General features: G+C 47.1%; 36 protein-coding genes and 1 pseudogene. 12 read left to right on the forward strand and 25 right to left on the reverse strand.

Annotated elements, in window-relative coordinates; translation table 11 throughout:
• Positions 1-1,150: pseudogene (locus tag IJ369_RS04475) on the reverse strand (DNA-directed RNA polymerase subunit beta'); the annotation flags it as partial.
• Positions 1,151-1,167: 17 nt separating this feature from the next.
• Positions 1,168-5,025: a DNA-directed RNA polymerase subunit beta gene (gene rpoB, locus IJ369_RS04480; RefSeq protein WP_290716479.1), complete on the reverse strand. Its 3,858-nt coding sequence runs from the start codon at positions 5,023-5,025 to the stop codon at positions 1,168-1,170.
• 800 nt (positions 5,026-5,825) lie between these two features.
• On the opposite strand from rpoB, the gene IJ369_RS04485 reads away from it, so the two are divergent.
• The 3 genes from IJ369_RS04485 to IJ369_RS04495 are packed head-to-tail and all read left to right on the forward strand — an operon-like array spanning position 5,826 to position 8,005.
• The gene (locus IJ369_RS04485; RefSeq protein WP_442859667.1) at positions 5,826-6,482 is read left to right on the forward strand and encodes an epoxyqueuosine reductase QueH; all 657 of its coding nucleotides are present in this window, start codon (positions 5,826-5,828) and stop codon (positions 6,480-6,482) included.
• On the forward strand, positions 6,479-7,339 hold the full coding sequence (locus IJ369_RS04490) for a DMT family transporter (protein ID WP_290716484.1): 861 nt from the start codon (positions 6,479-6,481) through the stop codon (positions 7,337-7,339). Before IJ369_RS04485 ends, IJ369_RS04490 begins: the two co-directional genes overlap by 4 nt.
• Before the next feature lie 12 nt (positions 7,340-7,351).
• Entirely contained in the window at positions 7,352-8,005 is a 654-nt protein-coding gene (locus tag IJ369_RS04495) for a DUF3885 domain-containing protein (RefSeq protein WP_290716486.1), read from the forward strand.
• 16 nt (positions 8,006-8,021) lie between these two features.
• Here IJ369_RS04495 and IJ369_RS04500 read toward each other — a convergent pair whose 3' ends face one another.
• The 19 genes from IJ369_RS04500 to IJ369_RS04590 all read right to left on the reverse strand — a co-directional run bounded on the left by IJ369_RS04500 (position 8,022) and on the right by IJ369_RS04590 (position 31,965).
• On the reverse strand, positions 8,022-8,156 hold the full coding sequence (locus IJ369_RS04500; protein WP_290716489.1) for a hypothetical protein: 135 nt from the start codon (positions 8,154-8,156) through the stop codon (positions 8,022-8,024).
• Between the two features lie 242 nt (positions 8,157-8,398).
• Positions 8,399-9,748 carry an NADP-specific glutamate dehydrogenase gene (gdhA, locus tag IJ369_RS04505; protein ID WP_290716492.1) on the reverse strand — a complete coding sequence of 450 codons (1,350 nt, stop codon included), beginning with the start codon at positions 9,746-9,748 and terminating at the stop codon, positions 8,399-8,401.
• A gap of 492 nt (positions 9,749-10,240) precedes the next feature.
• A complete protein-coding gene (gene mreB, locus IJ369_RS04510) occupies positions 10,241-11,299 on the reverse strand; it encodes a rod shape-determining protein MreB (protein ID WP_330612930.1) in 1,059 nt (352 codons plus the stop codon).
• 161 nt (positions 11,300-11,460) lie between these two features.
• Positions 11,461-12,657, reverse strand: coding sequence for a S41 family peptidase (locus IJ369_RS04515; RefSeq protein ID WP_290716495.1), 1,197 nt, complete (start codon positions 12,655-12,657; stop codon positions 11,461-11,463).
• A 127-nt stretch (positions 12,658-12,784) separates the two neighbouring features.
• Complete coding sequence (ftsX, locus tag IJ369_RS04520) at positions 12,785-13,684, reverse strand: permease-like cell division protein FtsX (RefSeq protein WP_290716498.1); 900 nt, start codon at positions 13,682-13,684, stop codon at positions 12,785-12,787.
• Complete coding sequence (gene ftsE / locus IJ369_RS04525) at positions 13,674-14,360, reverse strand: cell division ATP-binding protein FtsE (protein WP_290716501.1); 687 nt, start codon at positions 14,358-14,360, stop codon at positions 13,674-13,676. The genes ftsX and ftsE overlap by 11 nt, the downstream gene beginning before the upstream one ends.
• 369 nt (positions 14,361-14,729) lie before the next feature.
• Positions 14,730-15,821, reverse strand: a complete 1,092-nt coding sequence (locus IJ369_RS04530; RefSeq protein WP_290716503.1) for a PucR family transcriptional regulator — start codon at positions 15,819-15,821, stop codon at positions 14,730-14,732.
• A 287-nt stretch (positions 15,822-16,108) separates the two neighbouring features.
• Positions 16,109-16,963 carry a YitT family protein gene (locus IJ369_RS04535; RefSeq protein WP_290716506.1) on the reverse strand — a complete coding sequence of 285 codons (855 nt, stop codon included), beginning with the start codon at positions 16,961-16,963 and terminating at the stop codon, positions 16,109-16,111.
• A gap of 31 nt (positions 16,964-16,994) precedes the next feature.
• Complete coding sequence (locus IJ369_RS04540) at positions 16,995-17,729, reverse strand: WecB/TagA/CpsF family glycosyltransferase (protein ID WP_290716508.1); 735 nt, start codon at positions 17,727-17,729, stop codon at positions 16,995-16,997.
• Positions 17,730-17,743: 14 nt separating this feature from the next.
• The gene (gene csaB, locus IJ369_RS04545; protein WP_290716511.1) at positions 17,744-19,987 is read right to left on the reverse strand and encodes a polysaccharide pyruvyl transferase CsaB; all 2,244 of its coding nucleotides are present in this window, start codon (positions 19,985-19,987) and stop codon (positions 17,744-17,746) included.
• A 14-nt stretch (positions 19,988-20,001) separates the two neighbouring features.
• Entirely contained in the window at positions 20,002-20,478 is a 477-nt protein-coding gene (locus IJ369_RS04550; protein ID WP_290716514.1) for a DUF4330 family protein, read from the reverse strand.
• A 1-nt stretch (position 20,479) separates the two neighbouring features.
• A complete protein-coding gene (locus IJ369_RS04555; protein WP_290716516.1) occupies positions 20,480-20,968 on the reverse strand; it encodes a DUF4330 domain-containing protein in 489 nt (162 codons plus the stop codon).
• The gene (locus IJ369_RS04560; protein WP_290716518.1) at positions 20,965-22,074 is read right to left on the reverse strand and encodes a glycosyltransferase; all 1,110 of its coding nucleotides are present in this window, start codon (positions 22,072-22,074) and stop codon (positions 20,965-20,967) included. Before IJ369_RS04560 ends, IJ369_RS04555 begins: the two co-directional genes overlap by 4 nt.
• Positions 22,074-25,241, reverse strand: coding sequence for a murein biosynthesis integral membrane protein MurJ (gene murJ / locus IJ369_RS04565; protein ID WP_290716520.1), 3,168 nt, complete (start codon positions 25,239-25,241; stop codon positions 22,074-22,076). The genes IJ369_RS04560 and murJ overlap by 1 nt, the downstream gene beginning before the upstream one ends.
• A gap of 162 nt (positions 25,242-25,403) precedes the next feature.
• Positions 25,404-27,770 carry a phosphodiester glycosidase family protein gene (locus IJ369_RS04570; protein WP_290716523.1) on the reverse strand — a complete coding sequence of 789 codons (2,367 nt, stop codon included), beginning with the start codon at positions 27,768-27,770 and terminating at the stop codon, positions 25,404-25,406.
• Positions 27,771-27,950: 180 nt separating this feature from the next.
• Positions 27,951-29,300, reverse strand: coding sequence for an Orn/Lys/Arg family decarboxylase (locus IJ369_RS04575; protein ID WP_290716524.1), 1,350 nt, complete (start codon positions 29,298-29,300; stop codon positions 27,951-27,953).
• Entirely contained in the window at positions 29,300-30,670 is a 1,371-nt protein-coding gene (gene scfB, locus IJ369_RS04580; protein ID WP_290716527.1) for a thioether cross-link-forming SCIFF peptide maturase, read from the reverse strand. The genes IJ369_RS04575 and scfB overlap by 1 nt, the downstream gene beginning before the upstream one ends.
• Positions 30,671-30,751: 81 nt before the next feature.
• Positions 30,752-30,892: a six-cysteine ranthipeptide SCIFF gene (gene scfA / locus IJ369_RS04585; RefSeq protein ID WP_016406981.1), complete on the reverse strand. Its 141-nt coding sequence runs from the start codon at positions 30,890-30,892 to the stop codon at positions 30,752-30,754.
• An 86-nt stretch (positions 30,893-30,978) separates the two neighbouring features.
• Entirely contained in the window at positions 30,979-31,965 is a 987-nt protein-coding gene (locus IJ369_RS04590; protein ID WP_290716534.1) for a nucleoside hydrolase, read from the reverse strand.
• 100 nt (positions 31,966-32,065) lie between these two features.
• On the opposite strand from IJ369_RS04590, the gene IJ369_RS04595 reads away from it, so the two are divergent.
• From IJ369_RS04595 to yeiL, 3 genes are all read left to right on the forward strand, one after another.
• Positions 32,066-32,692 (forward strand): LolA family protein, encoded by a 627-nt coding sequence (locus IJ369_RS04595; protein ID WP_290716536.1) that lies wholly within the window; start codon positions 32,066-32,068, stop codon positions 32,690-32,692.
• 104 nt (positions 32,693-32,796) lie between these two features.
• Positions 32,797-33,141, forward strand: coding sequence for a type II toxin-antitoxin system PemK/MazF family toxin (locus IJ369_RS04600; protein ID WP_290716539.1), 345 nt, complete (start codon positions 32,797-32,799; stop codon positions 33,139-33,141).
• Positions 33,142-33,278: 137 nt separating this feature from the next.
• A complete protein-coding gene (gene yeiL / locus IJ369_RS04605) occupies positions 33,279-33,953 on the forward strand; it encodes a transcriptional regulator YeiL (protein WP_290716541.1) in 675 nt (224 codons plus the stop codon).
• Positions 33,954-33,979: 26 nt separating this feature from the next.
• On the opposite strand, the gene IJ369_RS04610 is transcribed toward yeiL, so the two are convergent.
• From IJ369_RS04610 to IJ369_RS04625, 4 genes are read right to left on the reverse strand one after another with little or no spacing between them, the layout of a single operon-like run.
• Positions 33,980-34,171 (reverse strand): hypothetical protein, encoded by a 192-nt coding sequence (locus tag IJ369_RS04610; RefSeq protein ID WP_290716544.1) that lies wholly within the window; start codon positions 34,169-34,171, stop codon positions 33,980-33,982.
• Positions 34,172-34,184: 13 nt separating this feature from the next.
• Positions 34,185-34,814, reverse strand: a complete 630-nt coding sequence (gene udk, locus IJ369_RS04615; RefSeq protein ID WP_290716546.1) for a uridine kinase — start codon at positions 34,812-34,814, stop codon at positions 34,185-34,187.
• Positions 34,815-34,829: 15 nt separating this feature from the next.
• Positions 34,830-36,119 carry an LCP family protein gene (locus IJ369_RS04620; protein ID WP_290716548.1) on the reverse strand — a complete coding sequence of 430 codons (1,290 nt, stop codon included), beginning with the start codon at positions 36,117-36,119 and terminating at the stop codon, positions 34,830-34,832.
• An 8-nt stretch (positions 36,120-36,127) separates the two neighbouring features.
• Complete coding sequence (locus IJ369_RS04625) at positions 36,128-37,333, reverse strand: LCP family protein (RefSeq protein ID WP_290716550.1); 1,206 nt, start codon at positions 37,331-37,333, stop codon at positions 36,128-36,130.
• Positions 37,334-37,654: 321 nt separating this feature from the next.
• Here IJ369_RS04625 and IJ369_RS04630 point away from each other — a divergent pair, with 321 nt between their 5' ends.
• From IJ369_RS04630 to IJ369_RS10900, 6 genes are all read left to right on the forward strand, one after another.
• On the forward strand, positions 37,655-39,547 hold the full coding sequence (locus tag IJ369_RS04630; RefSeq protein ID WP_290716552.1) for an LTA synthase family protein: 1,893 nt from the start codon (positions 37,655-37,657) through the stop codon (positions 39,545-39,547).
• Positions 39,548-40,056: 509 nt separating this feature from the next.
• Entirely contained in the window at positions 40,057-41,445 is a 1,389-nt protein-coding gene (locus IJ369_RS04635) for a sodium-dependent transporter (RefSeq protein WP_290716555.1), read from the forward strand.
• A gap of 478 nt (positions 41,446-41,923) precedes the next feature.
• Positions 41,924-43,312 carry a sodium-dependent transporter gene (locus IJ369_RS04640; RefSeq protein ID WP_290716558.1) on the forward strand — a complete coding sequence of 463 codons (1,389 nt, stop codon included), beginning with the start codon at positions 41,924-41,926 and terminating at the stop codon, positions 43,310-43,312.
• A 224-nt stretch (positions 43,313-43,536) separates the two neighbouring features.
• Positions 43,537-43,848 carry a spore coat associated protein CotJA gene (locus tag IJ369_RS04645; RefSeq protein ID WP_290716560.1) on the forward strand — a complete coding sequence of 104 codons (312 nt, stop codon included), beginning with the start codon at positions 43,537-43,539 and terminating at the stop codon, positions 43,846-43,848.
• On the forward strand, positions 43,848-44,132 hold the full coding sequence (locus IJ369_RS04650) for a spore coat protein CotJB (protein ID WP_290716562.1): 285 nt from the start codon (positions 43,848-43,850) through the stop codon (positions 44,130-44,132). The genes IJ369_RS04645 and IJ369_RS04650 overlap by 1 nt, the downstream gene beginning before the upstream one ends.
• The coding region (locus IJ369_RS10900) for a manganese catalase family protein (RefSeq protein ID WP_290716566.1) at positions 44,133-44,227 on the forward strand (95 nt) is incomplete at its 3' end.

Raw genomic sequence — 44,227 nt, forward strand, 5'->3', positions numbered from 1 at the left:
AGCCATCTTCCACCAGTTTCTTCATTACGAAGGGTTTGAACAGTTCGATCGCCATTTCTTTGGGCAGACCGCACTGATAGATTTTCAGTTCAGGACCTACTACGATTACAGAACGGCCGGAGTAGTCAACACGTTTACCCAGCAGGTTCTGACGGAAACGACCCTGTTTCCCTTTCAGCATATCGGACAGGGATTTCAGCGCACGGTTACCGGGGCCTGTTACGGGACGGCCGCGACGACCGTTGTCGATCAGGGCGTCAACCGCTTCCTGCAGCATTCTCTTTTCGTTTCTTACGATAATATCGGGAGCGCCCAGATCCAGCAGTCTTTTCAGACGGTTGTTTCTGTTGATTACTCTTCTGTACAGGTCATTCAGGTCACTTGTCGCGAAACGGCCACCGTCCAGCTGTACCATAGGACGGATATCGGGAGGGATAACAGGGATCGCATCCAGGATCATCCATTCAGGCTTGTTGCCGGAAAGACGGAAGCTTTCGATTACTTCCAGTTTCTTGATGATACGAACACGTTTCTGGCCTGTTGTATCCTGCAGCTGTGCTTTCAGTTCTACGGATTCTTTTTCCAGGTCGATATCCTGCAGCAGTTTCTTGATGGCTTCTGCGCCCATAGCTGCTTCGAAAGCATTGCCATATTTATCATAAGCTTCTCTGTATTCTCTTTCTGTCAGCAGCTGTTTGTACTGCAGTTCTGTATCGCCTGCGTCCAGTACGATATAGGAAGCGAAGTACAGAACCTTTTCCAGAGCTCTGGGGCTCATGGAAAGGATCAGACCCATTCTGGAAGGAATACCCTTGAAATACCAGATATGGGAAACGGGAGCAGCCAGTTCAATATGGCCCATTCTCTCACGTCTTACTTTTGCTTTTGTTACTTCAACGCCGCAGCGGTCGCAGACAACGCCTTTGTAACGGATTCTTTTATATTTACCACAATGACATTCCCAGTCTTTTGTGGGCCCGAAAATTCTTTCGCAGAACAGACCGTCCTTTTCAGGTTTCAGTGTTCTATAGTTGATGGTTTCAGGTTTTTTAACTTCACCTCTGGACCATTCATGGATTTTTTCGGGAGATGCCAAACCAATCTTGATGGAATCAAATACGATTCCCTGATCTGTATTCTGTGTGCTCATGGGTTTGTTCTCCTTTCTTATACTTCATCCTCATAGTCGTAATCATCTGCGTCGCCAGCATAATCTTCGGAAAGCAGATCGCTGTTGTCAGCTTCTACGCCTTCTTCGTCGTCAAAGAGGAAATCTCTCATCAGTTCTTCTTCTGCTGTCATTGTACGAGGACGACGGTAGTCATCATCTTCGTAACCGTCGATGTTTACATTCAGATCATCCACATCTTCGATACATTCCTTGATTTCCACTTCTGTCTGGTCTTCGCGCAGCACGCGGATATCCAGAGCCAGGGACTGCAGTTCTTTCAGCAGAACCTTGAAGGATTCAGGAACACCGGGTTCGGGGATGTTTTCGCCTTTAACGATGGCTTCGTAAGTTTTTACACGACCAACGATATCGTCGGATTTCACTGTCAGGATTTCCTGCAGTGTGTAAGCTGCGCCGTATGCTTCCAGCGCCCAAACTTCCATTTCACCGAAACGCTGACCGCCGAACTGTGCTTTACCACCCAGAGGCTGCTGTGTAACCAGAGAGTAAGGACCTGTGGAACGAGCGTGGATCTTTTCGTCTACCAGGTGGTGCAGCTTCAGGTAGTGCATGAAGCCGATGGTTACGCGGTTATCGAAGAATTCACCTGTACGGCCGTCTCTCAGGGAAACCTTACCGTCTCTGCCCAGAGCAACGCCCTTCCATTCTTCTCTATGGTCTCTGTTTGCATACAGTTCATCATAAATGTCGCCATTCAGCAGGGGTTTCCATTTTTCGGAGAATTCTTCCCAGCTTGTGTTGACATAGTCGTTTGCCATTTCCAGTGTATCCATGATGTCGATTTCGTTTGCACCATCGAATACAGGTGTGCTGATCTTCCAGCCCAGTGCTTTTGCAGCCAGGGACAGGTGCGTTTCCAGGACCTGACCGATATTCATACGGGAAGGGATACCCAGAGGGTTCAGCACGATATCCAGAGGACGACCGTTAGGCAGGAAAGGCATGTCTTCTACGGGCAGTACACGGGAAACTACACCCTTGTTACCGTGACGACCGGCCATCTTGTCACCAACGGAGATCTTACGTTTCTGCGCGATGTAAACACGTACCAGCTGGTTTACGCCGGGGCCTACGTCGTCGCCATTTTCTCTTGTGAATACTTTTACATCAACGATGATACCTGTTTCACCGTGAGGTACACGCAGGGAAGTATCTCTTACTTCTCTTGCTTTTTCGCCGAAGATCGCACGCAGCAGTCTTTCTTCTGCTGTCAGTTCTGTTTCACCCTTAGGTGTTACCTTACCAACCAGGATATCGTTGGGGCGAACTTCCGCACCAATGCGGATGATACCTCTTTCGTCCAGGTCTTTCAGTGCATCTTCACCAACGTTGGGAATATCTCTGGTGATTTCTTCAGGTCCCAGTTTTGTATCTCTGGCATCTGCTTCAAATTCACTGATATGAACGGATGTGTAAACGTCTTCCTGCACCAGTTTTTCGCTCAGCAGAACGGCGTCTTCGTAGTTGTAGCCTTCCCATGTCATGAAGCCGATCAGGGGGTTTTTACCCAGCGCCAGTTCGCCTTTGCATGTAGAAGCACCGTCAGCAATGATATCACCGGCTTCTACTCTCTGACCCAGGTCAACGATAGGTTTCTGGTTCAGACATGTGCTCTGGTTGGATCTCTGATATTTGATCAGTTTATATACATCTCTCTGAGAGTTGTCGTTTCTTACAACGATTTCATCAGCGGAAACTCTTTCTACGATACCACTGTTTTTCGCGATGGCGCAGATACCGGAGTCTTTCGCTGTTTTATATTCCATACCTGTACCAACAACAGGAGAATCTGTTACCAGCAGAGGTACCGCCTGACGCTGCATGTTGGAACCCATCAGCGCACGGTTCGCGTCGTCGTTTTCCAGGAAGGGGATCAGCGCTGTTGCAACGGATACCATCTGCTTGGGGGATACGTCCATCAGCTGGATCTGTTTTCTGTCAACTTCAATGATTTCTTCTTTATAACGACCGGATACTTTCTTATGAACAAAGTGGCCTTCTTCATCCAGGGGTTCGTTGGCCTGCGCTACGTTGTAGATTTCTTCTTCATCTGCTGTTACGTAGATGAATTCATCTGTTACGCGGGGTTCGTCGCCGCTCTGGTCTACTTTTCTATAGGGAGCTTCGATGAAGCCGTATTCGTTGATTCTTGCGAATGTAGCCAGTGTATTGATCAGACCGATGTTAGGACCTTCTGGTGTTTCGATAGGACACATTCTGCCGTAGTGAGAATGGTGAACGTCTCGCACTTCGAAGCCGGCTCTTTCTCTGGACAGACCGCCGGGGCCCAGTGCGGACAGTCTTCTCTTGTGTGTCAGTTCGGACAGAGGGTTGTTCTGGTCCATGAACTGAGACAGCTGAGAGCTGCCGAAGAATTCTTTGATCGCAGCTGTTACAGGACGCACGTTGATCAGCGCCTGAGGTGTTACCACTGCCAGATCCTGTGTTGTCATTCTTTCTCTTACAACTCTTTCCATTCTGGACAGACCAATTCTGAACTGGTTCTGCAGCAGTTCGCCAACGGAACGGATACGTCTGTTGCCCAGGTGGTCGATATCGTCTACGTTGCCGTAGCCGTAATCCAGATGGATCACATAGTTGATGGAAGCGAAGATATCTTCCAGTGTGATGTGTTTAGGCAGCAGTTCGTGGATGTTTTCCTTGATGGCTGCTTTCAGTTCGTCTGCTGTTGCGTTTTCTTCCAGCAGTTTTACCAGCATAGGATAGTAAACTCTTTCCTTGATGCCCAGTTCTGCTGCTGTCAGACCAAATTCTTCAATATAAGAATCGATGGCAACAGCCTGGTTGCTCAGGATCTTCACTTTCTTATCTTCTACTGTGATATACAGATGGCTCACGCCTGTATCCTGGATCTGATCACACAGATCGATTGTCAGTACAGTGCCTGCTTCAGCCACTACTTCGCCTGTCATAGGGTCAACCACGTTTTCAGCCAGCACTGCATCGCGGATTCTGTTTCTCAGAGCCAGTTTCTTATTGAATTTGTAACGGCCTACTTTTGCCAGGTCGTATCTCTTAGGATCGAAGAACATACCATTCAGCAGGGAAGCAGAACTTTCTACTGTAGGGGGTTCGCCGGGACGCAGTTTCTTGTAGATCTCGATCAGACCTTCTTCATAGGATTTTGCTGCGTCTTTTTCCAGAGTTGCCAGGATCTTGGGTTCTTCGCCAAACAGTTCGATGATCTCAGCATCTGTGCCAACGCCCATTGCTCTGATCAGAACGGAAACGGGAACCTTTCTTGTTCTGTCAACTCTTACATAAAATACGTCGTTGGAATCTGTTTCGTATTCCAGCCAAGCACCTCTGTTGGGAATGACTGTGGAGGAAAGCAGCTTCTTGCCGACTTTATCGAAATCAGATGCATAATAGATACCGGGGGAACGAACCAGCTGAGAAACGATAACACGTTCAGCACCATTGATGATGAATGTACCTGTTTCTGTCATCAGAGGGAAATCGCCCATGAAGATTTCCTGTTCTTTCAGTTCATCCAGTTCTCTATTGTAAAGTCTTGCCTTCACCTTCAGGGATGCGGCATAAGTCGCGTCTCTTTCCTTGCATTCTTCAATAGAGTATTTGGGTTCGGAATCCAAAGAAAAATCAATAAATTCCAGTATCAGGTTGCCGCTGAAGTCAGTAATGGGGGAAATGTCCTCAAATACTTCTTTCAGACCTTCGTCTAAAAACCACTGATAGCTGTTCTTCTGCACTTCAATCAGGTTGGGCATTTCCAGAACTTCGTTGATCTTGGAATAACTGATTCTGGTTGTGTCGCCAAACTGGAGCGCACGAATTCTGTTTTTTTCCATCTTGTCACCTCTCGTAATCTAAACTGCACCGACAAAACTTGCCGCTGTTATAGCGGAAAAGGAAACGGGATACCCGTTGCGGAAAACCGCAGTTCCTTTTATTTCTTTACCATTGTTGTAAAAAGCGATTGCGTTGTATCTGCATAGCTTTTTTACACAAAAATTTAGAATTCTACAAACAAATCTAGACCTTTGAATACGCTTCCTTTGATCAGAAGCCATGACAAAAGCCTGCTCATTCATAAAATTCTATTCTTGAAAGCCTCGAACCTCGCATCAAAAAACGCCAGGTTCTTATATACCTTGAACAAAAACCACATCATTTTTAACCGTTTACAGGGCATTTTGCCTGTAAAAAGTGCCAATTTCAAAATTTTCTGTTGAAATTTGGTTTTCCCTGTGCTATACTCAGTTGCAACATGGGTTGATGTGCGTGTTCGTCATTTGTGGAGATATTTTACCATAGCGAGCAGGCTCTGTCAAGCCTTTTTTTGTGCCCATTTCCCGAAATTCAGGGCTTTTCACCCCCTGCCCGGAACCCCTTTCCCGGCATCCCTTTTTTCTTTCTCATCTGGCTGTATTTCATTAGATTCTCTGCCTTTTCTGTCATGTTTGACACTTGATTTTCTGTCGAAATTTCAATTTAAACAAAAACCGATTTGTATTTTCTCAAAATTTCATTAGATATTTTTTATTTGCCTATCTCAAAAAATCGAAACTTTGTGAAATATTTTTGTACTTTTTTTCGTACAATCCCACTTTTCTTTACTTCCGCTCCTTTTCCTGTTAAACTGATTGGTATGATTTTTAGAAAAGAGGCGACTCATTTGAAACAAAACTACCAGTTGGTGCTGGAAAAGACCATTCAGGAACTGCAAAAGGAAGGCAAACGCCCTTCTCTGCTGTTGCATAGCTGCTGCGGCCCCTGCTCTTCCTATGTGATGGAATATCTGGCACAGCATTTTGATATCACGATTTTTTACTACAACCCCAATATCACCCCCGAAGCGGAATTTCGTTTTCGCGCAGAGGAACAGGAACGTCTCATCGGTGAGATGGGTCTGGGCGTAAAATACCTTTTGGGAAAATATGACCCCGAGCTTTTCTTCGCACTGGCAAAGGGCCACGAATCTGACCCAGAAGGCGGCGAACGTTGCTTCAAGTGTTACCGCCTGCGTCTGGAAGAGGCGGCAAAAGCTGCGAAGGATGGCGGATTCGATTATTTCACCACCACCCTTTCCATCAGCCCTCACAAAAATGCACAGGTACTGAATGAATTGGGCAAAGAAATTTCTGACGAATACGGCGTATCCTATCTTTTCTCCGATTTTAAAAAGAAAAACGGCTATCGTCGTTCCTGCGAGCTTTCCGTGGAATATAACCTCTACCGCCAGGACTACTGCGGCTGCCCCTATTCCAAAGCAGAAGCAGAAACCAGAAAGGAGGTTCGCCAATGACACAAAAAAATAAAGGGGTCTGCTGTATCCTGCTTTCCTCTTTCTCCTTTGCATTGATGAATATGTTCGTACGCCTGTCGGGTGACCTGCCCTCCATCCAGAAGAGCTTCTTCCGCAATTTTGTAGCAATGCTTTTTGCTCTGATGATTTTGCTGAAGGAACGCCCTGAAATCAAGCTGGATAAGGATTCCAAGAAATTCCTGTTCCTTCGTTCTTTCTGTGGCACCATCGGCATCCTCTGCAATTTCTATGCTGTAGATCATCTGGTGCTGGCGGACGCTTCCATGCTGAATAAGATGTCCCCCTTCTTTGCCATCCTGTTCGGCATCCTGATATTGAAAGAAAAGATCAACCTGTTTCAGGGACTTTGCGTGGTAACTGCTTTCACAGGCACCCTCTTTGTTATCAAACCCAGCCCTTCCAATCTGGCGTGCTTCCCAGCCCTGATCGGTTTGTTGGGAGGTCTGATGGCAGGTATGGCATATACCTATGTGCGGGCATTGGGTACCCGCGGGGTAAAAGGGCCTTTCATCGTATTCTTTTTCTCTGCCTTCTCCTGCGTATGCACTCTGCCTTATCTGATTTTCTGCTTCCATCCCATGACGATGGCGCAGTTGGGCACCCTGCTTCTGGCAGGTCTGGCGGCAGCCGGCGGTCAGTTCACCATCACAGCAGCCTATACCTACGCCCCCGCCCGTGAAATTTCTGTTTACGATTACAGCCAGATCATTTTCTCGGCCATCCTCGGCTTCTTCGTTTTCGGACAGGTTTCCGATGCTTTCAGCTGGCTGGGCTATATCATCATCACTTCCACTGCGGTAGCCATGTTCATCCGCAATAACCGCCATCCTGCCTGATTGGAGATATTTATGTTATTAGAAAGAACCTTTGAAACATTAAAAAGGATAGGAAACGAGCGGTTGCAGCTTCCTATCTTCTACGAAAGCCCCGTTTCCCTGCGCTTCGAAACCGGCGATCCAGCTTTGGAAATCTTTCTGGATGAGAAGCACCTGAACCCACGCTATCTGAAAAGCGCGCAATGGCGCGCCTCCTTCTTATATGAAAAAACGGCGCCTTTTGATACGCTGTTATGGGTGCTGTATCGTACACCCGATCTGGAAACGGACGTAGATGATATCATTGAAAAATTTTGTCGACTGACCCGCCTACCTTCCCCCGCGGAAGTATATCAGCAGGAAGTGACCACAGCAAACGAAGAGCCCATGACCCGCATCCTGCTTTTCTGGGATATGGAACAAACGCCGCCAAAGGTAGCACCTCTGCTGGAAGCCATTATGTCCTGCGATTTCAAGGGGCTTGGCTTTCGAGAATTATCTTCCGCCATATTTTTCTTCGATACCAACCGCCATCTTCTGCTCCATCCTTATGACGACCGCGGCGTCGATGTAGTCGGCGAAACCACGGAGGATATCCGTTTTCTTTACGAAGACTGCCGCAACTGGCTTCTTGATTACGATATCGAACGGATGCGAAATATATTTGAACAATCAAAAAAGCCCTGAATTCAGGGCTTTTTTCTTATTGTAATCCATCCTGACATTTCCGCACTACTTCCCCCATTTCTTCTTTCGAAAGGGTCAGCAGAAAATGTCCTGCATCATAATAATTTAATTTATCAATATTGATCAGAAAATCTTCGAATCGCACTGTCACCTATTCCCCTTCAGCGATACCAAGCGCAGCGTACCATTCCTACACCTGCAGTCCATGATGTGCCACAGGCACACTCATTTTATCGCCACCCTCTTTGCATTATAGCATAAAAAAAGCCTTCTTTCGAGGGCTCTCATTTTCCATACAAAAGGAAAAGGGACGGATTTCTCCGTCCCTTTTGAGTTTGCTTAATCTAAACGTTTTGCGTAATCAAACGTATTGTGAGCAATTAAGGTATTTAATTATACCAGACCCTGAGCCATCATAGCTGCAGCTACTTTCTTGAAGCCAGCGATGTTAGCACCAGCTACCAGGTTGTAGCCCAGGCCTGCGCCTTCAGCTGCTTCTACAGAGATCTTGTGGATGTTTTTCATGATGCCTTTCAGTTTTTCATCAACTTCAGCACCATCCCAGCTGTATCTCATGGAGTTCTGAGCCATTTCCAGAGCGGAAACTGCTACACCACCAGCGTTAACTGCTTTAGAAGGAGCAACGATCATGCCGGGTTCAGCCATAGCGCGAGCCAGACCTGCGTTTGTTGTAGGCATGTTAGCTACTTCGATGTAGTATTTTGTGCCGTTAGCAATGATCTGTTCGATTTCGGGAACATCCAGTTCGTTCTGGTATGCAGCGGGCATGCAGATGTCTACTTTCTGGCCCCAAGGTTTCTGTTTAGGGAAGAATTCAACGCCAAATTTGTCAGCATAGTCCTGAGCACGGTTTCTACCGGAGTTTCTCATTTCCAGCATGTAGTTGAATTTTTCTTCTGTTGTGATACCATCGGGATCGTAGATGTAGCCGTCGGGACCGGACAGTGTAACAACTTTACCGCCCATCTGAGCTACTTTCATAGCGATACCCCAAGCTACGTTACCGAAACCGGACATAGCTACTGTTTTGCCTTCGAATGTATCGCCACAGTGTGTCAGTACTTCGTTAGCATAGTATGTAGCGCCGTAACCTGTTGCTTCGGGTCTGAACAGGGAGCCGCCGTATTCCAGACCTTTGCCTGTCAGTACGCCGTTTTCCCAGCAGCCTTTGATTCTCTTGTACTGGCCATACAGGAAGCCGATTTCTCTGCCGCCTACGCCGATGTCACCAGCGGGAACGTCAACGTCGGGACCGATGTGTCTGTACAGTTCTGTCATGAATGCCTGGCAGAATCTCATGATTTCCATATCGGATTTGCCGTTGGGGTTGAAGTCGGAACCACCTTTACCGCCGCCGATAGGCAGACCTGTCAGGGAGTTTTTGAAGATCTGTTCAAAGCCCAGGAATTTAACTACGCCAGAGTATACGTTGGAAGCGAAACGCAGACCACCTTTGTAGGGACCGATAGCGGAGCTGAACTGTACTCTGAAACCTCTGTTTACCTGTACTTTGCCAGCGTCGTCAACCCATGTTACTCTGAAGGAAACCTGTCTTTCGGGTTCAACCAGTCTTTCCAGCAGACCCATTTTTTCATATTCGGGGTGCAGTTCTACTTCTTTTTCGATGGAAGCGAATACTTCTTCTACTGTCTGGATGAATTCGGGTTCATGTGCGTCACGTGTTTTAACCTGTTCGATTACGCGTTCAATATAAGCGTTCATAACTCTATGACCTCCTATTGTGTATAGATTAACAATAATTTTTTCCCACACGGTTAAAATGCGGGGTTTGCCCCATGCGGTCAGGGCAAAAATGAAGAGAAAACTTTGCGGATGCGCTTCTGTTTTTTAGGAACATAGCTCACCCACTCGCTTCTTTCCGACAATATTATAACACATATTTTGAACTTGTGTAGTATTTTTTTCAAGTTTTGGGATAATTTTTACACAAATTTTCCCTTCAAAAATTATGCAAAAAAACGTTTCTAAATTTTTTCCGTCATTTGTTCTGAAAAGGATCTGTTTCCACGGAATTTTCTCAACATTTCGCACAGATGGCATCAAAAAACCCGCATTTTTTCCCGTACAAGGACACCTTATACCCCCTGTCTTCCCCTTAAGAAATTGTTATTTGTGTGTCACTCTTAAAATTTATTTCAGTGACAAGTATTTTGAACAGAAAAGAAAAGCGCCCCATTTGGGACGCAATTTTCCTTATTTCTTTTTGAATAATCCGCCAATATCAAAGCCGCGTTTTTCCTGGTGTTCCTCTTCGCCGCCTTCGGAAATGAATTCGATATAACGACCTGTGCCGATGGCTACGCAGCTGACTGCATCCTCCGCCACCATGGCGTGGATGCCCGTTCTGCTCTGGATCAGTTTATCCAAACCATAAAGCAGGCTGCCGCCGCCGGTCATAACGATACCTCGTTCAAAAATATCCGCCGCCAGTTCAGGGGGTGTGCGTTCCAAAACGCCATGCACCGCTTCCGCAATGGCTTCCACAGATTCCTGCAGTGCTTCCAGCATTTCATCGGATGTTACAGTAAAGTTTTTAGGCAGCCCCGTGATCAGATTTCTGCCACGTACATCCAGTGTAACGGGAATGGTACGTTCAAAAGCCGTACCGATCTTGATCTTCAGTTCCTCTGCCGTTCTTTCACCGATCAAAACGTTGTGTTTCTTTCTCATGTAACGGATGATAGCATCATCGAAATTATCCCCCGCAATTTTCAGGGAATGGCTGACTACTGTACCTCCCAGGGAAATGACCGCAATATCTGTCGTACCGCCGCCGATATCCACCACCATACTGCCGCAGGCACGGGAAATATCGATACCGGAACCGATAGCTGCCGCAATGGGTTCTTCGATGATATGCACACGTCTTGCCCCAGCCTGACGGGTCGCGTCTTCCACGGCTCTTTTTTCCACTTCTGTAACGCTGCTTGGTACGCAAACAGCAATGGTAGGCTTCATAAAAGAGCGCTTGCCCATGGCCTTTTCAATGAAATACTGCAGCATTTTTTCTGTCACTTCATAATTGGAGATAACGCCCTCGCGCAAAGGGCGGATGGCAACGATATTGCCGGGAGTTCTGCCCAGCATACGTCTTGCTTCTTCGCCCACAGCCAGAATGGTATTGCTGTCCTTATCGATGGCAACAACGGAAGGTTCGCGGATCACGATACCCTGCCCTTTGATATATACCAGAACAGTGGCAGTCCCCAGGTCGATGCCGATATTTTCGCCGAAACTCATAAAATTAAACATACCGCCGCTCCTTTGTTCCTCAAACTTTTTCCTGTGTCTTTTTTCAGTATACTGGAATCTTTTGCCCTTGAAAAGCCGTTTATCAAAAAATTTAAGAAATTTCTTCTTATTTATTCTTCCTATTTAATAAAAAGAACTATTTAAACAGGAATGAATCTTTTTTATCTGATTTCTCTCTGCAGTGTTTCGATGCCCTTTTGCAGTTGGATGTCTTCTCCCGCAGGAATCTCTGTCAAAGCTGTGCTCAGATATTTTTCCGGCAGCTGCACCACTTCATCCGGCTCAATGCCCACACCATGGATAGATGTGCCATTGGGGGTGTAATATTTCTGGATGGTGATATTCAAACCAGAACCATCAGGCAATGTAAACAACCGCTGCACCAGTCCCTTGCCAAAGGTCTGCGTACCGACCAGCGTGCCTCTGCCTGTATCCTTCACCGCACCGGCAAAAATTTCCGATGCGCTGGCACTGTTTTCATTCACCAGCACCACCAACGGAATGTCCAGATACTCGCCGTCGCATTTCAGGTCATTGCGGTTCTCATTTTTATCTAAAGTATAGACCATAGTGCCTTCCGGCAGCAATTCTTCCCCGATCTCATATACAGATTTCACCAGACCGCCGGGGTTATCCCGCAGATCCAGGATCAGCCCTTTCATGCCTGCTTTCTGCAAGGCATCCAGTGCTTCTTTGAACTGGGTATAGGTGTTTTCTTTAAAACCCGTAAGGGAAATATAACCGATAGTTCCGTCTATCATACGGCTGGATACGCTTTCCAGAACCACTGTGGTTCGCTCCATGGTAAATTCCAAGGTCTCTCCTGTGCTTCTACGCAGCACCTGAATCGTCACTTCCGTGCCATGCTCCCCGCGGATCTTTGCCGCCACATCAGAAATAACCTTTCCCCGCATATCCTCACCATCCACACCAATGATGACATCGCCGGCCATCATGCCCGCCGTCTCCGCAGGCTGTCCCGCCATCACGCTGCTGATGATGACTTCCCCCTCCTGGGTGCTGTAAACTTCAATACCGACACCATCAAAATTACCATTGGAATTTTCCATATACTGATCCAGGCTGTCCTCCGTCAGGTAATATGTATATCTGTCCCCAACGCCGGCCATCATGCCCGCATAGAGCATCTCCTCCACTTGCCCCTCATCCAGTTCATCCACATAATATTTATCCAGATAGCTTTGGATGATATCCGCTTTGACCTCCCGGCTCATGCTGATCTGAAAGGGCAGTACATGCCAGGGGATGATGCGGCAGATAGGCTTCCATGCAACGCTCACCAGAAGCACCAGCATCAGTGCCGCCCCAAAGCCTTTCCAAAAATCCTTTCGTTTCACGTTCATCGCCTCATTTTTCTCAGACTTTCTTTATCCTATGTTTTTTCAAAAGGAATTATCCTATTAGAAAAGAGGAAGTAGTTTCTTCCAAAACACTTCCCCTTTTGTTTCGTTTTTATTCTGTTTCTTATACACGCAAATGCTTACGGATAGAAGTAACGCTGCCGATTACCCCCAGCGCTACACCAAATACGATGCCGAAGGGGAACAGGAAACCAAATACATCACCAGTCAGCTTAAACTGAATGAATTTGATCACGGGCAGATATTCAAAGATAGCACTTGTCACCTTTGCATAAATCGGGAACCCGAGGATCAGAGGCACCAGAGCGCCAACCACACCAATGATGATACCTTCCACGATAAAGGGCCAGCGAATGAACCAGTCTGTGGCACCCACGTATTTCATGATGTTGATCTCGATACGTCTGTTCATAACAGAAATACGGATGGTATTCATAATGATCATAACGGAGATCGCTCCCAGCAGCAGCATAACGATGACGCTGGCTGCACTGAAGATACGGCTTGCCTTCATCAGCAGTTCTGTTTCCGTCTGACCATGGCGCACGTTATCGATACCGTCTACATTTTCCAGAGCAGTCAGAACGCCGTTCTGGTTTTCGATCTTATCCAGAGAAATCTGGAAAGAATGGGACAGTGGATTGTTTTCCTCATCCAGCCCTACAAAAATATCTTCCTCAGCACCCCAGTCCACCTTCAGCTCATCCAAAGCATCCGTAGGAGAGATATACTGCACGTTTTCCACGTGGTCGATCTTGCTGATCTCGTTTTTCATATTTTCGATCTGTTCCCCTGTCAGTTCCCCCTTCAGGAAAACAGAGATACCGATGGAATCCTCCATCTGATCAAGCATATACTGGAGGTTGCTCCCTACGCAGTAGGAAAAAGATAAAATAGAGATACAGGCAGCAACGGCAACCATGGAAGCCATGGTCATCAGCATGTTCTTTTTCAGACCGCTCAAGCCCTCTCTCAAAAAGTATTTGATTGTACTAGGCTTCATCGCTATAACCACCTTTTTCAATATCTCTTACAATATGACCCTTATTCAGTGTAACAACACGCTTCTGCATGGCGTCTACGATATCTCTCGCATGGGTTGCCATAACGATGGTCGTACCACGTTTGTTGATATCATCCAAGAGCTGCATGATACCATCGGCTGTTTCAGGGTCCAGGTTACCTGTAGGTTCGTCACAGATCAGGATAGGGGGGTTATTTACGATGGCTCTTGCCAGGGCAGTTCTCTGCTGTTCCCCGCCGGAAAGCTGGTTGGGATAGCTTCTGCCCTTTTTCCCCAGACCTACCAGAGAAAGCACCGCGGGTACGTTTCTGCGGATAATTCTGCCGGGGGCCTCGATGACACGCATGGCGAAGGCCACGTTTTCATATACTGTCTTATTGGGCAGCAGGCGGAAATCCTGGAACACTACGCCCAGATTGCGGCGCAGATATGGAATCTGCTTTCTGTTCAGGTCATTTGTTTTCACTCTGTTGATGATGATATCCCCTTCGGTAGGGTCCAGCTCCTTCAGCAGGAGCTTCATCAGTGTGGATTTACCGGAACCGCTGGAACCAACGATGAATACGAATTCACCTTTGTTGATGTGCAGGTTGATATTTTCCACGCCTGTAGAACCATTGGGATATACTTTTGTTACGTTATTCATATGGATCATAACGTATCTCCCTCTTTCTGAAAATTTTACTATTTTTATAAAAATCCGATGGATTTCTTCTTTTTTCGTCTTTACACAGTAGTATATTATATCATAACGAAACAGCGGGAACAAGGGGCATAATTCTCACAAATAAGCAGATTTTGTTAAAAAAACCTTAATTTTCTATTTTTTCATAAAAAAAGGGCGAGAAAACACTCGCCCTCATTGTTTTTATGCAATTATAAGCGGAAGGGTTCGGGAAACAAAGCGTTTCCTGAACGAAACCCACAGGAGGAATTCACTTCCTTCGAGGAGAACAGATCTGTTCATACTTCTGTCTATCCCGTCAAAATCCTGATTTTGACCAACGGAGAGCGAAGCTACCCGTTAATACGCCATTCTGTCCATGTAAATCATGTACTTGCTTACCATCAGCGTGATCTTGAAGATGATCGCATCGTCAAAGTTTCTCAGATCCAGCCCTGTCATCTTCTGCAGCTTATCCAGTCTGTAAACCAGTGTATTTCTGTGGATATACAGCTGACGGCTGGTTTCGGATACGTTCAGGTTGTTTTCGAAGAATTTATTCACTGTTGCCAGTGTTTCATCGTCGAAGTCATCCATTGTCAGGCCGTGCAGCACTTCTTTAATGAACATACGGCACAGAGGCAGAGGCAGCTGATAGATCAGACGACCGATACCCAGTTTTTCGTAGTTCACGATATATTTGTCTGTTTCGAAGATCTTGCCAACTTCCAGAGCCATTTTGGCTTCCTTATAGGAACGGGAAACGTCCTTCAGATCGCTTACGATGGTGCCGCTGGAAATATAAACATGGCTGTTTGTTTCCGCGTTCAGTGTTTCTTCGATGGTTCTTGCAATGCGGTCGATCTCTTCCGCTGTTTCCTTGTCACGCAGTTCTTTTACCAGAATGATGCTGTGTTCATCCACTGCAGTTACGAAATCCTTTGTTTTTGCAGGGAAAATGCTGCGCACGATCTCTACCACGTTCATTTCCTTATCAATATTTGTTTCGATCAGGTAAACGATGCGGTGTACGTTATTTTCGATGTGCAGTTTTTTCGCACGGCTATAGATATCCACCAGCAGCAGGTTATCCAGCAGCAGGTTTTTGATGAAATTGTCTTTATCGTATCTTTCCTTATATGCAACCAGCAGGCTCTGGATCTGGAATGCGGCGATCTTGCCGATCTGATAGCCGGATTCATCCTCGCCCTTTACCTGGATCACATATTCGGGCACGCCGTTATCGTAAATTTTAAAATACTGATAGCCCAGGATCAGCTGGCTTTCCGCAGGGGAACTAATGAAATTTTCAACAGCGTCGATCTGACGACCGATCATATTTTCTTCTGTAGTGGCAATTACCTTGCCTTCCTTTTCCACTACGCTCAATTCTTTGCGTGTAATGCTTTTCAGTCCATCAATGGTACTCTGCAAAATTTGATTTGAAATCATCGTCCTCACCTCAATACTTTTTCTGTTTCCTTCCCAACGAATTCTTGTCTTTTTTTACTGTAAAAATTGCCTAAAAACCTCTTTTTGCGGAAGTATCAAATTCACCTAAGCCCATTTTATAACAAAATGACAAAAAAAGAAAGAGGAAAGTGTAAAAAAACAGTAAAAATCTCTTCCAACTTGATTTTTACATAAAAACAGGGCCCGTTTTTTATGGAAACTGACCCTTGATTTCCTCTGATTGGGACAAAAAAAGTATATTTCCATGCCAAATCAAACGTCATTTTTTACTTTCCCGAGAAGCCCTTACCCAAAACTTCCCGGATATCTGTCAAAAGGAAAAAGGCGTTTCGGTCGATATTCATAATAATGCTTTTGGCCAAGTGGACCTCTTTTTGCGAAAAAACACAAAAGAGCACTTCCCGTCCTTCTCCCGTGTACTTTCCCGTTGCTGAAAACGCCGTCACCCCTCTGCGCAATTCTGACAAAAGGGCCGCTGCGATCTCTTCATTTTTATCGGAAATGATCCATGCTGCCTTGGCATAATTCGTCCCCTCTATCACCCAATCAATAAACTGATCGGTGATATAGACAGCCAAAATCGCGTACAATCCCAGTTCCACGCCGAATAGCCCGATCCCTGCCAGAATGATCGCGGCATCCAGAATAAAAATAAATTTTGAGACGGAAATAGAGCGGAATTTCATATTTAACAGGGTCGCCGCCAGCTCCACACCGCCCGTTGTAGAATCCGCCGAAAGCACTAGCCCCAGCCCAACGCCCAGGGCTGCCCCGCCATAGACCGCTGCCAGGAGAGGATCACTGCTGTATAAGGGAAAGAAGCCCTCTACAAACAGCATCAGAGAAAACAACACTGCCGTCAGGGCGCTGCGCCCCACAAATGCCCTGCCTTTCAGCTTCCAGGCAATCAAAAAAAGAGGGAGGTTCCCCACGATGTTCACGAACCAAAGGGGTATATGCACGCCAAACCGTGCCGATGTCCATTCATCCAGCATAATGCCGATGCCAGTGATGCCGCCGGCGACTAAGTCCGCATGTTCGAAAAACCCCTCTGCGCCAACAGCCATCAAGGCCGTACCGGCGATCAGACAGAACCAGTCCCTCTTTTTTAAATTCATCATATCCTCACGTCCCTTTCAGGACGCTTTTCTTTTACGCCTTGCGTCCCTTTGTTTTCAGGACTGTCAGCGCAAATTTAGGCAGCCGCATCATGCGTCTCCATCTTGTAGGCTGTGTGATAAGGCGGTGGAACCATTCCAGACCAAGCTTCTGGAAGATCTTTGGCGCTCTCTTCACATTGCCCGCCATTACGTCGAAACTGCCGCCAACGCCGATGGCTACCTTTGCCCCAACCAGACGGATATTATCATAGATCCATTTTTCCTGCTTGGGTGCGCCCAATCCTACTAACAGTATGGACGGAGATTTTGTTTTTATGTCCTGGATGATTTTCTTTTCTTCTTTTTCATCGAAGTAACCATTATGGACACCAACGATTTTCAAACCAGGATATTTTTTCATCATTTTTCTTGCCGCTGTGGAAGCCACACCGGGGGCGCCGCCAAAGAAATAGAAGGTTTCCCCTGTCGCCGCCAGTTCAGCCATCAGGTTCTGGGTCAGGTCATAGCCTGCCACACGTTCTGTCAGGCGGGTCTCGCTGTATTTAGATGCCCATACAACGCCGATGCCATCAGGAACGACCATATCCGCTTCCTTCAGAATATTCATCAGCTCTCTGTCCTTCTGGGCTTCCATAACGATCTCGGGATTGGGTGTGCAAATGAAGTGCTGCCCCTCTTCTGTCAGCATTTTTTTCGCCTTGGCTACCGCCTGCTCCATTGTCACTGCATCAAAAGGTACCCCTAATACATGTGTTTTTTTACTCATACCAAACACCCCTTTTATTTCTTTCTGCGTTCCAACAGTTTTACCAGATATTTTTCATTTCTGTGGGCCATCTTTTCCAGTTCTCTTTCCTTCTGTTCCAGCTTCGCCACATAAGTATCCTTGTTATTGATAACATCATCCACCAGCGCCAGTGTTTCCCCTTTGTCAAATTCCTTCAGCTTGCCGCCGCTGGGCATATCCAGTTTTTCCAGATAATATTCGATCTTGGGATCGTAAATGAAGCCGATGAGAGGCACCCGCTGTCTTGCAGCAAAGATCAGTGTATGCAGACGCATGCTCAGGATGAAATCTGCCTGGGAAATGATACCCATTACTTCGTAGGGAGAATAGTTGCCCTTTAAAATATAAGCATCCTGCTTCATTTTCTTGCGTACTTTTTCGCTGACAGTGATATCATGGGGCATCTGCATGCCCAGGAACACGATATTTCTGTTATATTTATCCACGATGGTATCACACATTTCCGCAAAGTTGCCAATGAATTTATCCATATCTTTCCAGTTCCGCACGGAAACCACCACTACGGGCTTATCCATAGGCACACCTTCTTCCCTCAGGATGGCCCGGGCTTCTTCCCCGCTGATACCATCCATAGTAAATACAGGGTCAGCTGTAACAAAGCACTTCTTGGGATTTACACCCATGGAAAGGAGTTCTTCATAGGAATTTTCTTCTCTCAGGGTGATCAGGTCTGCCTTATTGACCACCTGCTTTACCAGTCTGCGGTTGGTCTTGCCGGAAACAGGGCCGATGCCGTTGGCATAGAGCATTACCTTTTTACGCATCATCTTCGCCGTCGCTGTAATGGATAGATAATACATCAGGGAGCGGGTGGAAGTGCTGTCCTGCAGGAGAGAACCGCCGCCGGAAAGAAGCACATCGCATTTTCTGATGGCATGGAACACATCTCGGAAACCAAAACGGTAAACCGCTTCAATGCCGTATTTTTCCTTTGTTTCCTCAGGCTTATTGGACAAAACAGTGATGTGGTAATTATCGCCCATTTCCTGAATATTTTTATGCATAGAAAGCATGATGGCTTCGTCGCCTGTGTTGTTGAAGCCATAGTAGCCGCTCATCACCACATTATACTGGGGCACATGGCTTTCCTTCCATGCCGCATTATAGGCACGAACGCAGTCCCCTGCCATTTTTGTTACGGAATAATATTCAAAGATGACCTGTCTGCCGTAAGCACCCATTTTCTGGCGTTCTTCGTCTGTCAGATCGTTGAAGGCATGTACCACATCTCTGTAGAGCAGTTCTTCACTGGAAAGCTCACAGCCACGACAGCAGAAGTTATTTTCCTGGGCCAGTTCCAGTTTATCCTCTGCAAACAGACCGATATAGCCTTCGTTGCCGGCAACGATAACGGGTTTTTCCGCCGCCATGGCTTCCAGAGCCGCACGGCTTACGCCAACGAATACATCACCCACAGCTACCAGTTCATTGATGTCTGTTCTGCCGCCTGTCATGGTGATACATTCTCTGCCGATGGTTTCATTGGCTTCCTTTGTTTTTTCTACCAATTCATCATATACATCACCGCCGCCGACGATCAGCATACGCAGGCCGGGAATGGCTTTCGCCAGCTTAGGCCCCAGGGCGATCAGCTGTCTTGCCACCAGGGCGCGGCTTTCGTCCATACGGCTGACATACACCAATGTAGGTTCTTCTTCCTTCAGGCCAAATTCTGCACGAATTTTAGACTGGTCTGTGTTGGGAGAGAATTTTTCTGTATCGATGCCGTTGATGGTCACGAAAATATCTTCATAACGCACACGATAGTTTTCCATCAGATAATCACGAATATCATCGCTGACCGCAACCACCTTCTGGCCCCAGTTGGAAATATATTTCAGGCCCATGCCTGTATAAAATACCCAGTGGGCAGATGTTACGAAAGTGAATGTATTCTTCATGGTCGCCTTCAGAAGACCGCAGACGAAGCTGGGGATTCTGGCATGGGAATGGACGATATCCACTTTTTCTTTCTTGATGATCTTTCCCAGCATGAAATAGGATCGAGCCATTTTGAATACGTTTCTCTGGTTCAGGGGCACCTGATAATGTTTGATGCCTGCTTCCGCCAGTTCCTTTTCATAGACGCCCCCGTTGGAAGCAACGATGATGTCATAGCCCTGTTTTTTCAGTTCCTTGGAAAGTTCCACAACGTGGGTCTCCGCCCCGCCGATCTCCAGCCCCATCAGAGCCATCAAAATTTTATACTTCTTCATGTTTTAACCCCCACTTATTCGCTGATGCTTGTGATCTTCATAACGGGTTTCGCATATTTTGTCACCACATTCATTTCAGAATTGGCTTTCATTTCCACAACGCCTTCCACGAAATAGCCCTCTTCCTTTTCAATGACAGGGCCTTCGATGGTCAGTGTGATGCTGTAATAATCAGGGTATTCCACTTCTGTCACACTGCCATTATCGGCGATCACACTTTTCATGTAAGGTTCATGGCTCACACCAGTAATGGTACCGATGCAGATGCCCGTTTTTTCATCGTAAACCTTGTCCCCTTCATGGAGAGCATTGACTGTCGCCATACGTACCTCATCAATGAATGCTGTATAGGCTCTCTGTTCTTCGGAAGCATCCACCCCGGAGGATTCTGTTTTGTTCACCACGCCGAATTTCAGCACCGCAACCGCGGCCAGCACGATCACAACTACGATAATGAGGATATCTACAATATTAGGTTTTCTCTTTGCCATATCACTCACCATCCCTTACTTCCACAACAATGCCCTTGAAAGCATAGCCTTTGCCTTTGACATTCAGTTCCATGCCGACCTTTACCGTTGTGCCTTCCACTGTGATGTCTTTTTCTGTTTCTGTACCATTGCCTTCAATGGTCACGTAAATGTTATCGTAATTTTCCACAGGCACTTTTTCATATTTGCCTGTAGCTCTGTTGAACATGGTTTCTGTGAAAGGTTCCACCGTTACGTCCTTAACCACGCCCAGATACGCAGAAGTGGAGCTGTTGTAAGCATTGCCGCCTACCACAGGGAAATTGCCTGTTTCATCCAGCACTTCCTGCCCCATCACCACATAGGAATAGATTTTTGTTTCCGCCGCTGTATCCGCCCCGTCATTGCCGCCCAGGAACATCTTCGCCCCGACGATGCCGACCACGATGACCAGCAGGATCAATATGATATCCACGATATTGAAAATACCGAATAATTTCTTACTTTTCATTTTCTTGCCTCCAGATAGAGTTTTTCAATTCTTCTTGTCATCTTATCCGCCAGGAAGGTGCTTTCCGCATCCTTCTTCGCCTGTTCGCCAAAGGCTTTGCGTTTTGCATCATCCGCCAGCAGTTCTTCTAAGCAGTTGGCCAAAGCGTCGCTGTCGCCAATGGGAATCAAAAAACCATTTTCGCCGTGTTTGATGACTTCTGCCACGCCGCCGCTGTCAGTGCCCACCGCAGGAATGCCTGCGATCATGCTTTCCAGAATGGACAAACACAATGCTTCCGCCTTAGATGTGATGACTGCGATATCCAGTGCCGCTTCGATTTTTTCTACATCCTTTAAGAAGCCTGTAAAAGTCACATTTTCACTGATGCCCAGTTCTGCAGCCCTTCTTTCCAGTTCCTCTCTTAAACTGCCGTCGCCAATGACATAGAATCGCACATCCTTACGGTTTTCCAGCACTTTTTTCGCACCCTCTAAGAATGTTTCATGGTCTTTGACTTCTTCCAGTCTGGCAACCATGCCAACAGCCTTTTCGCCTTCTTTACCGCCGAAGGAAGCCAGCAGGTCTGCTTTTTCTTCTGCCGAAGGGATAGGGATACGTTCAATGCCATTATAAACCACTGCGATCTGTTCAGGATGGGTACCGCCGTGTACCATACTGCGGCGAACCGCTCTGCTGACCGCAATAATTTTATCGCTGAAAGTGGCATTGACTCCTCTGCGGATGATCTTTTTAGGCAGGGGGCCGGGGGCAGATTCCATGCAGTGCTTCGTATTGAAAATCTGCGGCACCAGAGCCACTCTTGCCGCCATACGGGCTGTCATGCTGGCATGGGTGTGTACGATATCCGGTTTTTCCTGACGGAACACCTTCACCAGTGCTTTCATGGCCTTTTTGTCGAAGGACTTGTCCTCCATCTCTTCCATGGCAATAACAGGAACATCCAGTTCCTCTACCGCAGGAAGGAGCAGGCTGTCATGGGGCAGAACGACCTTTACCTCAAATTTGTCTCTATTATGATATTTCAAATAATACAGCAGCCAGCGCCCCGCGCCGCCGATGTTTCTGTCCGTCAATACATGGAGGACTTTCATTTTTTTCTCCATCATCTTTCCTCCGTTTCTCTTTCGCCCTTCTTTTCACCGACGCGCACTGCTGCCATGCCAATGCCGATAAAGCACCAGAAGAACAGCACGATGCGGTAATCGAACCAAAGGTGGTCTGTGATGCCCTGCAGCAAAAGCCCCGCAAAGCCGCCGAAAACTGCCCCCAAAAGGAACTTGAATCGTTTCGGCACAACTCTCATGGCGCTGTACAGCTTCTGGAAGAAGAAGATAAACAGCAGCACCATCACGATGAAACCAATCACACCCAGTTCGATAAATTCCTGCAGGAACAGGTTATGGGCGTGATATGCATTCGCCGCCTCAAAGGAGAACAGCGGATAGATCTGATTGAAAGCGCCGACGCCGATACCCGTCGCCCAGTAATGACGAATAATATCAAAGGCCGCGCTGTAAATAGACATTCGATAGAGGGACGAAGAGTCGCTCATGGTAACAGAGCTTGCCAGTCTCGCCCAAAGACTTGCCGGCAGGATGAAAGGCATCATCAGAAGCAGGATAATGCCCAGAGGAATGAGTCTCTTTTCGGAAAGCAAAACAAACAGCCCTGCAGAGAACATCAGCCCCAGCATCGCCCCACGGGAACCCGTTGCCACCAGACCAAGGCAAATGACACCAAAGCAAGCCGTATAATACAATCTGCCAAACCAGTTCCGCATCTTCCACATCATGCCTGCCGCCAGAGAGCCTACCAGAATCAGGTATTCGCCCAGAACGTTGGGGTTATTGAATGTAGCATAGGCACGAGTGGTGATATCAAAGCTTTCCGCATCCACCCATGCAGCATCCATTTCTACGCCAACGATATACTGATAAACCGCATACAGCGCGATCAATGCGCCCATGCTCACCAGCACCCAAAGGATAAAATCCAGTTTTTCCTCTGTATCGATGGCATCCTTCGCCACGAAGAACACCGCCATCAGAATCAGGAACAGACAAGTCGCTAAAATGGCTGTAGGGAAAGCATAGCTTGTCACCCCTGCGTAGAGAACACAGGCCGCGAAACAGCCCAGCAGCACGCTTACCATACTTGTTTTCTGCATTTTGATACGTCCCAGAAAAAGCTGTACGAAATACAGGGCAAATGTCCCCAGAACCAATACCGCCAGCAGCATGGTCGGGAAAATAGGGATCGCCGCCACGATGGCCGCCAGGCACAGAATCAGGAAATTCTGATTGAATACACGGAAAATAAAGCTTTCGCCCATGGCAACCGCCAGTCCGTTGCTCTTTCTGCGCACTGCCATGCCGCTCCACTGGGTCAGGTTTCTCCAGAAGCGAGGCAGAACACCATACTGCGTATGCAGATACTTGTCCCAGTTTGCCCGCAGGAAATGCAGGATAGCGCTGTTTTCAAAGGCATTTTTCCAGCTTGCGCAAATCTTCGCATAAATGCTATAGGCAATGCTGTCCATCCAAATCACCATCAGCACGTTCCAGATGCGCTCGACCACACGGAAGCAGAAACTATCTTCAATGACAAAAGAAATCTTTTCAATCATAGAATATGTTCTCCATTTTTTCTTTCTTCTTTGAGAGGAAACCGCGGTGCTTTCCGCAGCAGCTTCGCCGCCTTTTCCCCTTCTCAAGATTTTTTTGATGATATCAAATACAAAATCGCTTTCTTCGATTTTCAGAATTTTCGCAAAAACCATATAGGACACAACGCCCACGCCGCCGCAAAGGCAAAGCAGGATGATCTGCCCGATCAGGCCACCCAGAACAGACGCTGCCGCCATTCTGCAGCCGACCACCAGCACCAGCATCCCCACCGCCGCAAGGAACATTTTGCCGATCTGCCCGATGAGGGACTTGTCCAGAATATCGGGATACTGCTTTACCGCAGGAATCATCAGGACTGCTGCCGCCGCTGTGGAAGAAACCGCCGCTGCCAGCGCCAAACCGCCAATGCCCATAGGTTTCAGCAGCAGCCAGCAAAGCACTGCATTGATGACGATGGAAACCAGACCGGAATAGAAAGGTGTTTTCCCATCCTGATTTGCATAGAAGGCACGACTCAGGATATTCTGCACGCCATAGCCCACCATGCCCAGAGCAAAGAAGAACAATGCCTTGGAAGTCAGTTCTGTTGCCAGCATATCGAAGGCACCGCGTTTATAAATCAAAGTAACGATAGGTTCGGCCAGCGCCATCAGACCCACCGTCATAGGAATCAACAGGAAGATCATGGCTTTCAGCGTCCCTCTTACTGCCAGACCAAATTCCTTTTTATCCTCCGTCATGCGGGAAAATTTCGGGAATACCATGTTTGCAATCGCCAAAACGAATACGCCAACAATGATAGTATACAGGTTATTGGCATATTCCAGCGCAGAAACGCCCAGTTCGCCGTTTGTCACATTCCCGCTGGAAAGCTGGGATGCAAAACGGGTATTTACCATAAAATTGATGGGCTGGATCCATGTGCTGACCATCACAGGCAGCATCAGCTTGCCGATCTTTTTCAGCCCTTCGTCCTTGAAATGAAAATCAGGACGATAGTGATAGCCCTTCTGATGCAGGGAAGGGATCTGGATGATGGCCTGCATCGCCCAACCAATGAGGAAAGCAACCGTCAAACCAAAAATACCGAATTTTTCATTGAAGAAAATATAATATACGATCAATACGCCGTTGGACGCCACACTCAACGCCGCAGGCACATTGAATTCTTCCAGCGACTGCAGGATACCAACAAAAGAGAACGCCACCGCCGTAAACAGCATCGTGGGAAACAGCATGCGCAAAAGTTCCACGCAAAGTTCCGCCGTCGTCACATCATACCCGGGAGCGATCAGCCACGTCAGGGGTTCTGCCAATACCATACCCAACAGCATCATCACAATGGTCACTGTAGAGATCATGGTAATAAAGCGGTTCGCCAGCGCAAAAGCTTCTTCTTTTCCTTTTTTCTGCAGATATTCTACAAAAATGGGGATAAAGCTGGCAGAGATGGCAGATGCGAAAATCACATCAAAAAACGTACGGGGGATACGGCTTGCCAGCAAAAACGCTGCCGCTTCCATCCCTGTGGCATAGTTTGCCGCCAAAAGCTGCTCTCGCACCAGTCCCAATATTTTCCCAAATAGGGTGATTAACATCATAAAGCTGACGGTCTTCACCGCCTGATTGCCTTTTTCCGACATAATAAACTCCTAAAATCTATTTTAAAAATATTTTTCCAAAAAACACAATAAGATGGGCAAGTGTGTCAATTGCACATCTTTACCCATCTTATATAGTACCTTATTCTATTGATTTTTACAAGGAAACCGGGCAATTTTAACCCTTAAAATTCCCTTAATTTTTTATTTGATATTGACTGCTTCGTAAGCCACATTTCCATCCTTCACGCGGAAACGCAGCATGGTGTAATTCTGGTTTACTGTGCCGTCTGCCTTCCAAAGGTTTGGCAGGTTGATATAACGTACGCCATCCTTTGTGGAAACCCAATAGCTTGTGTTGTAGCAGGAGATGACAAAGACCTTTTTCCCCTGTTCCACATATTTATTCAGAATCGCGCGGAAATAGCTTGTTTCCGCCGCAGATGTAAAATCGGAAGGTGTTTTATCCATCACCAGAACGATGGTATCGTTACCTGCATTCTCAATATCCCTTGTGAAGCTTGCCCACTGGGTAGGGTCTGTAGCTGTGATGCCGCCCTTTGCCGCAGAGATCATCGCCAGGCTCACGCCGCCCCTGTTCAGGAAACGATAGCCGCCTGTCCAGCTGAGGGAATCCAGCTTCTTCGCAGACTGGATATCATTTGCACCGCCGTAGATGGCAACGCTGGCATTGGCATCCACATAGGATTTCACCTTGCTTCTTGCGCTGTTGTATGTTTCAGCTGTAATTTCTTTCTCTCCTGTGTAAGCGATCTTGCCCGCTACGTTGAAGTAATATGCGCCGTCATTTTTCTTTGTCACTGTCTGGTTCAGCACATCCTTTGCCGCTGTGGCTGTGGGTGCTTTCACCGCTGTAGTATTGCCGACAGTTACTGTGATATAAGCAACTACACCATCTTTTTCACACTTGATGTAGGTAGAACCTTCTTTTTTCGCTGTGAAAACATTGCCGGAAACAGAGCCGATGCTGGAATCCCCCACAGTATATTTCGTGCTGGTAGATGCCCAGTAGGAGAAGCCATCCTGGTCATAGGCATTCATGGCGATCGTTGCTGTTTCGCCCGCCTTTGTCAGCTTGATGCTGTCGCTGGTGGGTTTCAGTCTTGCCACCTTGCCGCTGACAACGCTGGTCTGATATGCCACCATATCGTCATACATTGCTGTCACCGCAAATGTGCCGCTGGTGCTGGGGGTGAATACATAGCCATTCCATGTACCTTTTACGCCAATGGCTTCCATTTTCACTGCGCTGGCAGGAATTTCGATACGATTGTAGTATTTATCCAGCCCATATACAGTAAAGGCGATCTCTTTCCCTGCTAAAGTTCTTGTCATGGAAGGCTGAATAGCAATCTGTTCCACTTTGCCTTTCTTTGCATTCTGGAAAATGCCGACAGCGTTGATGACTTTTCTTTCGGAGCCTTCGGAAACTTCATTCTGTACGGTCAAAGAAGAATTTTCTGTAGTCTTTGCGACCATCGTAGAGGAGCCGCCGCCGTCCAGATGCATAGCTTCATAGGCACCGTATTCCTGCATCAGAAGGCCCATTTCCCAGTGGGTTGCGCCGATGCTGTCGCCTCTGCCGTCAACGACCATGAAAATAGCTGTGTTACCGTCCTTGGAAACACCAAAAGCCGTTCTGGGCTGTCTGCCTGCGGCAACGATGGAGTTCACTGTAGTGATCTTGCCATCCACCAGCAGTTTGCCGCCGCCGCCAAAGGATGTTTCAATTTCGTCTAAGTCAACGGAAGAAGTGATATCCAGTGTGATTTTGTCCCCTGCTTCAAACATGTATGCCGCATTGGTGCGATAATCGCCGCTCATCACGATCAGATAGCCATCTTCGGGTACGGTTACGGTTTCACCCTTCTGAGAAACGTATGTAATTTCATCATCTTCCACTACGAATTTCACCAGATTTTCGAAACGTTTATCCAGGCTGGATGTATCCTTCATGGCATTTCTGTCCAGATAAATAGGGAATACCATGGAAGTTACTTTATTCAGGGATGCCAGTTCGATCATCTTTTTCTCATTGCCGAATTTGGCTGTCATGGTGAAATAATCGAAGAAGGGGTTGCCGTCCTCATCCATGAAGAAGGCCGCATACTGCCCTTCACTCTTATTCAGACTCGTCCCCGCGGAAATCACTTCGCCATCACGGACGATAGGGCCGAATGCCGCGGAATAGGAACCGCTCAAGCCGAAGAAGTCAGAGTTTACCCCTGCCACAGCGCCATTGTCGGTCAGCAGTTTCTTTACTGTTTCTTTCAGACCATAATCCCCTGTGGTTTCCACTTCCTTGATTTCCAGTGTGCTTTCCGTCAGGTCGACCTTCAGCACATGGATATTCTGGATACCTGCGTCCGTCATACGGCTGCTTTTTTCGTATGTCACCCCACGGGTCACTGTTTTTTCTGTTTTCTGGTCATAATAAGTCGTTGCCGCATAGGCTGTTTCCTCCCCGAAATAACTCAGGGGAGAAAGCAGCATCATCGCCGCCAGAGCCATCCCCATGGCCCGCTTCGCCAGCTTTTTGTTTCTGTTCATTCCCTCATCTCCTTATCAAAATACCTTTTTATTCAGACGGAACTCTTCTCCAAAAGTTCCACGAATTTTCTAATTATGTAAATCATCATAACATAAAAGACTGCACTTTTGTTCATTTTCAGAAAAATTTAAGAAAACTGTAAAAATTAAAAAGGGACACGAAACCTCGTGTCCACAAAATCATTCTTTCACTACTTCGATTTTTTCAATGCCATAGGCATTAAAAAGTTCCACCATTTCCCCTGTGATCTCTTCCCCGCTGGCCGCAATGGGAATGGCAGGCGGGCAGGAAACGCAGGGACTGGCACAGATGCGCCCTACGGCATCTTCGATCGCTACTTCTTCCCATTGGCTGAACATAGCTTCTCTGATTTTCATTCTCTGCTTCGGCAGGATCAACGGCATCTGCACTGCCGTGATTTCTTCTTTTGCCTGCAGGCTGCTCAATGCAGAAAGGATTTTTTCAAAATCTCTGTCTCTGTTTTCCGGTGTTGCCATCAGTACCACTGCGTCCAGATCGGCAAATTCACATTCTACGTCATTTTTCCGCAGCATTTCGGCAACTTCTTCCCCTGTATAGCCCATTTTGCCTGTGAAAATGGTCAGTTTCAAAGGGTCGCCGTCCATGATTTCCCACCCCTGTTTTTGCAGGAATGTTTTCACTGCCGCCACTTTTTCGATGGTCGCCGCCAGTTTTTCGGGATAGCCGTCCGCCAGATATTCGTTGCATTTATCCAGAGACTGCATAATTAAATAAGAAGGACTAGTAGAGCCAAAAATCTCCATGGCTTTTTTCGCCTGATGGCCTACCTTTTCTGCCCATTCTTCGGACAACTGCAGATAGGCACCGCCCGTCAGCACAGGCAGGGTCTTATGGGCAGAGTCGCAGCTCATGGCCGCCCCTAAGTCTATCGGGTGTTTGGAGGGCTGCAAAAATTTCAGATATGCCCCGTGGGCGTTATCCACCAGCAGAGGGATGCCCGCTTCTTTGCAGACTGCAGCCAAAGCCTTGATATCGGGGGAATATCCCAGATAATCGGGCGCAGTGATATAAACCGCAAAAGGCTTCTGTTTCATTTCTGCCAGTTTTTCTCCCACCTGTTCCGCCGTGATGGGGCAGGTGCAGAGGGAACTTCTCTCCCCTTCTTCCGGCATTAGCCATTCCACATCCAAGTCCATCAACGCACAGCTGTAGAGGAACGCCTTGTGGGCATTTCTTGCCGCCAGAACGACAGGTCTTTCGCCTGTTCGTTCTGCCCCCTGCAATGCTAAAAACAGCATAGCACGGATGCACTGGGAAGAACCTTCTGTCCCATAAATCGTCTTGCCAAACTCAAACAGTTTCCCTGCATTGGCTTCGCTTTCCGCAATGATGCCTTCCGCATCATAAAGTTCATCGGCCCCTCTGATTTCCGTGATATCCATTTTTTCGCAGCCCAAAAAGGACACGCCCTTGTGTCCCGGCATATGGAGACGGGCCGTGTCCTTTTTCGCATAGCTATTCACAAAATCGCAAATAGGTGTTTTCATTATAAGCCTTCCTCAGCTTCCGCTACTTTCATCATAATAGCGCATTCAATTCTCTTCTTGAACAGATCACAGCCATATTCATAGATGCCTGTGATGCTGCCTGTTGCATGGTAAGCGTTTGCCGCACAGCCGCCGGAGCAATACAGTTTTGCCCAGCAATCGTTACAGCCTTCTCTGGCGTAAGCATTACAGCATTTGAATTCATTCTGTACTTCGTGATTTGTCACGCCTTTCCAGATATCGCCCATGCTATATTTTTCATCGCCAACGAACTGATGGCAGGGGTACAGTTCCCCCCAGGGGGTAACCGCCATGTATTCTGTACCGCTGCCGCAGCCGGAAATTCTCTTATAGATGCAAGGGCCATGTTCCAGATCCAGCATATAGTGGTAGAAAGTGATGGGCTTGCCGTCACGTTTTCTCTGTAGCATTTCCTTCGCCAGAATTTCATACTGTTCAAACAGGATGGGTTTGTCCTCTTCTGTCAGGGCATAAGGGTCTGCAGGGTCGCAAACAACGGGTTCCATGCTCAGTTCTGTAAAGCCCAGATCTGCCATGTGGAACAGGTCTTTTGTAAAGTCCACGTTGTTGTGTGTGAATGTACCGCGCATGTAGTAGTTCTTGTCGCCGCGTTTTTTCACGAATTCCTGGAATTTAGGCACGATGGTATCATAGCTGCCCTTGCCTGCATAATCCACACGCAGGTGATCATGGACTTCTTTTCTGCCATCCAGAGACAGTACCACGTTGTGCATTTCCTTGTTGGAATATTCGATGACCTCATCATCGATCAGCATACCATTCGTTGTCAGTGTAAAACGGAAGTTTTTGTTATGAATTTTTTCCTGCTCTCTTGCGTATTCCACCACCTGTTTTACTACATCCCAGTTCATCAGGGGTTCGCCACCAAAGAAGTCTACTTCCAGATTTCTTCTTGTGCCGGAATTTTCGATCAGGAAATCGATGGCTCTTTTACCCACTTCAAAGCTCATCAGCGCGCGTTCGCCCTGATATTTGCCCTGGCTGGCAAAGCAGTAGGAGCAGTTCAGGTTGCAGGTATGCGCTACATGCAGGCACAGGGCCTTGATGACAGTATTTCTCGCCTTGAAATCAAAAGCAAGGCCTTCGTATGTATCAGGTGTCCACAGTTTGCCCGCTCTTCTCAACGCCACAACGTCATCGATGCATTCCTGCACATCTTCCGCTGTCACGTCGTCGTATTTTTTCAGCATGGCATCGATGATATCGCCCTGTGTATTTTCTCGAATCATGGAAATCACATCATAGGCCAGATCGTCCACGCTGTGGATGGAACCGCTGCAGGTATCCAGCACGATGTTGTAACCATTCAGTTTATATTGATGTACCATTTCTATTTACCTCTTATCTATGCACGAAAAAAGGGCTGTTTTCCCACAGCCCTTTTTAGGTTTTCTCATTTTAATTTGCGATTACTGTTTTTCGCAAGGCTGGTTAGCTACGCCACAAGATGTTTTGCAAGCGGACTGGCAAGATGTCTGGCATTCGCCGCAGCCACCGTTCTGTACGGATTTGTTCAGGTCGCGAGTTGCGATAGTTTTGATTCTGCTCATATCATTTACCTCCCCTAAAAGTTAATGGTTTTTTGTTGAATAATAAGTTCTTTCCCATTATACCCCAACAGTTTAAAATAATCAAGTTAAACCTTTCTGGCAAGATCCTTCATCCACTGCACGAAGAACTCCCTGTCCGCATCAAAGGCAAAATGGCAGTTTCTGGGTTTATCCACAAAGGCTCTGGGGTCAACGATGGTCTGCCCGTCCGCAAAGCCGCCGCTGAAATCAATATCCACTCTTGTAAAGAGCAGGTCTTTCAGCGCTTCAGGATACGCCACGGCGCAAACCGCCAATGCATCATGTACAGGGGCAGAATCGATGCGTTCCATGGGCTGCAGCTGGCTGTATGCCATGATTCTGTGGTCTGTAAAATCTGCCACGGCATCGCCTACAGGGTTGCCCATGGCTCTGAATTCTTTTGTATCATCTGTGCTGACACAAGCGTTATGTGTGGCATCCAGAGGCACCATGCGGATAGGAACGCCGCTGTCCATGACGATCTGTGCCGCTTCGGGGTCGTGCCAGATGTTGAATTCGGATGCGGGTGTGCTGTTTGTTCTGCGGCAGCCACCGCCCATCATCACGATTTCTTTGATCTTGCCGCAGATCTCAGGCTGGATACGCATTGCCATAGCCAGGTTTGTCAGAGGGCCAACAGGCACCAGTGTGATATCACCGTCGCTCTTCATCAGCGTGTCAATATAATAGAACACTGCATGTTCCTTTTCCACCTTGCTTGTGGAAGCAGGGATATCCAGATATTCTGTGTGCATGCTCACGTCTTCCTTCATATCGCCCACTTTTGTGCGCACGCCTTTGAAACCGCCATGTCTGTTGGGGTTCAGGTTGCATACCATGGCTTCGCCACAGCCCTTATACACAGGGAAATCCGCTTTCAGCAGGTCTTTCACACGCAGGGTGTTTTCTGTGGTATTTTCCAGGGGCTTATTGCCCACAACAGTACAAACCGCCAGCAGGTCGATTTTTTCTTCCAGATAAGCCATCATAATAGCAACGGCATCATCCGTACCTGTATCTACATCGAGAATGATTTTGATTTTATCGCTCATATCGTTCATCCTTTCTTTTTCTAGTTCCTGTTAAAATCATCATACTACTTTTTCGTCCATTTTCATAGATTGAAATAACTCAACTTTCAGGAGGGATTTTATGAAGCGAATCCTCTCACTTTTCTTATCCTTTGGTCTGCTTTTCACCATTGCCGCCTGCAATCGGGAAGAACCTATGACAGAACTGGAATCCATCCAGAAGCAGCTGGCAGAAATGGAGGGCTATGCCTGCACCGCCACCCTGACCCGTTCTTCCCACAAGGGCGAGCAGACCTATGAAACCAAACAATTTTACAAATCTACCGGCGAATACCGACTGGAGCTGACCGCACCCGAAAATGTAGCCGGCAATTACACCGTTTTCGACGGGGAACGCATCTGCCAGTACAATCCCAAACTGGACAGCAGTATCATCAAGGACGTACCCGAATCCCAGCACAGAAATGAATTGTTCTTAGGCCAATTCGTCTCCAACTACATGCAATCCGAAGGGGTCAGCGTGGAGACCGCTGCTCTGGATGAATCCAAATGTATTGTTCTGGAAGCTGTCATCCCCGGCAATGACGCTGCCGTTTCCACAGAAAAGCTTTGGGTAGACCGGGAAACACAGCTGCCCGTCCGCTTCGTCATTTACGATGCAGAAGGAAACCAACGCTACTGTATGGATTATCACGAATTCGAATTCAATCCTCAGTTCGATGAAGCCCTTTTCACCATAGAGGAATAAACCGCCCTGTTTCTGTCCATACTGAGAACAGTCAGCAGGGAAGTTTTTCAAATCCTACATATTTCTTCCGCCGCTGACCAATCCAAACAGCGGAGTGTGAGAACATGATCGTCAGACGAGGAGATATTTATTTTGCAGACCTGAGCCCCGTAGTGGGCAGCGAGCAGGGCGGTATCCGTCCTGTCCTCATCGTGCAGAATGACGTGGGCAATAAGCATAGCCCCACCGTCATCTGTGCCGCCATCACATCCCAAATGAATAAGGCAAAACTGCCGACCCATATCGCCCTTTCCTCCGCTGTCTATGCCCTGCCGAAGGATTCTGTTGTTCTTTTAGAGCAGATTCGAACGATAGATAAACAGCGGCTGAAGGAGAAACTCTGCCATCTGGATGATGCCATGATGCGAAGGGTCGATCAAAGCCTTATCATCAGCCTGGGATTAAAATAAAAAGAGACTACGTCCATAGGAGCGGGAACCATGAATCACTCTCTTATTGGATGTGTCTCTTTTTCTATTGCTATCATAACAGGTTTCAGTGTAAAATAATATGAGAAATCTCACACCGATTTGAAAGGAGGATGGCTATGAAAGAACTGGACGACCTGCTGGCTTGTTTTTCCTTTGATATCCGCCCTTATCTCACCAAGAAGACCTTCGAACCCGGAGAAGTCCTCATTCAGGAAGGGGAATATCTTCACCATTTATTCTACGTTGCCAAAGGCCGTATCAAATCCCATACGACCCATGCCAACGGCAAGGTCTCCCTTATCCGTTTCAGCGAAGCCCCCTTCTTTCTGGGGGAAATGGAGCTGCTGAATCCCAGCATGCCCGCCCGCGGCGCCACTGCCATCTCCACCTGCACCTGCTTTGTCATCGACACCACCAAGTGCGGAAAACAATTGCTGGAAGATGTCAAATTCCTGCGCCATCTCTGCCTCTACCTTTCCGAAAAAAGCTTCGAAACGGTCTCCCATTATTCCCAAAGCCTTGCCTATCCTCTGGAAAACCGCCTTGCCGCCTTTCTGCTGATGGCCGCCCGGGATGGCGTTTATCGGGAAAAACACACGGAAGCGGCAGAATATCTGGGGGTGACCTATCGCCATTTCCTCTATGTGCTGGCGGATTTCGGGAAAAAGGGATATATTAAAAAAACACCCCAAGGCTATATTTTAAAAAATATTCCCGCTTTACAGGCATTGGAAGATGAGATACGCCCGCCGGAAAAAGAAACGAGCATAAAAAGAAAGCCTCGAACATAATGTTCAAGGCTTTTTCTGTTTCTATCTTATTTTCTTCTGGTCTTGCCGCTGCTCACCAGCACCAGCCACAGGAAATACAGCAGGATAAATACGACTGTAAAAACCACTACCTGCTTCAAATTTACCGCCGTTCCGGTGATGAGCATGAAACCGTGGTAAAAAATGCTGCAGATACAGCCGGATTTTACCGCACGGATAAAAAGTTCAGCTAAATTCATATCATTTCTCCTATCATTTGCAAGTCAAACCATGGACATGGTTATGTACTCTCTGGATCAGGATATCCAAAGCCACCACATTCTGTCCACCTTCCAGCACGATCAGGTCTGCCGCCCGTTTGCTGGGCTCTACGAACTGCTCATGCATGGGTTTTACCGTTGTCAAATACTGATTTACCACAGATTCCAGACTTCTGCCTCTTTCCTCAACGTCTCTCAGAATACGTCTCAGAATACGCACGTCCGCATCGGTATCCACAAAGATCTTGATATCCATCTGATTTCTCAGGAATTCATTCTGGAAGATCAGGATGCCCTCTACGATGATGACCTTTGTAGGGTTCACGATCATCATTTCATCGGAACGATTATGCACCGTAAAATCATACACAGGACATTCGATGCTTTTGCCCTCCTTCAGCGCCTGGATATGCTCGATCATCAGGTCTGTGTCGAAGGCATCGGGATGGTCATAGTTCAAAAGACAACGCTCTTCGTATGTCATTTCATCGTGGCGCTTGTAGTAGTTATCGTGATAGATCACAGTCACGTCATCGCCAAAGCGTTCCTTCAGGCGATTGGTCAGGGTCGTTTTGCCGTTGCCTGTTCCCCCTGCAATGCCAATGATCATAATATCTTTCATACCGTTTCCTCCTTATCAGGATTCGTTTGTACCAAGGATGATGCGGATATCTGCGCTGCCCACTTCATCGGATGCCAGTTCCACTTTTGCATTGTCGAAATATTTCACCAGGTCTTCACCAGCGCCTTCGGTTTTCACCTGGATACGGGTGTAATTCACCTGTTCTCCGTGATATGTGGTAGGTTCTGTCAGGGTAAATCCTTCGCCTTTCAAAAGTTCTGTGAATCTGCCCGCCAGACCGGCAACTTCGCCGCCGTTGGAAACCTCGATCTTCAGGCTCTTGCTGTCGATGGTGCCGTCTTCATTCACTTCCGGTGCCACATTGTAGAAAATGCGGTCTACCATTTCCGTCGTTGCAGCAGGGTCATGGATAAAGTAGGATACACCGCCCACATACTGGCCCGCACCGGGCAGAGTCTCCATGGAAAGCTTGTCCATATCTATCTTCGTAATATAATTTGCATATTTCAACGCATCAGACAGGCTGATATCTGTTTTTACATATTTATACATAACCTCGATATAGTCGCCCAGGTTCTTTACGATGCTTTCTGTGCTCAGCACCTTTTCGGCCAGCGCTCTCAGAAACAGCTGCTGCACCTGAATACGGCCCACGTCGCCATCGGCATAACGGCGGAAACGCACCAACTGCAGGGCTTTGTTGCCATCCAGCGTCTGCAGACCTTTTTTCAGGTTGATGGTGATATCCCCTGTGTCGCTCATATCCCAGTGCATATCCTGGGGAACATCCACTTCTACGCCGCCGACCGCATCTACGATTTCAACCAGCGCTTCAAAGTTTATCTTTACATAATGGTCGATCTTGATACCCAGCAGATCTTCCAGCTGCAGCATCGCTGCTTCAGGGCCATTTTCCTTGCCGCCGAAGGCATGCACTGCGTTGATCTTCGTTACGCCATAGCTGCCTCCCAGCAAATCTTCCACCTCGTCACATACATTGACACGGGTATCTCTGGGAACGGAAACCAGGCTCAGGCTTTCCTGGGCGCTGTCGTAATGAACGACAAACATGACGTCCGTTCTGGTTTCGTCCGCATCCACCCCGAATACCGCCACGTTCATTTTGATATTCTTACCCAACAGGGCATCCAGAATATTCATATCTGCCGCATCTGTCGTGATACCCATGTTAGAGAAGGGCATATTACCTGTCACTTTATAGTAAGCGAAGCATGCGCCCCCCGCCAGGATCACAAATACCATCACGATGGAACATACGATCTTTAAAAATGTCTTTACCGGATTGAATGGTTTTCTTTTTTTCGGATTTCTTCTTCTACTCATCGGATCCCTCACTCATTCGTCGTCAATTCATCATCGTTCATCTGCACATCTTCTACAGGTTCGATCCCATGGATGCGCCAGTCGATCAGCTCTTTGAGCCCTTCTTCATCGATATCGTAATAAGAACCGCCTTCCCCGGGCACCGTATCGCTGGTGATCTTCGCAGGGTCAAGGTCTTTTACATATTTTACATATTTCAGCGCTTCCGATACAGAAATATTACTTTCTGTGCAATCCAGCGCAACTTTCACCAGATCATCCAGATTGTTCATCAACGTCTCAGAGCTGCATACTTTTTCGATCAGCGCCTGGATAAACTGCTGCTGCACCTCGATACGTTTCAGGTCTTTCTGGGCATAGCCTTCACGGAAACGAACCAGCTGTTCCGCCTTTTCCCCATCCAGATGCTGCGTGCCGGGATACAAATCGATATACAGATCCTGATAAGGGTCTACATAATACAGTCTGTCTTCTACATTGAAATCTACACCGCCTACAGCGTCAACGATCTCTCTGAATGCAGACAAGTCTACCTTTACATAGTAATCGATCTTGATATCCAGCAGATCTTCCAGCATCGTTACGGAGAAAGTGCAGCGGTTGTCGTTGCCCGCATAGGCATGTACCTCTGTCAGCTTACACTGGCCGTAAACACCGTTGCGGTTGGGCACATAAGCATCATTATCTTCCAGATATTGGATCATATCATCCGTCATCGTTACTCTTGTATCTCTGGGAACAGAGATGAAATGCAGATCTTTCGTCTTCGTATTGAAACTTGCCACCATATTGACATCGGCGCGGAACCCATCCTCGTCGGTACCGAAAATCGCCACATTAATGATTTCTTCCACCTTTTCCTGATCAGATGTGGAAACCACAAAATCGGAATTTTCCGCCTTGCTGTCCCATTTATCCATCATGACCCAAACCTTCGCAGCAGCGTATGCACCGATCAGCAGCAAAATCAGCGCGATCACGATCAGGATGCTTCTGCGGCGTCTTTTTTTCTGCTCTGCCTTGCGGCGAGACATCCTTCTGCCCTGGGCCACTCTTCTGGGGTCGATATAGGTCTGTTCCTCATACACTACCCTCTGCTGTTCTTCGGGGTAAGGGGTGCGGGTCTGTCTGCGGCGCACCTGACGCTGACGCAGCTCCATATCCATATCATCGTAGGGTCTGCGGCGTCTTCTGTATTCTCTTTTTTCACCCATGATTCTATTCTCCTCTTTTCAGAGTTTCTTCTCAAATATATATTTATTTCTTTGCAACCCTTTAATTATAGCAAATCCGACAAACCATGACAACAACAGAATGGGATATCCTTCCACTTTTTCGCCATTTTTGCCCTTTTGCACGGATTTCTTTTAAAATTCATGCTTTTCCTATTTTATTATACACCATTTCGCCCCCATGAAAAGGTACAAAATTCTTAATTTTCCAGCCTTGCTCCCCCCGTCTTTCTTTACTTTTCCGACAAATTCTCGTATAATCCGTATTTGTAAGAACAAAATCCATCCGAAGGAGGCATATATATGAAGGAACAGGATTCTGAAAAAGTTTCTGTTTTATATAAGGTAAAGAAATTCCTGACCACACCCCAGGGCATTGTCGCAGCGCTGCTTGTGGCATCCGTTGTCATCACCGGCCTGGTCTATCTCATCACAACAACAAAAATTTTGCACGTTGGCTGGAAAATTTTGCATGCCCCTACCATGCTGCTGCTGAATATCCTGCCAGTGCTTCTGATGTTGCTGCTGCTGTTTTTTCTGACGAAGAAGCTCTTCTTCTCCGTCAGCGTCACAGGGGTCGTCCTCATTTTCTTCGCCATCGCAGACCGCATCAAGGTCTCCATGCGCCAGGAACCCCTGCTGCCTACCGACCTGACTCTGGTAAAAGAGGTCGCTGCCATTCTGCAGACCTTTCCCATCTATCAGCTGGTGCTGATCGGCGTGATGCTTGTCCTTTTTGTAGTGCTGCTGGTGCTGAGCTTCAAAAAATCCAAAAGTGTGACGCTGGCTGCTGCGCCTCGCATCGTCGGTATCATTCTGGTCATCGTCTGCGCCTTTGGTGCTAACCAGCTCTGGTATGCGGATAAGGCTCGCTATGACGCTTACCCTACCGTAGATAACCCCTATTTCCAGGTAAATCAGTACAACACCCGCGGGATGATCTATTCCTTCCTGCATCAGTTCAATATCACCCAGATGGAAGCGCCCGAAGGCTATGATGCAACCTATTTCGCAGAAAAAGAAAATGTAAAATGGGCTGCCCCCGAAGGGAAAGAATATCCTCACATCATTATGATCATGGGGGAAGCCTTCTCCGATCTAAGCGAAAATGAACATCTGGATTTCACAGGCTATCGTGACCCTCTGCAGAATTTCAAGGCTATCTGTGCCGATGAAAACGCCGTCAGCGGCCATATTGCTGTAGCAAATTTCGGCGGCGGTACCTCCAATACGGAATACGACGTGCTGACTGGCTGTGCGACCCGCTATCTGGACAGTTCTCTGCCATCCTATAACTTCATCCACAGCGATTTTGACGGCATGCCCCGTCAGCTGGGTCTGCTGGGCTATGAAACGTTGTCCATCCATCCCGGCTACGCCTGGTTCTATAACCGTCAGAATGTTTACCCCGATCTTGGCTTCGAAACCTGCTATTTCCTGGAGGATTCCTTTGACCTGGCTACCCAGGGTATCGGCGGTTATATCAATGAAGAAGTCACCATGGATAAGATCATTGAAACACTGGATACCCACATTCAGGAGAAGGATACCCCTCTTTTCTCCTTCACTGTGACCATCCAGAACCATGGCCCCTATGAAAAGAAATACGGCACTCTGCCTGCCAATTTCTCCACCGATGTAGAACTGGATGAAAATCAGACAGATCTGCTGACCCAGTATTTCCAAGGCGTTATCGATGCCGATGAACAGATCGGCCGTTTGAAGGAATACGCAGAAAATTCCCAAGAACCCATCGTATTGGTCTACTTCGGCGACCACCTGCCCGGCTTCTCCAATGGTATGGAATTTTTCGACCTGCTGGATTATCCCATCAATGCCAATGGCACTCCCGAAGAACAGCTAGCGGTTTATGAAACGCCCTTTTTCATCTGGCAAAACGACAGCGCCAAAGCCATGAGCGATGCCAAAGCCAATGCAGAGGCTATGAACGTTCCCGAACTGATCAGCTCTCAGTTCCTGGGTACTACCATGCTGGATCTGTTAGAGATCGACTGTCGCTCCCCTTTGTATGCGCTGAATAATGAATTGCGCAAAGAACTGCCAGTCTGTGCAAAAAATATTTACGTTGACAGAGAAGGTAATTATACAGAAGCCATTTCTGAAGAACAGCAGGAAATGGTTCGAACTATCAAAAACTGGCAGTATTACAAGCTTTTCGACGAAAAGCTGTCCTGACTTTACAAAAACAAGTTTCATGCCAGGAAAATTATTCCTGGCATTTTTTCTTTAAAATAAACTTTTATTACTCAGACATAAGACATGGTTCCCCTCGTTTTTACTTGAAAAATTACCTCTAAATTCCCATATTTTTACATTTATGTTATAAATTCCATGTTAAAATTTACCATTTCGTATAGAAAATTGAGCCTAAAAATCCCGTTGTTTTTTATCTTTTTTGGATGTTTCTTAACATTGTATTTATTTTAATACATACTTATGAACAAAAAATTGGCTGTTTTTTTCAAATTTTTATTGAAATTATTTAACATATGAGGTAAAATATGTTTGATACGAAACGCTGGCGCGATTTTTATTTCCGTGGCTGATTTTTCACAGACAAGGAAATTTGAGGGAGGGAATCGCGGCAGCAGAAATGTTTCCCGTTACGAAACATTTCATATGAGGAATGGAATTTCCCATCCATCGCTATCATTATTATTATTTTCATGTAAGGAGGTATACTTATGTCTACAACTGAAAATCGTGTTGAGTTTGGTTCCAAGCTAGGTTTCATCCTGTCTGCGGCTGGTTCTGCTGTAGGTCTGGGTAACATCTGGAAATTCCCCGGCAAGGCTTATTTCTGCGGCGGCGGCGCTTTCCTGATCGTTTATCTGATCATCGTTGCTCTGGTAGGTACTACAGTAATGATGGCCGAGTTCACAGTTGGCCGTAAAACACACAAAAACGCAGTTGGTGCTCTGCGCGAACTGAATTCCAAATGGTCCTGGGTTGGTGGTCTGGGCGTTCTGACAGGCTTCATCATCCTTTGCTACTACTGTCAGGTTGGCGGCTGGGCAATCAAATATGTTGTTGCCTACATCACAGACGTTCATACAGTATGGGCTGATCCTATGGCCTACTTCGTGAACAACCTGCTGGGTGCTGATGGTTCCTTCCCTCTGCAGGGTGCTATCATCTACCCTCTGATCTTCCTGATCCTGACAGCATACATTATCAGCCATGGTACAGCTGGTATTGAAAAAATGTCTACCATTTTGATGCCCGTACTGTTCATTCTGCTGATCGGTCTGATGATCCGTGCCTGCACACTGCCCGGCGCTGATGAAGGTCTGAAATACTTACTGCACGTTGACTTCTCCACAATCGACGGCGTTGCAATTCTGACTGCTTTGGGTCAGGCATTCTTCTCCCTGTCCCTTGGTATGGGCGTTATGATCACATACGCTTCCTACCTGTCCCGCGAAGACAACCTGGTTTCCAATACAGGTATTGTTTGCGTACTGGATACATGCGTAGCTCTGTTCGCAGGCTTCATGATCATCCCCGCTGTATTCGCTACAGGTATTGCTCCCGGTATGGGCGGCGGCTTCGGTTTCGCTACTCTGGCAGGCGTATTCATGGCAATCCCTGGCGGTCAGTGGATCGGTATGCTGTTCTACTTCCTGCTGTTCTTTGCAGCGATCACATCCTCCACTTCCATCCTGGAAGGCTCCATCGCATTCCTGGTTGAAGAAAAAGGCGTTGAACGTAAGAAAGCTCTGGTTGGTACATCCATCATCATCTTTATCGTTGGTGTTCTGTACACACTGTCTCAGGCTTATATGAACCTGAAAGGTATCTGGCTGTCCGGTTCCGGCGTAACATTCCCTATCTTCGGTGACTTCCTGGAATACCTGACAGACAGACTGCTGCTGCCTCTGGGCGCATTCTTCACAACTCTGTTCGTAGGCTGGGTTTGGGGTACAGATAACTCCGTTGAAGAAGCTACATCCAATGGCAAATACAAATTTGGTCTGGCTCCTGCCTATAAATTCATTGTCAAGATCATCGACCCCATCGCAATCGGTGCGATCATCGTCGCTGGTATGATGTTCGATATGGCTATTTCCTAATCAGAAATTTTTCTTGAAAAGAAACTGAAAAGTATATTTCTGCATAAGAAATTGTACACAAGATCGGAGGCTCCCCCTCCGATCTTCTTTTTTTGCTCGCATCTTTAGCATTTTTCACTCAAAATCTCAATTTTTTATTGTTTTTTTATTCATACCATACAATAGATTTTTATATTTTGCCATTATGTTAAGAGAAACGACCCTAAATCTTAACGGTTTTTTTATGGATATTTATATGTTTTTAAGATATTCTAGCTGTAGGAAAAGACTGTAAATAATTGGAAGAACATACATTTTCTTCTTTTTCAGGGCATTTGGCCCATCAGACATCAGACAAACTGTAGGAGGGACAGTTCTGTAATGTATGAAAAAGAAGCCATCATCATACATATTACGTATGTACTTCTGAGCATTTCTCCCTATCCTGGGAAACAACCTTGTTTCCGCACAATTGTTCTTTTGTAAAGGAGGTATACTTATGTCTACAACTGAAAATCGTGGTCAATTTGGTTCCAAGCTAGGTTTCATCCTGTCTGCTGCCGGTTCTGCTGTAGGTCTGGGTAACATCTGGAAATTCCCCGGCAAAGCTTATTTCTGCGGCGGCGGCGCATTCCTGATCGTTTATCTGATCATCGTTGCTCTGATCGGTACAACAGTAATGATGGCCGAATTCACAGTAGGCCGTAAAACGCACAAAAATGCAGTTGGTGCGATGCGTGAACTGAACTCTAAATGGTCCTGGGTTGGTGGTCTGGGCGTTCTGACAGGCTTCATCATCCTGTGCTACTACTGCCAGGTTGGCGGCTGGGCAATCAAATATATCGTTGCCTACATCACAGACGTTCAGACAGTATGGGCTGATCCTACAGCTTACTTCCTGAACAACCTGCTGGGTGCTGACGGCACATTCCCTGTACAGGGTGCTGTCATCTATCCCTTCATCTTCCTGGCCCTGACAGCATACATTATCAGCCATGGTACAGCTGGTATTGAAAAAATGTCTACCATTCTGATGCCCGTGCTGTTCATCATGCTGATCGGTCTGATGATCCGTGCCTGCACACTGCCCGGTGCTGATGAAGGTCTGGCATACATGCTGCATGTAGATTTCTCTACAATCAATGGCGTTGCCATCCTGACAGCCCTTGGTCAGGCATTCTTCTCCCTGTCCCTTGGTATGGGTGTAATGATGACATACGCTTCCTACCTGTCCAATGAAGACAACCTGGTTTCCAACACAGCGATCGTATGTACTCTGGATACTATGGTAGCTCTGTTCGCAGGCTTCATGATCATCCCCGCTGTATTCGCTACAGGTATCGCTCCTGGTATGGGCGGCGGCTTCGGTTTTGCTACTCTGGCTGGTGTATTTATGGCTATCCCCGGTGGTCAGTTCGTCGGTATGCTGTTCTACTTCCTGCTGTTCTTCGCAGCCATCACATCTTCTACTTCCATCCTGGAAGGTACAATCGCATTCCTGGTTGAAGAAAAAGGCGTGGCAAGAAAGAAAGCTCTGGTTGTTACATCTGTCATTATCTTCATCGTCGGTGTTCTGTACACACTGTCTCAGGCTCATATGAACCTGAAAGGTATCTGGCTGTCCGGTTCCGGCGTAACATTCCCTATCTTTGGCGACTTCCTGGAATACCTGACAGACAGACTGCTGCTGCCTGCTGGTGCTTTCTTCACAACTCTGTTTGTTGGTTGGGTTTGGGGCACCGAAAACTCCATTCAGGAAGCAACATCCAATGGCAAATTCAAATTTAGCCTGGCACCTATTTATAAGGTTATCGTAAAATTCCTCGACCCTATCGCGATTGGTGCAATCATCGTAGCTGGTATGGTATTCGATATGGCTATTTCCTAATCGAAAGAATCCTGCCATAAAAATGGCTGAAAAATAAAGCGACGTTATACCGGGGAAGGGAAACCAACCCTCCCCGGCTTCCCTTCTCACACGTCACTTGATTACGCGGCAAAAGAAGGCGGCAACATTCAAATGAATGTTGCCGCCTTTCTTTTTTCTCTCTGCACCATAATCGGCAATTCCCATAGAATGGTTATTGTAAAATGTCCGAAGGAGGAAATTTCATGAAAGAAATGTGCAGAAACTTTGTCTGCAATCCCAACAGATGCCCCGCAGCACAGAAAAACAATATGCAACGCTCTGGGGCCTCCATGTCTGCAAGCCCCGCCGCTGTCACCCCTGATACAAGTATGGGGGACTGCAATACCTGCGTCATTGAACGAATCGGCCTGGCTCAGGCAATGGTACCTTTCCAGCCCTACGAAGCCCCTATGGAGCAGGAACAAAGCCTTGTCTGCGGCACAGCCTTTGCCGATCTGGCAATGCCCTATTGCTCCGGCTGGAATCTCTATCGCTTTAGAAGGGAGGCGAAATAATGGATCGTGATGAATTGTTAAAAACATTGATGGAACTGGATTTTCTCGCTGTAGACCTGGGTCTTTTTCTAAATACCCACCCCGACAATACTGAAGCCATCCAGGCATATAATCAAGTCATTACTGCTGCCGATGCTGTTCGTATGAAATATGAGGAAGCCTATGGCCCCTTGTGTTCTTTCCGCAGCTACGCAGCAAATACCCAGGATTGGCAGTGGAAGGATAATCCCTGGCCTTGGCAGACAGACGCTAATTTTTCTCTGGCAGGAAAGGAGTGTAAATAAATGTGGATCTATGAAAAGAAACTGCAATTTCCTGTAAAGATCACCCAGCCCGATGCTCGACTGGCAAAAATCATGATCGAACAATATGGCGGTGC

This window comes from Anaerotignum sp. (genome assembly GCF_017483025.1).
GTDB lineage: Bacteria > Bacillota > Clostridia > Lachnospirales > Anaerotignaceae > Anaerotignum_A.

Bases quoted from the DNA above. Each gene is read 5' to 3' on its own strand.
- rpoB (WP_290716479.1), bottom strand. From the start codon at position 5,025: ATGGAAAAAAACAGAATTCGTGCGCTCCAGTTTGGCGACACAACCAGA.
- IJ369_RS04485 (WP_442859667.1), top strand. From the start codon at position 5,826: ATGATTTTTAGAAAAGAGGCGACTCATTTGAAACAAAACTACCAGTTG.
- IJ369_RS04490 (WP_290716484.1), top strand. From the start codon at position 6,479: ATGACACAAAAAAATAAAGGGGTCTGCTGTATCCTGCTTTCCTCTTTC.
- IJ369_RS04495 (WP_290716486.1), top strand. From the start codon at position 7,352: ATGTTATTAGAAAGAACCTTTGAAACATTAAAAAGGATAGGAAACGAG.
- gdhA (WP_290716492.1), bottom strand. From the start codon at position 9,748: ATGAACGCTTATATTGAACGCGTAATCGAACAGGTTAAAACACGTGAC.
- mreB (WP_330612930.1), bottom strand. From the start codon at position 11,299: ATGTTTAATTTTATGAGTTTCGGCGAAAATATCGGCATCGACCTGGGG.
- ftsX (WP_290716498.1), bottom strand. From the start codon at position 13,684: ATGAAGCCTAGTACAATCAAATACTTTTTGAGAGAGGGCTTGAGCGGT.
- ftsE (WP_290716501.1), bottom strand. From the start codon at position 14,360: ATGATCCATATGAATAACGTAACAAAAGTATATCCCAATGGTTCTACA.
- IJ369_RS04530 (WP_290716503.1), bottom strand. From the start codon at position 15,821: ATGATTTCAAATCAAATTTTGCAGAGTACCATTGATGGACTGAAAAGC.
- IJ369_RS04535 (WP_290716506.1), bottom strand. From the start codon at position 16,963: ATGATGAATTTAAAAAAGAGGGACTGGTTCTGTCTGATCGCCGGTACG.
- IJ369_RS04540 (WP_290716508.1), bottom strand. From the start codon at position 17,729: ATGAGTAAAAAAACACATGTATTAGGGGTACCTTTTGATGCAGTGACA.
- csaB (WP_290716511.1), bottom strand. From the start codon at position 19,987: ATGAAGAAGTATAAAATTTTGATGGCTCTGATGGGGCTGGAGATCGGC.
- IJ369_RS04550 (WP_290716514.1), bottom strand. From the start codon at position 20,478: ATGGCAAAGAGAAAACCTAATATTGTAGATATCCTCATTATCGTAGTT.
- IJ369_RS04555 (WP_290716516.1), bottom strand. From the start codon at position 20,968: ATGAAAAGTAAGAAATTATTCGGTATTTTCAATATCGTGGATATCATA.
- IJ369_RS04560 (WP_290716518.1), bottom strand. From the start codon at position 22,074: ATGGAGAAAAAAATGAAAGTCCTCCATGTATTGACGGACAGAAACATC.
- murJ (WP_290716520.1), bottom strand. From the start codon at position 25,241: ATGTCGGAAAAAGGCAATCAGGCGGTGAAGACCGTCAGCTTTATGATG.
- IJ369_RS04570 (WP_290716523.1), bottom strand. From the start codon at position 27,770: ATGAACAGAAACAAAAAGCTGGCGAAGCGGGCCATGGGGATGGCTCTG.
- IJ369_RS04575 (WP_290716524.1), bottom strand. From the start codon at position 29,300: ATGAAAACACCTATTTGCGATTTTGTGAATAGCTATGCGAAAAAGGAC.
- scfB (WP_290716527.1), bottom strand. From the start codon at position 30,670: ATGGTACATCAATATAAACTGAATGGTTACAACATCGTGCTGGATACC.
- scfA (WP_016406981.1), bottom strand. From the start codon at position 30,892: ATGAGCAGAATCAAAACTATCGCAACTCGCGACCTGAACAAATCCGTA.
- IJ369_RS04590 (WP_290716534.1), bottom strand. From the start codon at position 31,965: ATGAGCGATAAAATCAAAATCATTCTCGATGTAGATACAGGTACGGAT.
- IJ369_RS04595 (WP_290716536.1), top strand. From the start codon at position 32,066: ATGAAGCGAATCCTCTCACTTTTCTTATCCTTTGGTCTGCTTTTCACC.
- IJ369_RS04600 (WP_290716539.1), top strand. From the start codon at position 32,797: ATGATCGTCAGACGAGGAGATATTTATTTTGCAGACCTGAGCCCCGTA.
- yeiL (WP_290716541.1), top strand. From the start codon at position 33,279: ATGAAAGAACTGGACGACCTGCTGGCTTGTTTTTCCTTTGATATCCGC.
- IJ369_RS04610 (WP_290716544.1), bottom strand. From the start codon at position 34,171: ATGAATTTAGCTGAACTTTTTATCCGTGCGGTAAAATCCGGCTGTATC.
- udk (WP_290716546.1), bottom strand. From the start codon at position 34,814: ATGAAAGATATTATGATCATTGGCATTGCAGGGGGAACAGGCAACGGC.
- IJ369_RS04620 (WP_290716548.1), bottom strand. From the start codon at position 36,119: ATGAGTAGAAGAAGAAATCCGAAAAAAAGAAAACCATTCAATCCGGTA.
- IJ369_RS04625 (WP_290716550.1), bottom strand. From the start codon at position 37,333: ATGGGTGAAAAAAGAGAATACAGAAGACGCCGCAGACCCTACGATGAT.
- IJ369_RS04630 (WP_290716552.1), top strand. From the start codon at position 37,655: ATGAAGGAACAGGATTCTGAAAAAGTTTCTGTTTTATATAAGGTAAAG.
- IJ369_RS04635 (WP_290716555.1), top strand. From the start codon at position 40,057: ATGTCTACAACTGAAAATCGTGTTGAGTTTGGTTCCAAGCTAGGTTTC.
- IJ369_RS04640 (WP_290716558.1), top strand. From the start codon at position 41,924: ATGTCTACAACTGAAAATCGTGGTCAATTTGGTTCCAAGCTAGGTTTC.
- IJ369_RS04645 (WP_290716560.1), top strand. From the start codon at position 43,537: ATGAAAGAAATGTGCAGAAACTTTGTCTGCAATCCCAACAGATGCCCC.
- IJ369_RS04650 (WP_290716562.1), top strand. From the start codon at position 43,848: ATGGATCGTGATGAATTGTTAAAAACATTGATGGAACTGGATTTTCTC.